The organism is Stenotrophomonas sp. YJH_SMC_14-1 (genome assembly GCF_059372275.1).
On sequence record NZ_JCAFVK010000001.1, the window covers coordinates 836,171 to 892,146 of the forward strand.

General features: G+C 65.4%; 55 protein-coding genes and 1 other RNA gene (2 of these 56 running past the window's edge). 30 read left to right on the forward strand and 26 right to left on the reverse strand.

The annotated features are described in order from the left end of the window. A protein-coding gene (locus tag AC5P9P_RS04140) for a hypothetical protein (protein WP_012479775.1) crosses the window boundary here: on the forward strand, window positions 1-286 show its 3' portion. Its footprint begins 14 nt before the window's first position; only the last 286 of its 300 coding nucleotides appear in the window; its start codon lies off the left edge, out of view; it ends in the stop codon at window positions 284-286. A 197-nt stretch (window positions 287-483) separates the two neighbouring features. Here the strand turns inward: AC5P9P_RS04140 and htpG are convergent, their stop codons facing one another. Beyond that, entirely contained in the window at window positions 484-2,376 is a 1,893-nt protein-coding gene (gene htpG / locus AC5P9P_RS04145) for a molecular chaperone HtpG (RefSeq protein WP_111188461.1), read from the reverse strand. Between the two features lie 658 nt (window positions 2,377-3,034). Here htpG and rsmD point away from each other — a divergent pair. The 6 genes from rsmD to AC5P9P_RS04175 all read left to right on the forward strand — a co-directional run bounded on the left by rsmD (window position 3,035) and on the right by AC5P9P_RS04175 (window position 7,850). Beyond that, window positions 3,035-3,613: a 16S rRNA (guanine(966)-N(2))-methyltransferase RsmD gene (gene rsmD / locus AC5P9P_RS04150; protein WP_049461091.1), complete on the forward strand. Its 579-nt coding sequence runs from the start codon at window positions 3,035-3,037 to the stop codon at window positions 3,611-3,613. A 26-nt stretch (window positions 3,614-3,639) separates the two neighbouring features. Next, a complete protein-coding gene (gene coaD / locus AC5P9P_RS04155) occupies window positions 3,640-4,149 on the forward strand; it encodes a pantetheine-phosphate adenylyltransferase (protein ID WP_005409091.1) in 510 nt (169 codons plus the stop codon). 60 nt (window positions 4,150-4,209) lie between these two features. Beyond that, entirely contained in the window at window positions 4,210-4,701 is a 492-nt protein-coding gene (locus AC5P9P_RS04160; RefSeq protein ID WP_005409092.1) for a hypothetical protein, read from the forward strand. A 132-nt stretch (window positions 4,702-4,833) separates the two neighbouring features. After that, window positions 4,834-5,115, forward strand: coding sequence for a YfhL family 4Fe-4S dicluster ferredoxin (locus AC5P9P_RS04165; RefSeq protein WP_049404607.1), 282 nt, complete (start codon window positions 4,834-4,836; stop codon window positions 5,113-5,115). Continuing rightward, window positions 5,112-6,842, forward strand: a complete 1,731-nt coding sequence (gene ggt / locus AC5P9P_RS04170; protein WP_049395944.1) for a gamma-glutamyltransferase — start codon at window positions 5,112-5,114, stop codon at window positions 6,840-6,842. Before AC5P9P_RS04165 ends, ggt begins: the two co-directional genes overlap by 4 nt. 120 nt (window positions 6,843-6,962) lie before the next feature. Beyond that, complete coding sequence (locus AC5P9P_RS04175; protein ID WP_005412984.1) at window positions 6,963-7,850, forward strand: MBL fold metallo-hydrolase; 888 nt, start codon at window positions 6,963-6,965, stop codon at window positions 7,848-7,850. A gap of 218 nt (window positions 7,851-8,068) precedes the next feature. On the opposite strand, the gene AC5P9P_RS04180 is transcribed toward AC5P9P_RS04175, so the two are convergent. Further along, on the reverse strand, window positions 8,069-8,362 hold the full coding sequence (locus AC5P9P_RS04180; protein ID WP_033833083.1) for a PsiF family protein: 294 nt from the start codon (window positions 8,360-8,362) through the stop codon (window positions 8,069-8,071). 60 nt (window positions 8,363-8,422) lie between these two features. Here AC5P9P_RS04180 and AC5P9P_RS04185 point away from each other — a divergent pair, with 60 nt between their 5' ends. Both AC5P9P_RS04185 and AC5P9P_RS04190 read left to right on the forward strand, forming a co-directional pair. After that, complete coding sequence (locus tag AC5P9P_RS04185) at window positions 8,423-8,848, forward strand: ArsR/SmtB family transcription factor (protein WP_239501138.1); 426 nt, start codon at window positions 8,423-8,425, stop codon at window positions 8,846-8,848. Continuing rightward, window positions 8,829-9,308: an SRPBCC family protein gene (locus tag AC5P9P_RS04190; protein WP_024956419.1), complete on the forward strand. Its 480-nt coding sequence runs from the start codon at window positions 8,829-8,831 to the stop codon at window positions 9,306-9,308. Before AC5P9P_RS04185 ends, AC5P9P_RS04190 begins: the two co-directional genes overlap by 20 nt. A 63-nt stretch (window positions 9,309-9,371) precedes the next feature. Here AC5P9P_RS04190 and upp read toward each other — a convergent pair whose 3' ends face one another. Beyond that, entirely contained in the window at window positions 9,372-10,004 is a 633-nt protein-coding gene (gene upp / locus AC5P9P_RS04195) for a uracil phosphoribosyltransferase (protein WP_005409099.1), read from the reverse strand. A gap of 216 nt (window positions 10,005-10,220) precedes the next feature. Between upp and AC5P9P_RS04200 the strand changes: the two genes are divergently transcribed. From AC5P9P_RS04200 to AC5P9P_RS04215, 4 genes are read left to right on the forward strand one after another with little or no spacing between them, the layout of a single operon-like run. Further along, window positions 10,221-12,755, forward strand: a complete 2,535-nt coding sequence (locus AC5P9P_RS04200) for a TonB-dependent receptor (RefSeq protein WP_221233469.1) — start codon at window positions 10,221-10,223, stop codon at window positions 12,753-12,755. Then, complete coding sequence (locus AC5P9P_RS04205) at window positions 12,752-13,858, forward strand: phytase (RefSeq protein ID WP_049432128.1); 1,107 nt, start codon at window positions 12,752-12,754, stop codon at window positions 13,856-13,858. The genes AC5P9P_RS04200 and AC5P9P_RS04205 overlap by 4 nt, the downstream gene beginning before the upstream one ends. A gap of 14 nt (window positions 13,859-13,872) precedes the next feature. Then, the gene (locus AC5P9P_RS04210; RefSeq protein ID WP_217482223.1) at window positions 13,873-15,222 is read left to right on the forward strand and encodes a purple acid phosphatase family protein; all 1,350 of its coding nucleotides are present in this window, start codon (window positions 13,873-13,875) and stop codon (window positions 15,220-15,222) included. 13 nt (window positions 15,223-15,235) lie between these two features. Further along, window positions 15,236-15,850: an inorganic diphosphatase gene (locus tag AC5P9P_RS04215; RefSeq protein ID WP_024956423.1), complete on the forward strand. Its 615-nt coding sequence runs from the start codon at window positions 15,236-15,238 to the stop codon at window positions 15,848-15,850. A 19-nt stretch (window positions 15,851-15,869) separates the two neighbouring features. On the opposite strand, the gene AC5P9P_RS04220 is transcribed toward AC5P9P_RS04215, so the two are convergent. Next, window positions 15,870-16,454, reverse strand: a complete 585-nt coding sequence (locus AC5P9P_RS04220; protein ID WP_288469478.1) for a hypothetical protein — start codon at window positions 16,452-16,454, stop codon at window positions 15,870-15,872. A 109-nt stretch (window positions 16,455-16,563) separates the two neighbouring features. Between AC5P9P_RS04220 and AC5P9P_RS04225 the strand changes: the two genes are divergently transcribed. Further along, window positions 16,564-17,979: a cryptochrome/photolyase family protein gene (locus tag AC5P9P_RS04225; protein WP_049432135.1), complete on the forward strand. Its 1,416-nt coding sequence runs from the start codon at window positions 16,564-16,566 to the stop codon at window positions 17,977-17,979. A 139-nt stretch (window positions 17,980-18,118) separates the two neighbouring features. Beyond that, window positions 18,119-18,814, forward strand: a complete 696-nt coding sequence (locus tag AC5P9P_RS04230) for a YiaD family glycine zipper/OmpA-like lipoprotein (RefSeq protein WP_005409106.1) — start codon at window positions 18,119-18,121, stop codon at window positions 18,812-18,814. Between the two features lie 179 nt (window positions 18,815-18,993). Here AC5P9P_RS04230 and AC5P9P_RS04235 read toward each other — a convergent pair whose 3' ends face one another. Beyond that, window positions 18,994-20,025, reverse strand: a complete 1,032-nt coding sequence (locus AC5P9P_RS04235) for a LysR family transcriptional regulator (RefSeq protein ID WP_005409107.1) — start codon at window positions 20,023-20,025, stop codon at window positions 18,994-18,996. A gap of 147 nt (window positions 20,026-20,172) precedes the next feature. On the opposite strand from AC5P9P_RS04235, the gene AC5P9P_RS04240 reads away from it, so the two are divergent. From AC5P9P_RS04240 to AC5P9P_RS04265, 6 genes are all read left to right on the forward strand, one after another. Further along, a complete protein-coding gene (locus AC5P9P_RS04240; protein WP_005409108.1) occupies window positions 20,173-20,400 on the forward strand; it encodes a hypothetical protein in 228 nt (75 codons plus the stop codon). Further along, on the forward strand, window positions 20,397-21,167 hold the full coding sequence (locus AC5P9P_RS04245) for an SDR family NAD(P)-dependent oxidoreductase (protein WP_005409109.1): 771 nt from the start codon (window positions 20,397-20,399) through the stop codon (window positions 21,165-21,167). Before AC5P9P_RS04240 ends, AC5P9P_RS04245 begins: the two co-directional genes overlap by 4 nt. Before the next feature lie 91 nt (window positions 21,168-21,258). Further along, entirely contained in the window at window positions 21,259-22,482 is a 1,224-nt protein-coding gene (locus AC5P9P_RS04250) for an efflux RND transporter periplasmic adaptor subunit (RefSeq protein WP_005409110.1), read from the forward strand. A 112-nt stretch (window positions 22,483-22,594) separates the two neighbouring features. Next, entirely contained in the window at window positions 22,595-25,765 is a 3,171-nt protein-coding gene (locus AC5P9P_RS04255; protein WP_005409111.1) for an efflux RND transporter permease subunit, read from the forward strand. A 64-nt stretch (window positions 25,766-25,829) separates the two neighbouring features. Next, the gene (locus tag AC5P9P_RS04260) at window positions 25,830-26,567 is read left to right on the forward strand and encodes an SDR family oxidoreductase (protein ID WP_495232606.1); all 738 of its coding nucleotides are present in this window, start codon (window positions 25,830-25,832) and stop codon (window positions 26,565-26,567) included. After that, window positions 26,561-27,982 carry an efflux transporter outer membrane subunit gene (locus tag AC5P9P_RS04265; RefSeq protein WP_043035475.1) on the forward strand — a complete coding sequence of 474 codons (1,422 nt, stop codon included), beginning with the start codon at window positions 26,561-26,563 and terminating at the stop codon, window positions 27,980-27,982. The genes AC5P9P_RS04260 and AC5P9P_RS04265 overlap by 7 nt, the downstream gene beginning before the upstream one ends. Window positions 27,983-28,023: 41 nt before the next feature. Here the strand turns inward: AC5P9P_RS04265 and AC5P9P_RS04270 are convergent, their stop codons facing one another. Next, window positions 28,024-28,401, reverse strand: coding sequence for a VOC family protein (locus tag AC5P9P_RS04270; RefSeq protein ID WP_111108835.1), 378 nt, complete (start codon window positions 28,399-28,401; stop codon window positions 28,024-28,026). Between the two features lie 139 nt (window positions 28,402-28,540). On the opposite strand from AC5P9P_RS04270, the gene AC5P9P_RS04275 reads away from it, so the two are divergent. Next, the gene (locus tag AC5P9P_RS04275; protein WP_049395953.1) at window positions 28,541-28,804 is read left to right on the forward strand and encodes a hypothetical protein; all 264 of its coding nucleotides are present in this window, start codon (window positions 28,541-28,543) and stop codon (window positions 28,802-28,804) included. A 50-nt stretch (window positions 28,805-28,854) separates the two neighbouring features. Here AC5P9P_RS04275 and AC5P9P_RS04280 read toward each other — a convergent pair whose 3' ends face one another. The 7 genes from AC5P9P_RS04280 to AC5P9P_RS04310 form a co-directional block, all read right to left on the reverse strand. Further along, entirely contained in the window at window positions 28,855-29,811 is a 957-nt protein-coding gene (locus AC5P9P_RS04280; RefSeq protein ID WP_080240872.1) for a toll/interleukin-1 receptor domain-containing protein, read from the reverse strand. Between the two features lie 35 nt (window positions 29,812-29,846). Continuing rightward, window positions 29,847-30,698, reverse strand: a complete 852-nt coding sequence (locus AC5P9P_RS04285; RefSeq protein WP_033833096.1) for an endonuclease/exonuclease/phosphatase family protein — start codon at window positions 30,696-30,698, stop codon at window positions 29,847-29,849. 138 nt (window positions 30,699-30,836) lie between these two features. Beyond that, window positions 30,837-31,064 (reverse strand): hypothetical protein, encoded by a 228-nt coding sequence (locus tag AC5P9P_RS04290; RefSeq protein ID WP_227200225.1) that lies wholly within the window; start codon window positions 31,062-31,064, stop codon window positions 30,837-30,839. Window positions 31,065-31,120: 56 nt separating this feature from the next. Further along, complete coding sequence (locus AC5P9P_RS04295; protein WP_033833098.1) at window positions 31,121-31,357, reverse strand: hypothetical protein; 237 nt, start codon at window positions 31,355-31,357, stop codon at window positions 31,121-31,123. A gap of 87 nt (window positions 31,358-31,444) precedes the next feature. Further along, window positions 31,445-32,149, reverse strand: coding sequence for a PA1136 family autoinducer-binding transcriptional regulator (locus AC5P9P_RS04300; RefSeq protein WP_033833099.1), 705 nt, complete (start codon window positions 32,147-32,149; stop codon window positions 31,445-31,447). Between the two features lie 5 nt (window positions 32,150-32,154). Beyond that, on the reverse strand, window positions 32,155-33,027 hold the full coding sequence (gene hchA / locus AC5P9P_RS04305; RefSeq protein ID WP_033833105.1) for a glyoxalase III HchA: 873 nt from the start codon (window positions 33,025-33,027) through the stop codon (window positions 32,155-32,157). An 84-nt stretch (window positions 33,028-33,111) separates the two neighbouring features. Then, window positions 33,112-35,133, reverse strand: coding sequence for an esterase/lipase family protein (locus tag AC5P9P_RS04310; protein WP_049397840.1), 2,022 nt, complete (start codon window positions 35,131-35,133; stop codon window positions 33,112-33,114). Between the two features lie 153 nt (window positions 35,134-35,286). Between AC5P9P_RS04310 and AC5P9P_RS04315 the strand changes: the two genes are divergently transcribed. Then, entirely contained in the window at window positions 35,287-35,748 is a 462-nt protein-coding gene (locus AC5P9P_RS04315) for a methyltransferase family protein (RefSeq protein ID WP_049404577.1), read from the forward strand. A gap of 13 nt (window positions 35,749-35,761) precedes the next feature. Here the strand turns inward: AC5P9P_RS04315 and AC5P9P_RS04320 are convergent, their stop codons facing one another. The 4 genes from AC5P9P_RS04320 to AC5P9P_RS04335 form a co-directional block, all read right to left on the reverse strand. Next, a complete protein-coding gene (locus AC5P9P_RS04320) occupies window positions 35,762-36,244 on the reverse strand; it encodes a hypothetical protein (protein WP_049404576.1) in 483 nt (160 codons plus the stop codon). Window positions 36,245-36,325: 81 nt separating this feature from the next. After that, window positions 36,326-37,816, reverse strand: coding sequence for a hypothetical protein (locus tag AC5P9P_RS04325; protein WP_180855062.1), 1,491 nt, complete (start codon window positions 37,814-37,816; stop codon window positions 36,326-36,328). Between the two features lie 169 nt (window positions 37,817-37,985). Continuing rightward, window positions 37,986-38,198 (reverse strand): helix-turn-helix transcriptional regulator, encoded by a 213-nt coding sequence (locus tag AC5P9P_RS04330; protein WP_111193319.1) that lies wholly within the window; start codon window positions 38,196-38,198, stop codon window positions 37,986-37,988. A 271-nt stretch (window positions 38,199-38,469) separates the two neighbouring features. Further along, on the reverse strand, window positions 38,470-41,646 hold the full coding sequence (locus AC5P9P_RS04335) for a hypothetical protein (protein WP_495232607.1): 3,177 nt from the start codon (window positions 41,644-41,646) through the stop codon (window positions 38,470-38,472). A 475-nt stretch (window positions 41,647-42,121) separates the two neighbouring features. Between AC5P9P_RS04335 and AC5P9P_RS04340 the strand changes: the two genes are divergently transcribed. After that, on the forward strand, window positions 42,122-42,775 hold the full coding sequence (locus tag AC5P9P_RS04340) for a hypothetical protein (RefSeq protein ID WP_180856014.1): 654 nt from the start codon (window positions 42,122-42,124) through the stop codon (window positions 42,773-42,775). Here the strand turns inward: AC5P9P_RS04340 and AC5P9P_RS04345 are convergent. From AC5P9P_RS04345 to ssrA, 5 genes are all read right to left on the reverse strand, one after another. Beyond that, window positions 42,747-43,214 carry a hypothetical protein gene (locus AC5P9P_RS04345; RefSeq protein ID WP_146256484.1) on the reverse strand — a complete coding sequence of 156 codons (468 nt, stop codon included), beginning with the start codon at window positions 43,212-43,214 and terminating at the stop codon, window positions 42,747-42,749. The genes AC5P9P_RS04340 and AC5P9P_RS04345 overlap by 29 nt on opposite strands. A gap of 309 nt (window positions 43,215-43,523) precedes the next feature. Then, window positions 43,524-44,306: a hypothetical protein gene (locus AC5P9P_RS04350; RefSeq protein WP_111193317.1), complete on the reverse strand. Its 783-nt coding sequence runs from the start codon at window positions 44,304-44,306 to the stop codon at window positions 43,524-43,526. Window positions 44,307-44,519: 213 nt separating this feature from the next. Next, complete coding sequence (locus AC5P9P_RS04355; RefSeq protein ID WP_146256483.1) at window positions 44,520-44,759, reverse strand: hypothetical protein; 240 nt, start codon at window positions 44,757-44,759, stop codon at window positions 44,520-44,522. 1,144 nt (window positions 44,760-45,903) lie between these two features. Beyond that, window positions 45,904-47,145 carry a tyrosine-type recombinase/integrase gene (locus AC5P9P_RS04360; RefSeq protein WP_111193315.1) on the reverse strand — a complete coding sequence of 414 codons (1,242 nt, stop codon included), beginning with the start codon at window positions 47,143-47,145 and terminating at the stop codon, window positions 45,904-45,906. 162 nt (window positions 47,146-47,307) lie between these two features. After that, window positions 47,308-47,661: a transfer-messenger RNA gene (gene ssrA, locus AC5P9P_RS04365) on the reverse strand. Between the two features lie 219 nt (window positions 47,662-47,880). Here ssrA and AC5P9P_RS04370 point away from each other — a divergent pair. Next, entirely contained in the window at window positions 47,881-48,453 is a 573-nt protein-coding gene (locus tag AC5P9P_RS04370; protein WP_005409230.1) for a hypothetical protein, read from the forward strand. Window positions 48,454-48,578: 125 nt separating this feature from the next. Here AC5P9P_RS04370 and smpB read toward each other — a convergent pair whose 3' ends face one another. Further along, window positions 48,579-49,082 (reverse strand): SsrA-binding protein SmpB, encoded by a 504-nt coding sequence (smpB, locus tag AC5P9P_RS04375; protein WP_005409231.1) that lies wholly within the window; start codon window positions 49,080-49,082, stop codon window positions 48,579-48,581. Between the two features lie 57 nt (window positions 49,083-49,139). Between smpB and AC5P9P_RS04380 the strand changes: the two genes are divergently transcribed. Together AC5P9P_RS04380 and AC5P9P_RS04385 are read left to right on the forward strand one after the other, a co-directional pair. Then, a complete protein-coding gene (locus tag AC5P9P_RS04380) occupies window positions 49,140-49,565 on the forward strand; it encodes a type II toxin-antitoxin system RatA family toxin (RefSeq protein WP_005409232.1) in 426 nt (141 codons plus the stop codon). 3 nt (window positions 49,566-49,568) lie between these two features. Continuing rightward, window positions 49,569-49,826 carry an RnfH family protein gene (locus AC5P9P_RS04385; protein ID WP_005409233.1) on the forward strand — a complete coding sequence of 86 codons (258 nt, stop codon included), beginning with the start codon at window positions 49,569-49,571 and terminating at the stop codon, window positions 49,824-49,826. Between the two features lie 34 nt (window positions 49,827-49,860). Here the strand turns inward: AC5P9P_RS04385 and AC5P9P_RS04390 are convergent, their stop codons facing one another. Beyond that, window positions 49,861-50,253: an outer membrane protein assembly factor BamE gene (locus AC5P9P_RS04390; RefSeq protein WP_005409234.1), complete on the reverse strand. Its 393-nt coding sequence runs from the start codon at window positions 50,251-50,253 to the stop codon at window positions 49,861-49,863. Window positions 50,254-50,356: 103 nt separating this feature from the next. Here AC5P9P_RS04390 and fur point away from each other — a divergent pair, with 103 nt between their 5' ends. Further along, window positions 50,357-50,764, forward strand: coding sequence for a ferric iron uptake transcriptional regulator (fur, locus tag AC5P9P_RS04395; protein WP_005409235.1), 408 nt, complete (start codon window positions 50,357-50,359; stop codon window positions 50,762-50,764). 63 nt (window positions 50,765-50,827) lie between these two features. On the opposite strand, the gene AC5P9P_RS04400 is transcribed toward fur, so the two are convergent. Then, a complete protein-coding gene (locus AC5P9P_RS04400; RefSeq protein WP_111172636.1) occupies window positions 50,828-52,144 on the reverse strand; it encodes an SGNH/GDSL hydrolase family protein in 1,317 nt (438 codons plus the stop codon). A gap of 97 nt (window positions 52,145-52,241) precedes the next feature. Here AC5P9P_RS04400 and AC5P9P_RS04405 point away from each other — a divergent pair, with 97 nt between their 5' ends. Then, window positions 52,242-53,159: a LysR family transcriptional regulator gene (locus AC5P9P_RS04405; protein ID WP_033834401.1), complete on the forward strand. Its 918-nt coding sequence runs from the start codon at window positions 52,242-52,244 to the stop codon at window positions 53,157-53,159. A gap of 110 nt (window positions 53,160-53,269) precedes the next feature. Here AC5P9P_RS04405 and recN read toward each other — a convergent pair whose 3' ends face one another. Then, the gene (gene recN, locus AC5P9P_RS04410; RefSeq protein ID WP_049404573.1) at window positions 53,270-54,931 is read right to left on the reverse strand and encodes a DNA repair protein RecN; all 1,662 of its coding nucleotides are present in this window, start codon (window positions 54,929-54,931) and stop codon (window positions 53,270-53,272) included. 116 nt (window positions 54,932-55,047) lie between these two features. Here recN and hrcA point away from each other — a divergent pair, with 116 nt between their 5' ends. Continuing rightward, window positions 55,048-55,976, forward strand: the 5' portion of a protein-coding gene (gene hrcA / locus AC5P9P_RS04415; RefSeq protein WP_005409239.1) for a heat-inducible transcriptional repressor HrcA. Its footprint extends 136 nt past the window's final position; only the first 929 of its 1,065 coding nucleotides appear in the window; the start codon lies at window positions 55,048-55,050; its stop codon lies beyond the right edge, outside the window.

Below are 55,976 nucleotides of genomic sequence, written 5' to 3' on the forward strand. Positions count from 1 at the left end.
GGGAATCGCCCTCGGCGGGATGCGTGCGGCCCAGCAGGGCGTGCAGGTGGCTGCGCACAACGTGGCCAACCTGGCGACTCCCGATGCCCAGCGCCTGCAGCTGCAGCGTAGTACGGTGGAGCAGGGTGGGGTGCAGGCTGCGGTGACCCCTACCGGCGCCGATGTCAGTGCACCACTGGGTGATCTGCTGGCAGCGAAAGCCGAGGTGGTGGCTTTCGCTTCCAACGCCGCGGTGATCCGACGCCAGGACCAGATGCTGGGCTCGCTGCTGGATCGCGAGGCCTGAGCCGCCCGGCCTTGGTGGGTGTCAACCTTGATTGACACGCTCGACCCGCCTGGTAGGTGCCAATCCTGGTTGGCACTCACCACCCGCCCCGGTAGGTGCCAACCTTGGTTGGCACGCTTTTTGGGCGCCAACCAAGGTTGGCTTCTACCAGAGCATCGCCGGGTAAGCCGGGCCATGCCCGGCGGCCACCTTGTCGATCAGGCCGACAGCTCCAGCAGCAGCTTGTTCAGGCGCGCCACATAGGCGCCCGGATCCTTCAGGCTGTCGCCGGCGGCCAATGCAGCCTGGTCGAACAGCACGCGGCCCAGATCGTCGAAACGCGCGCCATCGGCTTCAGCATCCAGCTTGGCGATCAGCGGATGGCCCGGGTTGATCTCCAGCACCGGCTTGCTGTCCGGCACCTTCTGCCCGCTGGCTTCCAGGATCTGGCGCATCTGCAGGCCCAGGTCCTGTTCGCCGATGGCCAGCACCGCCGGTGAATCGGTCAGGCGGTGCGAGACGCGCACGTCGGCCACGTCATCGCCCAGCACCGTCTTCAGTCGCTCGACCAGGCCCTGCTTGTCCTTGGCCGCTGCTTCCTGTTCCTGCTTGTCCGCTTCGGTTTCCAGCGCGCCCAGGTCGAGGTCGCCGCGGGCGATGTCGACGAAGCCCTTGCCGTCGAAATCGGTCAGGTAGCCCATCAGCCACTCGTCGATGCGGTCGGTCAGCAGCAGCACTTCCACGCCCTTCTTGCGGAACACTTCCAGGTGCGGGCTGTTGCGCACCTGGCTGTAGCTCTCGCCGGTCAGGTAGTAGATCTTGTCCTGGCCTTCGGCCATGCGGCCGAGGTAGTCAGCCAGCGACACGTTTTGCGCATCGCCGTCGCCACGGGTGGAGGCGAAGCGCAGCAGGCCGGCCACCTTCTCGCGGTTGTTGTAGTCCTCGGCCGGGCCTTCCTTCAGCACCTGGCCGAATTCCTTCCAGAACGTGGCGTACTGCTCCGGCTTGTCTGTGGCCAGCTTTTCCAGCATGTCCAGCGAGCGCTTGGTCAGCGCGGCCTTCATCGAATCGATGACCGGACCGGACTGCAGGATCTCGCGCGAGACGTTCAGCGACAGGTCGTTGGAATCGACCACGCCCTTGATGAAGCGCAGGTACAGCGGCAGGAACTGCTCGGCCTGGTCCATCACGAACACGCGCTGCACGTACAGCTTCAGGCCCTTGGGGGCATCGCGGTGATACAGGTCGAACGGCGCGCGGCCGGGCACGTACAGCAGCGAGGTGTATTCCAGCTTGCCTTCGACCTTGTTGTGGCTCCATGCCAGCGGATCGCTGTGGTCGTGTGCCACGTGCTTGTAGAACTCGGTGTACTCGGCGTCGCTGATCTCGGTGCGCGGGCGGGTCCACAGCGCGCTGGCGCGATTGACGGTTTCCCATTCGACCGCGGCGCCTCCTTCGCCACCTTCCTTCGGCATCTGGATCGGCAGGCCGATATGGTCCGAATACTTCTTGAGGATGCCGCGCAGGCGCCAGCCATCGGCGAAATCGTGCTCGCCGTCCTTCAGGTGCAGCACGATGCGGGTGCCGCGCTCGGCCTTGTCGATGGTGGCCACTTCGAAATCGCCTTCGCCGCGCGAGGTCCAGCGCACGCCTTCGCCTGCAGCCAGGCCGGCGCGGCGCGAGGTCACTTCCACTTGGTCTGCAACGATGAAGGCACTGTAGAAGCCGACGCCGAACTGGCCGATCAGCTGCGAATCCTTTTTCTGGTCGCCGGACAGCTGGCGGAGGAAATCGCCGGTGCCGGACTTGGCGATCGTGCCGAGATGGGCAATGGCTTCGGCGCGGCTCATGCCGATGCCGTTGTCTTCGATGGTGATGGTGTGGGCGGCGGGGTCGAAGCTGACGCGCACGCGCAGCTCGCTGTCACCTTCAAGCAGGGCCGGCTGGGTCAGGGCCTCGAAGCGCAGCTTGTCGGCAGCGTCAGCGGCGTTGGAGACCAGCTCGCGCAGGAAGATCTCCTTGTTGGAGTACAGCGAGTGGATCATCAGCTGCAGCAGCTGCTTGACTTCGGTCTGGAAGCCAAGGGTTTCGGTCTGGGTGGTCTCGGTCATCGATAGGGCTCCATGTGCAATGCCGCGCCAGCGCGTGCGGCCTCGCCAAGGGGTATGGCTGATTGTCCCGAAATCAAGGGGTTGGTCGGCAGGGCTTGCAGCCCTGCACCTGCAGAGGCCGATGCAACAGCAACAGCAACATCAACAGCAGCAGCGGGCTATCCGTGGGATGGCGGGGCGGTGTGGGTTGGCAGGACACGCCGTGAACCCATCCATGGGGGCTCGATGGCGCCATCCATGGCGCCAACGGTCCTGCCAACCCACACCGCCCCGCCTCTGACAGGTTCACGCGGCTGTTGGCAGGTGTCGACCTTGGTCGACACCTCTGTCAGATATCGAAATAAAACTGGGGTCAGATCCGTTTTCCGCAGGAAAACGGATCTGACCCCAAGAGACCTTCCGGCAGATCGCAGGAAACTGTCGAAGGCGGGGTGGGTCCGGTTGAGGGGGCGTGAGCCGCATGGATGCGGCGACCGAGCTTACATGGACGTACTTGCAGCGTCCCCCTCGACCGGACCCACCCCGCCAACCCACGGATATCCGGCTTTTGCCGTTGCTTCGGCCGTTGCCGTGGCTTCGACGGGTGCCGGGCAAAGCCCGGCCGAACTACAATCCCGCTCATGCTGAAATTCTCGAATGAACCCCGCCGGGGGCGCCTGTGAGCGGCCGTGGGGGCAATGACGGCCAGGTCCGCATCATCGGCGGTCGCTGGCGCAATACCCGCCTGCCGGTGCCGACCCTGCCGGGGCTGCGGCCCAGCAGTGACCGCGTGCGCGAGACCCTTTTCAACTGGTTGATGCCCAGACTGGGCGGCGCGCGGGTGCTGGACCTGTTCGCCGGCAGTGGCGCGCTGGGCCTGGAGGCGGTCTCGCGTGGTGCCGCCCACGCCACCCTGGTCGAGCGCGACGCGCAGCTGGGACGCAACCTGACCGCGGCCGTGGCCAAGCTGCAGGCCGCCGATCAGATCACCGTGGTGCAGGCCGATGCCCTGCGCTGGCTGCAGGGCGCGCCCGCGCAGCAGGCCGATCTGGTCTTCATCGACCCGCCGTTCGCCGATGGCCTGTGGCAGGACGTGCTGGCGCAGCTGCCTCGGCACCTGGCCGCCGATGCCTGGCTGTACCTGGAATCGCCGGCCGGCCACGTGCCGGTGCTGCCGCCGGACTGGCTGCTGCACCGCGAGGGCGGCACCCGCGAGGTGCGCTTTGCCCTGTACCGCCGCGCCACTGCTACACTTTGACCTCATCTGAACATCTGCATCCGCCCATGACCGTGGCCAACCGCCGCATTGCCGTCTATCCCGGCACGTTCGACCCGATCACCAACGGTCATATCGACCTGGTCAGCCGGGCCGCGCCGCTGTTTGAAAAGGTCGTGGTGGGCGTGGCGCAGAGCCCGTCCAAGGGCCCGGCGCTACCGCTGGAGCAGCGCGTGCAGCTGGCGCGTGGCGCACTGGGCCACCATGGCAACGTCGAGGTCATCGGCTTCGACACCCTGCTGGCCCATTTCGTCCGTTCGGTCCAGGGCGGGGTGCTGCTGCGTGGCCTGCGCGCGGTGTCCGATTTCGAGTACGAGTTCCAGATGGCCAGCATGAACCGTCACCTGATCCCCGAGGTCGAGACCCTGTTCCTGACCCCGGCCGAGCAGCACAGCTTCATTTCGTCCTCGCTGGTCCGCGAGATCGCGCGCCTGGGCGGCGACGTGTCCGGTTTCGTGCCGGCCGCGGTGCTCGAAGCCCTGCGCAAGGTCCGCGAAGCGAAGGCGGCACAGTCGTAAGTCCTGCTGTACCCGCACCCCATTACGCACAACACCACGCACCATTCCGGGAGGAAACCCATGAACACCACCATGCGCGCGATGCTGATCGCTTCGTTGGCCCTGGCCTTCACCGCCTGCAAGAAGGAAGAGGCCGCTCCGGTCGACGAGGCCAAGCAGGCCCTGGTCGCCCCGGCCAAGGACGACGATGCGGGCTGGAAGAAGTACCTGCAGGAAGTGGCCATCCAGAACATGGGCAACATCACCAACAGCCCGTTCCTGTACTACCTCTCCCCGGAATCGGACCCGGACTTCCAGGCCAAGTACGAGCGCCAGACCGAGAGCGCGACCCAGGCCGTGGCCCGTGGCGTGCAGCCGGGCAACATGCTGGCCTTCGGTTCGTCGGCCTCGGGCAAAATGGCTGACATGATCCAGGCCGTGTTCAAGGACGTGTCGCCGGATTCGATGAAGGGCGTGCGCGTCGTCTTCATCGGCCAGTCGGCCGACAACGCCCGCGTTCAGGCTGCGATCCAGCCGACCGGTGCCGAGTACATTTTCGTCGAAGCCAAGTAAGACCGAGCCATGGCGGCCATGCTCCGGCATGGCCCGGGCGGCGTCCTGCAAGGGCGCCGCTGATGACCTGACCGGCCCGCGCGCCCGCGCTGGCCGGTCCTTTGTCCCAAGGCGCGGGCGAGGAGTATCGCCGTGTCGCTGAAAATCAACGAGCTCTGCGTCAACTGCGACGTCTGCGAGCCGGCCTGCCCGAACCAGGCCATTGCGATGGGTGAAACCATCTACGTGATCGACCCTGCGCGCTGCACCGAATGCGTGGGTCATTTCGACGAGCCACAGTGCGTGGTCGTCTGCCCGGTCGAGTGCATCGATCCGGACCCGGAGATCGTGGAAACGGAAGACCAGCTGCTGGCCAAGCTGCGCCAGCTGCAGCACGATCACCCCGAACTCTACGCGGAGTCCCCATCCGAATGAAGACGCTGATCGTCCGCCCTCTATTGCTGCTCGGCCTGCTGCTGAGCCCGATTGCCTGGGCCGACAGCCCGGCCCGTGCCGAGCGCCCCGACGGCGCGGCCATTGCCAGCGGCCACGCGCTGGCCACCCAGGCCGGCATCGACATCCTGGCGCAGGGCGGCAACGCCTTCGACGCCGCGGTGGCGGTATCGTCCACGCTGGCGGTGGTCGAGCCGATCAGTTCCGGGCTGGGCGGCGGTGGCTTCTTCCTGCTGCACGACGCGGCCACCGGCAAGGACGTGATGCTGGACGCGCGCGAGACCGCGCCGGCCGCGGCAACGCCGCAGGCCTTCCTCGACAAGCAGGGCAACCTCGACCGTGACCGCTCGGTCAACGGTGCGTGGTCGGCCGGTATTCCGGGCCTGCCTGCGGCGCTGGTCGAGCTGTCGGCCAGGCACGGCAAGCTGCCGCTGTCTGCATCGCTGCAGCCGGCGATCCGCATCGCGCGCGAAGGCTTCCCGGTCTACGACCGCATGGCCAAGGGCTATGCCTCTCGCCGTGAGGTGATGGAGCGCTATCCCGGCACCCGTGAGGTCTACCTGCGCAACGGCAAGCCGATCACCAGCGGTGACCTGTTCAAGCAGCCGGAGCTGGCACAGACGCTGGAGCGCTTGGCCGCAGGTGGCTTCGATGGCTTCTACAAGGGCCAGACCGGAAAGCTGTTGCTGGCCGGCGTGAAGCAGGCCGGCGGCCAGTGGACCGCTGAAGAGCTGGCCGGCTATCGCGTGAAGCAGCGCGAACCGATCGTGTTCAACTACAACGGCTGGAAGATCACCACCGCTCCGCCGCCGTCGTCCGGTGGCATCGCGCTGGCCAGCATGCTGCAGATCCTGGAAGGCTGGGACATCAACAAGATGGACCCGGCGCACCGCACCCACCTGGTGGTGGAGTCGATGCGCCGTGCCTACCGCGACCGCACCTTCTTCCTCGGCGATCCGGACTTCGTGCAGATCCCGCAGAAAGTGCTGACCAGCAAGGACTACGCACAGGGCCTGCGGGCGACCATCCATCCGGAGAAGGCCACGCCCAGCGACCTGCTGTCGGGCAACCCGACGCCGCTGGAAGATGACGAGACCACGCACTTCTCGATCATCGACCGTGACGGCAACCGGGTCGGCGCGACCCAGACCGTCAACCTGCTGTACGGCTCGGGGCTGATTCCGAAGGGCACCGGCGTGCTGCTGAACAACGAGATGGACGACTTCGCGCTGAAGCCGGGCACGCCCAACGCGTTCGGCGTGATGGGCTACGAGGCCAATGCGCCGAAGGCGGGCAAGCGCATGCTCAGCTCGATGACCCCGACCTTCATGGAGAACGCCGACAAGGTGGTGGTGCTGGGCACCCCGGGTGGCAGCCGCATCATCACCATGGTGCTGCTGGGCATCCTCGGCTACGACGCCGGCCTGGACGCGCAGCAGGTTGCCGCGCTGCCGCGCTACCACCACCAGTGGTTGCCGGACCTGATCGAAGCCGAGGACGATGCATTCGACGCGGCCACGGTGAAGCAGCTGCAGGCGATGGGTCACAAGATCGACCTGCCGGGCAATGTGGCCGCCGGGGGCCGCGGGTCCAGCCACGTGTGGGGCAACCTGCAGACCGTGGAATGGGACCGGAAGGCCAACAAGCTGTTTGGCGGCAGCGACCCGCGCAACCCGGTGGGCAGCGCCCTGGTCGTGCCGGCACGCTGATCCGGTCGTGCCGGCCGCTGGCCGCCAATCTGGCTGTTTACCGAAACCCCGCCCTTGACGGCGGGGTTTTCTGTTTCCTTTCTAGCGATTATTTAACGAGCCGGCGCCGATAATCGACACATGAAACTCTGGTCTATTCGTGGAAACTCGCAGCGCCTCGACGGCGGCGCGATGTTCGGCAACGCGCCGCGCGCGTTGTGGGAAAAATGGGCGGCACCGGACGAGCTCAATCGCATCGAGCTGGCCTGCCGTGCGCTGCTTGCCAGCCCGCTGGAAGGCAAGACCGTGCTGTTTGAAACCGGTATCGGGGCGTTCTTCGATCCGCGCATGCGTGAGCGCTATGGCGTGCAGGAAAGCCAGCACGTACTGATCGATTCGTTGCGCGAAGCAGGTTTCGAGCACGAGGACATTGATGTCGTCGTGCTCAGCCACCTGCATTTCGATCATGCCGGTGGCCTGCTGGCGGCATGGAGCGAAGGGCGTGAGCCGGAACTGCTGTTCCCCAATGCGACCTATGTGGTCGGTGCGCAGCATTGGCAGCGCGCCATGCAGCCGCATCCGCGCGACCGTGCCAGCTTCATTCCGGAGCTGCCTGGCCTGCTGCAGGCCAGCGGTCGCCTGGAAGTGGTGGACGGCGAGTATTCGAAGGTTCTGGGTCGCAGCGTTCGCTTCAGCTACAGCGATGGCCACACGCCGGGGTTGATGCTGGCCGAGATCGTCGGCCACGCGCACGCCGGCGAAGATGCGCACGGCGGGGTGGTGTTCTGTGCCGACCTGATCCCGGGGCGCTCATGGGTACACGTGCCGATCACCATGGGCTACGACCGCAATGCCGAGCTCCTGATCGACGAGAAGCGGCAGTTCCTTGAGGACAAGCTGGCGCGCAACGTGCATCTGTTTTTCACCCACGACCCGCAGGTGGCGCTGGCGCAGCTGGGTCGCGATGACAAGGGGCGTTTCGTGACCCTGCACGAGCAGGGTGAACTGAAGGCGCGCGCGCTGGGGTGAGGGGTGTTGTCGGCAGGGCTTGCAGCCCTGCACCTGCACGACGGCAACGTCAACGTCAAAAGCGGGCTATCCGTGGGGTGGCGGGGCGGTGTCGGATTGCGGACACACCGCAATCCGACACCGCCCCGCCTCTGACAGATGGCTGCGATTTGTCGGGGTCGGATCCCGTTGCTGCGCAACGGGCTCTGCCCCCATTCGATTGAACTGGACGAGCGATGCTACGACGCCTTCAGGCAGCTGCTCATGAAGGTCTTGCGCGCGTCACCGGCCAGCTTCCTGGCACCCGCGTCAGCGTTGCACTTGCGCATGCGTTCCTGTTGCGCGTTGGCCGGCTTGGCTTCGGCAGCGTGGCCACTGAGGCAGGAACTCTGCGCGGTCTTGTAGGCGTCACCCTTCAAGCCCTTGTTCTTGGCCGAGCAGTCGGCCATGCGCTGCTGCTGCGGCGTGGTGGCATTGGCAGCCAGGGGCAGGCCGACCAGCAGGACAGCGGCCAGCAGGAAAGAAGCTTTCATCGAGAGCACTCCAAGCGGTGGCGGGTGCGCGGAGCATTGGCCTGCAGGCAGCAAGGCCACGTGAAGAATCGTGCCTCGGCAGCGACCGCTTGCAGGGGCATTCAGGTCGGCGTATTACTTAGCCATATGGGTAAGTATGATCCCGCCATTCAAGACGTGTTCCAGGCACTGGCCGACCCCACCCGATGCGCGATCGTGGCGGCGCTGGGGCAGGGGCCGCGCACGGTGTCGACCTTGGCCGAGCCTTTTGAGATGGCCTTGCCCTCGCTGATGAAGCATCTGGCCGTGCTGGAGCGCAGTGGCGTGGTGCGCAGTCGCAAGCAGGGGCGTGTACGCACCTGCGAACTGGTGCCGGAACGGTTGGGCCAGGCCGAGCAATGGCTGGCCGCGCAGCGCGTCGTGTGGGCAGCGCGCGCCGACCGCATGGTCGAGTTTGTCGAAACCCTTCACCGACAGGAGCAGGCCCATGGCCGTAGACGCAGGTAACAACCCCGAGACCGATCTGGTCATCAGTCGCGTACTGAACGCACCGCGCGCCGCCCTGTGGCGGGCGTGGACCGACCCGGAGCTGCTGCGCCAGTGGTGGTGCCCGAAGCCGTGGTCCACCGAAGTGCGTGCCTTCGACCTGCGCCCGGGCGGCGCCTTCCACACCTTCATGCAGGGCCCCGACGGCGGCAGCAGTGACAACCCGGGCAGCTTTCTGGAGATCGTGCCGCAGCAGCGTCTGGTGTTCACCTCGATGCTGGGCCCGGGCTGGCGGCCGCAGTCACCGTGGCTGGGCTTCACCGCCATCATCTCGATGGAGGATGAGGGCCAGGGCTGTCGTTACACCGCGCAGGTGATGCACCCGGACAAGGCCCTGCGCGACCAGCATGAGCAGATGGGCTTCTTCGACGGCTGGAACACCGTCATCGGCCAGCTGGAAGCGTTCGCGGCCGGCCTGTAGGCCGGCATCCGGGGTGGGGTCAGAGCCCTTTCTGCGAAAGGGATCTGACCCCGGTTCACCGGATCAACCGACGCGGGTACCGAAGATGCGGTCACCGGCATCGCCCAGGCCGGGCAGGATGTAGCCCTTGTCGTTGAGCTGGGCATCGATGGCCGCGGTGTAGATTTCCACGTCCGGATGCACGGCCTTGACTGCTTCGATGCCTTCCGGCGCGGCCACCAGGAAGATGCCCTTGATGCGGCGGGCGCCGGCACGCTTGAGCATGTCGATGGTGGCGATCAGGGTGCCGCCGGTGGCCAGCATCGGGTCCAGGATCAGCGCGTCGCGCTCTTCCAGGCGGCCGGTCAGGCGCTCGAAGTAGGGCACCGGCTGCAGGGTTTCCTCATCGCGCTGCAGGCCGACCACGCTGACGCGTGCCGCCGGGATCAGCGACAGCACGCCGCTGAGCATGCCCAGGCCGGCGCGCAGGATCGGCACCACGGTGATCTTGGCACCGGCGATGCGCTGCACGGTGACCGGGCCGGCCCAGCCGGGCAGGGTGTGCGGCTCGGTGTCCAGGTCGGCGGTGGCCTCGTAGGCCAGCAGCGTGCCGAGCTCGTTGGCCAGTTCGCGGAAATCCTTGGTGCTGAGCGCAGCGTTGCGCATCAGGCCGATCTTGTGCTGCACCAGCGGGTGGCGCACTTCGACGATCTTCATGGTCGGGAAGGGGGATAAGGAGAGAGGACGCCATTTTGCCGGATTGGGCGCCCAACCCCAAACCGGGGCCGGAGACGGCCTGCATGAAATGTGCAGATGCATGTCATTGCCATGCAACCTTGCGGACATACCGTGCAGACCCATTCTTAACAGGAATGGGGATTCCCAGTGCATATCAAGACTCCGTTGGCCGTTGCCATCACCCTGACCCTGGCGATGGGGGCTGCTGCACCACTGCAGGCCGCCGGGCAGCAGGCGGTCGCCGCCACCGGTGCAGTGGCCGCCGATGCGGTCGACCTGGACCGCATTGAAGTGCGCGCCCAGCTTGAATCGCAGATCCGCGCGGTGGACCTCAAGCGCAGCAGCAACGCCATCGAGGATGCGGTGTCGTCCGACGCGCTGGGCCAGTACCCGGACAAGAACGTGGCCGAGTCGCTGCAACGCCTGCCGGGCATCAGCGTGACGCGCGACCAGGGCGAGGGCCGCTACGTGGTCGTGCGCGGACTGGATGCCAACCTCAACAGCGTCAGCGTCGACGGCATCGCCATCGGCACACCGGACAACTCCAGCCGCGCCGCACCGATGGACGTGATCCCGTCCGATTCGACCGAGCGCCTACGCGTGGTCAAATCGCCGACCCCGGACATGCCGGGCGACGCCATTGGCGGCGCGATCCTGGTCGAGACCGCCTCGGCGTTCGACCGCGAGGGCCGCAGCCTGCGTGGCAAGATCGAAGGCAGCCACCAGCAGCTTTCGGGCGAGACCAGCCCGAAGGCCGCCTTCAACTACAGTGAAGTGTTCAACGACACCTTCGGCATCGCCGCCGGCGTGAACTACCAGAAGCGGACGTTCGAATCGGACAACAGCGAAGTGGAGTACGGTGATGTCAGCGGGAACAAGGATCCGACCACCACCCGCCCGGGCGAAATCACCGCGCTGAACCTGCAGAACCGCAAGTACGAGATCGAGCGCAAGCGCATCGGCGCCAACCTCAATTTCGACTGGCGCCCGAACGAGGACAGCCGTTACTACCTGCGCACGCTGTACAGCCAGTTCGACGATGCCGAAACCCGCCAGCGCGTGATCTTCAACTTCAACAGCGCCGACATGATCGCCACCGGCACCGACCAGTATCGACTTGCCGGCATGCCGAAGGATTCGATCGACAAGCGCATGCGCTACCGGACCAAGGAAGAGAACACCTTCGCCGCCAGCCTGGGTGGCGAGAACAAGCTGACCGACGCGCTACTGGACTACAAGATCGGCTATACCCGTACCGAAGAACGCGTGGACGACGAGATCGAGTCGCGCTTCAAGCTCAACGGCAAGGCCTTCAATGGCACGTTGGACCAGCGCAGCCGCCTGCCCACCTACACCTTCGACAACGACCAGTGGCTGGACAACGCCAACTACAAGTTCGACCGTGTGGTGGCCAAGCCGAAGAAGGTGGACGACGAGGAGCGCAGCGCGCAGGTCAATATCCGCTTCGACGGCGACAACAGCAGCTACAAGTTCGGCCTGCTCGGGCGCTGGCGCGACCGTGACGTGAATGTCGATGAGGCGTCGCTGCGCGTGGGTCCGGCGATCAAGCTCAGTGACTGGACGACCGGCTCGCCGGAACATCGCCACGGCCCGATGGGGCAGGGCATGGACTCGTCGGCGATGCGCAGCTACTGGTCGCAGCGCGGTGGCGAATACAGCGCGCGTCCGCAGGATGTCGGTGGCAACGCCGCGACGTCTCTGGAAGGCGACTACACCGCGCGCGAAGACGTGTTCGCCAGCTATGCGATGGGCACCTGGGACATCGGTGCGCTGCGCGTGATCGGCGGCGTGCGTGTGGAGAACACCCGCTTCAGCGCCACCGGCAATCGCGTGGACGTGGCCAAGGACGGGCGCTCCTACACCGCGACCCGTGTTACCGCCAGCAAGAGCTACAACAACGTACTGCCGGGCCTGCACCTGCGTTACGACGCCAGCGACGACTGGGTGTTCCGCTTCGCTGCCAACAAGACGGTGGCGCGCCCGGGCTTCGGCGATGCCTCGCCGCGCATCGGCCTGGCTCGCAACGACAATGAAGTGCGCCTGGGCAACCCGGAGCTGGATCCGTACGAGTCGACCAACATCGACCTGTCGGTGGAGAAGTACATCGGCGACAGCGGCATCCTCTCGCTGGGCGTGTTCCACAAGTCGATCGACGGCTACATCGTGCAGGTCCGCCAGGCCGGCGCCGACGGCATCTACGACGGCCTGCCGGTGGTGACCTCGGTCAATGGCGACAAGGCCAAGGTGCGTGGCGCCGAGTTCAACTGGCAGCAGCAGCTGTCGTTCCTCCCGGCTGGCTGGGATGGCCTGCTGGTGGGTGCCAGCGGCACCTGGCTGGACACTGATTTCGACCCGGGCCTGGCCAAGCGCGCCGGTGAGGACTTCACCCTGCCGCGCGCCTCGAAGAACGTGTACAGCGCGCACATCGGTTACGAGAAGTACGGCCTGAGCACCCGCGTGGCAGCCGTACACCGCAGCGAGTACCTGGATACCCTTGGTGCCGGCCGTGCCTTCGACATCTACGTAGCGCCGAACACCCAGCTCGACTTCTCGCTTGACTACAGGTTCACTCCGCGCGTGAGCATGTATTTCGAAGCACAGAACCTGCTGGACAAGCCGCTGGAACTGTACCAGGGCACGCGCTCGCGCACCCTGCAGATGGAAGAATATGGCCGCACCTACGCCCTCGGCCTGAAGGTGGCACTGTGAGCGGGCCTCGCATCACCCTGCTGGCCGTGACGCTGGTGGCCGGCTGCACGCCGGCCAACGGCAATGATCCGGCCGTGGCCAAGCCCGGAGCGAAGGCCACGAACGAGCGTGCGGTGACCACCATCGCCGAGGCATTCCTATCACCGATGACGCCGGCTGACAACATCGATTCGCCTGCCGCCTGGCGTGCACCTGACGGAAAGCTGTGGCTGATCGCCACTGCCAAGGCCACCGACAAGCTGGTGGTCTACGACGGCAGCAGCGGCCAGCACCTGCGCGACGTAGGCAGCAGCGGCACCGCGCCAGGGCAGTTCGATCGCCCAAACGGCATCGCGGTGACCGACGATCTGCTGTGGATCGTGGAGCGCGACAATCACCGCGTGCAGGTACTGAGCCTGCCGGACTTCACTCCACTGGCGACCTTCGCTGCGGACGACCTGCGCAAGCCGTACGGGCTGTGGGTCGACCGCCGTGCCGATGGCTACAGCGTCTACGTGACCGACTCCTGGGACAACGGCGAGGATGCACAGGGCCGTGACATCCTGCCGCCGCTGACCGAGCTGGACAAGCGCGTGCGCCAGTACCAGGTGACCCGCGATGGCGCGAAGGTCGAAGCGAAGCTTGTGGCCAGCATCGGTGATACCACTGAGGCGGGTGCCCTGCGCGTGGTCGAGTCGATCTGGGGCGACCCCGAGAACGATCGCCTGCTGATCGCCGAAGAGGACGAGGGCTACGCCAGCGAGTTCAAGGTCTACACGCTGGCCGGACGCTTCACCGGCACCACCTTCGGCCGCGATGTGTTCAAGGCGCAGGCCGAAGGCGTAACCCTGCGCACCTGCGGCAAGGATGGTTGGTGGATCACCACCGAACAGGGCAAGCAGCGCAGCGTGTTCCACCTGTTCGACCGCCACACCCTGAAGCCGGTCGGCGCGTTCCAGGGCAATACCGTGGCCAACACCGATGGCATCTGGATGATGCAGCAGCCCAGCGCGCGCTTCCCGCACGGCGCGTTGTATGCGGTGCATGACGACCAGGGCGTGGTGGCGTTCGACTGGGAGAGCATCGCCAAGCAGTTGGCATTGCCGCTGGAGTGTGGTTCGTGAGCGGTCGTTGCCTGATGCGTACGTTGGCGCTGGGCCTGCTGCTGGCGGTGCCGTCGTTGTGCTTCGCGGCGGCCGAAGCGAACACCCAGGTGCCGGCGGGCAGCCGCCACTACGCAGCGACGACGGTCCCGGACCGCATTGTCGCTTCGCCGGCAGTCGATCCCGGCCATGGGTTCGCCGTGGCCTGGCGCACCGACGGCAGCGTGCAGGCGCCGCTGCTGGAGATTGCCCTTGCCGGTGATTCACCGGCCATCGAGGGCATCCGCCAGGTGCGTGCCACGACCCGCGCGCTGCAGACCGAGAACGGGCTGTCGCACCACCACCGCGCTGATGTCAGCGGCCTGCGGCCCGATACCCTGTACGTCTACCGCGTGCAGGGCAACGGCAGCTGGAGCGCCTGGAACCAGCTGCGCACGCTGGCTGCGCCCGACCAGCCGCTGACCCTGCTGTACTTTGGAGATACCCAGAACAAGAACGTGAGCCATGTCAGCCGCGTGGTGCGCGCCGCGCAGAAGGCCGCACCCGAGGCGCGCCTGAGCCTGTTCGCTGGCGATCTGGTCAGTGGGGGCGATGGTGCCGATGACAGCGAGTGGGGCGAATGGTTTGCCGCCACCGGTTGGCTGGCGCAGGAAACCCTGGTCGCGCCGGCGATCGGCAACCACGAGTATGTCGAAGAGTTCGAGGACACTCCGCAGGAACGCCGCGTGCTGGGCAGGCACTGGCCGGTGACGTTCGCGCTGCCGGGCAATGGGGCATCCGCCGCACAGCAGACCAGCTACTGGTTCGATGCGCAGGGCGTGCGCGTCGCCGTGGTCGATGGCACGTCTGCACTCGACCTTGGCACGGCCAAGGCACAGGCGCAGTGGCTGGACAAGGTACTGACCGGCAATCCGCAGCCGTGGACGCTCGTGCTGCTGCACCAGCCGTTCTATTCGCCGCGCGAAGGGCGCGAGAACGCCGCATTGCGTGACGTGCTGCTGCCGGTGGTACGTCGCCACAACGTCGATCTGGTGCTGCAGGGCCACGATCACACCTATGGCCGCCGTGGTGAAGGACAGGCCGCGACGCCGCAGTATGTGGTGACCGTGGCGGGGCCGAAGCAGTACCGTCTCTCCGACGAGGCACGTAGGACGATGGATCCGGTGGCCGAGGACACCCAGCTGTTCCAGGTGTTGCACATCGATCCGCAGCACCTGCGCTATGAAGCCCGCACGGTGACCGGGCGACTCTACGATGCCTTCGAGCTGCGTCGCGACGCCAAGGGCGGCAAGCAGCGCACGGAGCTGACCGAAGGCCGCATCACGCCGCGTGACTGCCCGCGCGCGCAGACTGCCAAGGGTCGCGCCGATCGCTGCTGGGAATGAGGAGGAGATCCAGATGAAAACCGTGCACCGTCTTGTCCCCATGGCTGCCATCGGCGGGGCCCTGCTCCTGCTCGCGACCGCGGTGGCCGCCGCCGACGGCGTGCTGCACCCGTTCCTGGTGGCGCAGCCGAAGCAGGCGCCGCAGGAAGTGAACCTGGCGGTGGAGATTCCGGCCGGCAGCGTCACCAAGTACGAGATCAAGGAGGACGGCCTGGTGCATGTGGATCGCTTCCAGTCGATGCCGGTCGCCTATCCGGCCAACTACGGTTCGATGCCGCGCACGTTGGCTGGCGACAACGATCCGCTGGACGCGCTGGTGCTGACCCGTGAACCCCTGCATCCGGGCGTGATCGTGCGCTTCCGGCCGATCGGCTACCTGAAGATGGTCGACGGCGGCGAGCACGACGAGAAGATCATCGGCGTGCCGACCGACAAGGTTGACCCGACCTACGCCAACATCCGCGACCTGGCCGATCTGCCGGAGATCGAACGACAGCGCATCGAAGCGTTCTTCCGGGTCTACAAGGACCTGCCGGCCGGGCGCAACCCGGTGCAGCTCAACGGTTGGGGCAACGCTGCCGAGGCGCGGACGCTGATCAGCGAAGCGATGAAGCGCTTCGAAAAATAGATCCACGCCATGGCTGGATTCAGTCCAGCAACGTCCCGATGAACGACTCGGCCTGCAGGCGGTCGCCCAGTACCCGGGCCACCGCCTGTACGGCTGCGTCCTGGTGTTCAGGACGGATGCCGCCATCGTCATCGTCGTTGTAGAGGTCATCGCCGGCATCGAGGTACACCGTGCCTGCAGCAGCCAGAGCCGCCATCAAGGTCGGCACATCGGCAGTGATCTCGCCGGCATCCAGCAGGCCGGCACCGTGGTGGCTGAACAGCACACGGCCGTCGTCCAGGTCGAGGATGAACGGATCAGCGCCGCGATCGGCAATCACCAGCCAGTTCGATGGCCAGTCGTTGATCCGTTCGCCGCTGACGCCATGCCATCGATAGCCGGCCTGCTGGCTCCACAGGCGCTGCAGTGGCGGTATCCAGACATCAAGGCCGGGAACGGTGATGCCGGCGCGGCCAACCCTGGCATTGATCTCTTCGCCCAGCGGCCCGACCTGCGCGTAGAACGACGCCAGTGCCGTGGGCAGCGGGAACGGGCCCTGCCAGTCACGCTCGTGCTGCGCATGCAGCAGCCCGAAGCGGGCGAATGAGGCGTGCAGATCATCCATGTCAGAGTCCAACGGGTAGCGGCCGTGCAGCCTAGCAGACGGCGTCTGCGCGCATCCCCTTCACCGCCGCTGGCTATCATGTGCGCCTTCCACAACGAAGGCAGTACCTGTGTCGGTAGCGTTGGTATGGTTCCGCCGTGATCTGCGGCTGCAGGATAATCCGGCCCTGCAGGCCGCGCTGGATGCCGGTCACGACGTGGTGCCGGTCTACATCCATGCGCCGCACGAAGAAGGTGAGTGGGCGCCGGGTGCCGCCTCCGATGCGTGGCGCCACCGTTCACTGGCCGCGCTGGATGCGGACCTGCGCACGCGCGGTTCCTCGCTGGTGCTGCGCAGTGGTGACAGCCTGCCGGCCCTGCAGTTGCTGATCGCGCAGACTGGCGCCGAGGCGGTGTACTGGAACCGCAAGTACGAACCGGCCACCCAGCCACGCGACGCCACCATCAAGCGCATGCTGCGCGAGCAGGGCATCGACGCGCAGAGCTGCAATGGCAGCCTGTTGTTCGAGCCTTGGGACATCGCCACCCAGCAGGGCCAGCCGTACAAGGTATTTACGCCGTACTGGCGCAATGTACTCAGTCATTGGCGCCTGCCGGCACTGCAGGCCGCACCGGAAGCACTGGCGCCGCACGCGGCCGACAGCCTGGCATTGGATGATCTCCAGCTGGCGCCGACGCTGGACTGGGATACCGGCTTCTGGGAGCACTGGCAGCCGGGTGAAGCCGGTGCGCTGGAAGCTCTGTCCGTCTTTGAAGACGGTGCCCTGCGCGGGTATCGCGAGCAGCGTGACCTGCCGGACCGTGTCGGGACCTCGCGGCTGTCGCCGCACCTGCATTTCGGCGAAATCGCACCCTGGCGGATTGCCCATGCGCTGGAAGGGCTGCGTAGCGCCGGCACCGACGCCGACATCGACGGCTACCTGCGCCAGCTGGGCTGGCGTGACTTCGCCTGCCACCTGCTGCATCACTTCCCGAAGACGCCCACCGACAACCTCAACCCGCGTTTCGATCGCTTCCCATGGGCAACGCCCAGTGACGCGCAACTGCACGACTGGCAACGCGGCAACACCGGCGTGCCGATCGTCGATGCCGGCCTTCGCGAGCTGTGGCACACAGGCTACATGCACAACCGGGTGCGGATGATCGTGGCCAGTTACCTGTGCAAGCACCTGCGCGCGCACTGGCTGCATGGCGCACGCTGGTTCTGGGACACCCTGGTTGATGCCGACCTGGCCAACAACACCATGGGCTGGCAGTGGGTGGCCGGGACCGGTGCCGATGCGGCACCGTACTTCCGTGTGTTCAACCCCGTGACCCAGGCCGAGAAGTTCGATCCGCAGGCACGGTACATCAGCCGCTGGGTGCCCGAACTGGCCGCGATGCCGGTGAAGGCCCGGTTTGCGCCCTGGCAGCATCCGCTGCTGCTGGCGGCACATGCCCCGGGCTATCCGCGTACGCCGCTGGTGGACCTGGCCGCGGGCCGCGACGCCGCGCTGGCGGCTTACCGCCAGTCGGGGGCGGGGTAAAGGGCGACCTGAGCGATCTGGTCAGTTAGCTGAACGCGGCCCTGTCGGTGTGCCCGATCATCATTCCGGCATCGCATCGGGCTGTTTATTCTCTTTGCGCCCGCAGGCCGCCGGCCGACCGGAAACCAAGGAGAACCTCATGATCCGCAACACCACCCGCAACGTCGCACTGGCCCTGATGAGTGCGGCCGTCCTGTCGGCCTGCGCCACCGGCGGCTCCTACGTACAGAGTGACCAGTACGGCAACCCCACCGAGCAGCAGAACCGCACCGGGCGCAACGCCCTGATCGGTACCGCCATCGGCGTGGCAGCCGGCCTGCTGACCGGCGACAGCGCCACCGAGCGCCGCCAGCATGCCCTGATCGGCGCCGGTATCGGTGCGCTCAGCGGCGCCGCCGTCGGCCAGTACCAGGATCGCCAGGAACGCGCACTGCGCGAGCGCACTGCCAACACCGGCATCGATGTGCAGCGCCAGGGCGACAACATCATGCTGAACCTGCCGGACGGCATCACTTTCGACTTCGGCAAGTCGACCCTGAAGCCGCAGTTCTACGGCGCGCTCAATGGCGTGGCAGGCACCCTGCGTGACTACAACCAGACCATGATCGAAGTGGTCGGCCACACCGACAGCATCGGCAGCGATGCGGTCAACAACCGCCTGTCGAAGGAACGTGCCGACTCGGTCGCGCAGTACCTGATCGGCCAGGGCGTGCAGAGCGTGCGCATCGAAACGCTGGGCGCCGGCAAGTCGTACCCGATTGCCGACAACAGCACCGACGCCGGCCGCGCCAAGAACCGCCGTGTCGAGATCCGGGTGATTCCGCTCAAGCAATAACGCGTAGCGTTACTGCTTGAGCCGGTTCGGCCATCGGCCGGAACGAAAATGCCGCCCTTGCAGGCGGCATTTTTGTGGGTGTCGAGCGTTGCTCGGCACGCCGATAGCGCATCCCTCTGTAAGCCATGCCGGCCAAGGTCGGCATCTACCAGGAGATGGGTAGGCGCTCTTGTTGCAGGCTACGCCGCCGAAGCGGCCACCTTCTCCAGGATCCGCTTGCCGCTGCTTTCCAGAGCGGCGTCTTCCTTTTCCTTCTGCTGCTGCGCCAGCTTCGCACCCGGGCACTGCGCCAGCATGTAATTGGCGTCGAAGTTGAGCTTTTCGACCAGGAAGTCGACGAACGCACGCACCTTTGGCGAGACCAGGCGGCCGCCGGCGAACACGGCGTTGAAGTCCACTTCCGGGCCGGTCCAGCCGGCCAGCACGCGGCGCACCATGCCCGATTCAACGAACGGCTTGGCCATCACGTCGCCGGTCAGCAGCAGGCCTTCGCCACAGACCAATGCACCATTCAACGCAGACATGTCGTTGGCGGTCATCAGCGGGGTGACCGGGAAGTCACGCAGCTCGCCGCCGTTCTCGCCCAGCTGCCAGGTGAAGCGCGGCGAATTGCCGGTGTGGTACGGCTTGCGCATCGCCAGGATGCGATGGAACTGCAGCTCCTCCGGATGCAGCGGCTCGCCATAGCGCTCGATGTAGGCCGGGCTGGCGAACACCTGCGTGCGCAGGCTGCCGAGCTTGCGTGCGACCAGGTTGGAATCGGGCAGGGCTCCCACGCGCAGCGCAAGGTCCGCTTCACCTGCAATCAGGTCCAGCTTCTCGTTGCCCATGTGCATGTCCAGGCGGATTTCCGGGTACTGCGCATGGAACTGGCCCAGCAGCGGGGCGATCCAGGTGATGCCGATCGAATAGGGCACGGTGAAGCGCAGCCAGCCGCGCGGGCCGGACTGCAGCTGGCTCACCGCGCTCTCGGCCTCTTCCAGTTCGCGCGCGATGCGCTGGCAATGTTCGTGGTAGATCGAACCGGCTTCGGTCAGGCCGAGGCGGCGCGTGGTCCGGTGCAGCAGGCGCGCGCCCAGGCGCGTTTCCAGCTCCTGCACTTTGCGGCTGACCGTGGTCTTGGGCAGGCCGAGCGATTTGGCAGCGGCAATGAAGCTGCCTTGCTCGACCACTTTGACGAAGATCAGCGTCTCGTTGAGATCGTGGGACATGGTCGGGGATCCTGGACGTCGGGGATGGGACAATCGTGACAGAACGATTGGACCGGGAGCGGGATGATTATTCCCCTTAATCAGGACTAATCAAGTAAAGGTTTGAGGTCTATCGTGGCGCCATTCGTTAATTGGAGCCCGTCCGCCATGAGCCTGCGCAACATTCTTGCCCGACTCCGGAACGCCGGCCAGAACACCCTGGACCTGGCGATGACCGTCGAAGCCCGTCCGAGTTCCTTGGTACACAAGGACTTTCGTGAGTTTACCGCGCCCATGCGTCAGCAGCGTGGCGGTGCCATCCGCCTGGCCCCTCACAAGGGTGACCGCCTGCGCCGAATCGGGACTATCCCGGATTTGGGAGGAAATGTCCCGTGAATGGGATGCTGACGCCTGAAGTCCTGGTCCTGGGCGGCACCGGTGCCGTCGGCCAGGGTGTGGTTGGCGCGCTGCTGGAGGCCGGCAGCCCGGTACTGGTTGTCGGCCGCGATCCGGGCCGGCTGGCGGCGCTGCACGAGCAGTTCGCTGACGAGCCGGGCCTGGAGACGCTGCTGGGGTCGCTCAGCGACGACGGATCGGCGCGCGCGCTGGCCGAACGCATCGCGCAGCGCCCGCGCCCGTTGGCGGCGGTGATCGCCGCAATGGGTGGACCGTACCGCCGCGGTCGCGTGGTCGACCGCAACGGTGACGAACTGATGGGCGCGATGCAGGCCGATCTGATGCCGCACGTGCACGCGGTGCGTCACCTGCTGCCGCTGCTGCAGGACAACGTGCATGCGCGCCGCTACGTGATGATCGGCAGCCCGGCCAACGCCAAGCCATGGGCGGGCTACGGCGAGACCTCGATCACCACCGCCGCGCTGCGCATGTACGCGCAGGTCGTGCACCAGGAAGCGCAGGCGCTGGGCGTGCGCGCGCAGATGCTGGAAGTCTGCAGCCCGGTGTGCACCCCGGCCAATGCGGCCAATGCCTGCATCGAGTGGCCCAGCTCGCTGCTGGTGGGTCGCCGCGTTGTGTCGCTGCTGGATGGTTGCCGCGACAACCGTGCCATCGTCCGCTGTGACAGCAGCGATGCCGAACTGCCGCGCGGCCTGCTGCACCTGGAAGTTCCCCCTTTGTGGCGCGATACCGCAGGCGTCGCTTGACCTCGACCATGGTTGAGGTCGCAGGATACGCCGCCGATTTTTGCAACACGTTCTCATATAGCTGTACCACCCCTCCGTACGGATGCATGCCATGACTTCCCCCAATACCACCCCACATCGTTTCGGCCATCGCATTGCGATGGTCGGCGTGTCGATCCTCGCCGCAGCCGTGCTTGCGGCCTGCAGCGGCGGCCACGCCGAAGAAGCCGGTGCACCGCCGCCGCCGCAGGTCAGCGCCGCGCCGGTACTGGTCAAGCAGGTCAGCCAGTGGGACGAGTTCAGCGGCCGCGTCGAAGCGGTGCAGAGCGTTGAACTGCGCCCGCGCGTGTCCGGCTACATCGACAAGGTCAACTACGTCGAAGGCCAGGAAGTGAAGAAGGGCGAAGTGCTCTTCACCATCGACGCGCGCAGCTACCAGGCCGAGTACGATCGAGCGGCTGCCGAGCTGGCCCGCGCCCGCACCCAGGCCACGCTGGCCCGCAGCGAGTCCGAGCGCGCCAAGCGACTGTCCGAGCAGCAGGCGATCTCCACCGAGACCGCCGAACAGCGTCGCGCGGCCGCCGACCAGTCCGGTGCCGCCGTGCAGGCCGCGCAGGCTGCGCTGGACGCGGCCCGGCTCAACCTGGAGTTCACCAAGGTGCGTGCACCGATCGACGGCCGTGCCGGCCGCGCGATGGTCACCGCCGGCAACCTGGTCACCGCCGGCGACAGTGCCAGCGTGCTGACCACGCTGGTCTCGCTGGATACCGTCTTTGTCTACTTCGATGCCGACGAAAGCACCTTCCTGCGCTACGCCCAGATGGCACGCAAGGGCGAGCGCCCGAGCGAGCGTGACAGCGAACTGCCGGTGAAGGTTGGCCTGTCCGGCGAAGAGGGCTACCCGCACTCGGGCAAGGTCGACTTCCTCGACAACCAGGTCGCCCGCAGCACCGGCACCATCCGCGTCCGCGCACTGCTGGACAACGCCGACCGCCAGTTCACGCCGGGCCTGTTCGCCCGCGTGCAGCTGCTCGGCAGCGGCCAGTTCCAGGCGCTGCTGATCGATGACAAGGCCGTGCTGACCGACCAGGACCGCAAGTATGTCTACGTGGTCGACAAGGATGGCAAGGCCCAGCGCCGCGACATCCAGCTCGGTCGCACCGCTGATGGCCTGCGCATTGTCGAACACGGCCTGGCCGCGGGCGACAAGGTGATCATCGACGGCGTGCAGAAGGTCTTCATGCCGGGCATGCCGGTGCAGGCCAAGGCGGTGGCGATGCAGCCACAGCCGGCGCCGGCACCGGGCCGCGATGCCACCGCCGCCCTGAAGCACTGATCCGCGTCCCCGCTTAGCTGCCGGCGCCAGCGGCAGCCTTCCCTGCCTTCGTCATTTCGGCGAGGGGCAGGGCGGCTGTTGCCCGCCGAATGCCTTTCCCAGGAATTCCTCCATGGACTTTTCCCGTTTCTTCATCGACAGGCCGATCTTCGCGGCGGTGCTGTCGATCGTGATCTTCGCCGCAGGCCTGATCACGATTCCAATCCTGCCGATCAGCGAGTACCCGGAAGTGGTGCCGCCGTCGGTGGTCGTGCGCACGGTCTATCCGGGCGCCAACCCCAAGGTCATCGCCGAGACCGTCGCCACGCCGCTTGAAGAAGCCATCAACGGCGTCGAAGGCATGATGTACCTGAAGTCGGTCGCCGGTTCCGACGGCGTGCTGCAGATGACTGTCACCTTCCGCCCGGGCACCGACCCGGACGCAGCGGCGGTGAAGGTGCAGAACCGCGTGGCGCAGGCGCAGGCGCGCCTGCCCGAGGACGTGCGCCGGCAGGGCGTGACCACCCAGAAGCAGTCGCCGACCTTCCTGATGGTGGTGCACCTGACCTCCCCGCAAGGCAAGTACGACACCCTGTACCTGCGCAACTACGCCCGCCTGCACGTCAAGGATGCACTGGCGCGCATTCCGGGCGTCGGTGATGCGCAGATCTTCGGTGGTGGCGACTACGCCATGCGCGCCTGGCTGGATCCGGACAAGGTGGCTTCGCGCGGCCTGACCGCCAGCGACGTGGTGCGCGCCATGCGCGAGCAGAACGTGCAGGTGTCAGCCGGCCAGCTCGGCGCCGAACCGCTGCCGGACAGCAAGTTCCTGACCCTGATCAATGCCCAGGGCCGACTGAAGACCGAAAAGGAATTTGGCGACATCGTGCTCAAGAGCGGCACCGATGGCGAGATCGTGCGCCTGTCCGACGTGGCCCGCCTGGAGCTGGGTGCGGGCGACTACACCCTGCGCTCGCAGCTGGACGGCAAGAACGCGGTCGGTATCGGCATCTTCCAGTCGCCAGGTGCGAACGCGCTGGAAATCCGTGACCAGGTCATCTCGACGATGGACGAGATGCAGAAGACCATGCCGGCCGACGTGAAGTACGAAGCCGTGTATGACACCACCATCTTCGTGCGTGACTCGATCAAGGCCGTGGTCTCCACGCTGCTGGAAGCGATCGCGCTGGTGGTGCTGGTGGTGATCCTGTTCCTGCAGACCTGGCGTGCCTCGATCATCCCGTTGATCGCGGTGCCGGTGTCGGTGGTGGGTACCTTCGCCGCGCTGTACCTGCTGGGCTTCTCGATCAATACGCTGAGCCTGTTCGGCCTGGTGCTGGCGATCGGCATCGTGGTCGACGACGCGATCGTGGTGGTGGAGAACGTCGAGCGCAACATCGAGGAAGGCCTGTCGCCCACCGCCGCGGCCCACCAGGCCATGCGCGAAGTGTCCGGCCCGATCGTGGCGATCGCGTTGGTGCTGTGTGCCGTGTTCGTGCCGATGGCGTTCCTGTCCGGTGTCACCGGCCAGTTCTACAAGCAGTTCGCGGTCACCATCGCCATCTCCACGGTGATCTCGGCGATCAACTCACTGACCCTGTCGCCGGCCCTGGCCGCGCGCCTGCTGAAGGCCCACGGCGCACCGAAGGATGGCCCGAGCCGCCTGATCGACCGCCTGTTCGGGTGGGTATTCCGCCCGTTCAACCGCTTCTTCAAGTCCAGCTCGGAGAAGTACGAGCGTGGCGTGGCCCGCATCCTCGGCCGACGTGGCGCGGTGTTCGTGGTCTACGCGATCCTGCTGGTCGGTACCGGCGTGATCTTCAAGCTGGTGCCGCCGGGCTTCATCCCGACCCAGGACAAGCTGTACCTGATCGCCGGCGTGAAGCTGCCGGAAGGTTCGTCGATCGCGCGTACCGATGAAATGCTGCGCAAGGTGGCCAAGATCGCCCAGGAAACCGATGGCGTGGCCCACACCATCTCGTTCCCGGGCCTGAACGCGCTGCAGTTCACCAATACGCCCAATACCGGTGTGGCGTTCATTCCGCTCAAGCCCTTCGCCGAGCGTCATGGCCGTACCGCTGCGCAGATCAATGCCGAGATCAACCAGAAGATCGCCGGCCTGCAGGAAGGCTTCGCCTTCGCGATGATGCCGCCGCCGATCCTCGGCCTGGGCAACGGCAACGGCTACCAGATGTTCATCGAGGACCGCGGCAACCTGGGCTACGGCGCGCTGCAGAATGCGGTGCAGGCGATGCAGGGCACCGTGGCGCAGACGCCGGGCATGGCCTTCCCGATTTCCAGCTACCAGGCCAACGTGCCGCAGCTGGATGCCGAGGTCGACCGCGTCAAGGCCAAGGCACAGGGCGTGCAGCTCACCGAACTGTTCGACACCCTGCAGACCTACCTGGGTTCGGCCTACGTCAACGACTTCAACCAGTTCGGTCGTACCTGGCAGGTGATCGCCCAGGCAGACGGTCCGTTCCGCGAGACGGTCGAGGACATCGGCAAGCTGCGTACCCGCAACGACCGCGGCGAGATGGTGCCGATCGGTTCGATGGTCACCATCAAGCAGACCTTCGGCCCGGACCCGGTGCTGCGCTTCAATGGCTACCCGGCAGCGGACCTGGCCGGTGAAGCCGACCCGCGCCTGCTGTCCTCGGCCGAGGCGATGACCAAGCTGACCGAGATCGCCGGCAAGGTGCTGCCGGTGGGCATGACCACCGAATGGACCGACCTGAGCTACCAGCAGGCGACCCAGGGCAAAGCCGCCTTCATCGTGTTCCCGGTGGCGATCATGCTGGCCTTCCTGGTGCTGGCCGCGCTGTACGAGAGCTGGTCGCTGCCGCTGGCGGTGATCCTGATCGTGCCGATGACCCTACTGTCCGCGCTGTTCGGCGTCTGGCTGACCGGCGGTGACAACAACGTGTTCGTGCAGGTCGGCCTGGTGGTGCTGATGGGCCTGGCGTGCAAGAACGCGATCCTGATCGTCGAGTTCGCCAGAGAACTGGAGATGGGCGGCAAGGGAATCGTTGAAGCTGCGCTGGAAGCCTGCCGCCTGCGCCTGCGCCCGATCGTGATGACCTCCATCGCGTTCATCGCCGGCACCGTGCCGCTTGTGCTGTCGCACGGTGCAGGTGCCGAGGTGCGCTCGGTGACCGGTATCACCGTGTTCGCCGGCATGCTGGGCGTGACCCTGTTCGGCCTGTTCCTCACCCCGGTGTTCTACGTGGCCCTGCGCAAGTTCGTCACCCGCAACGGTGGTGGCCAGCTGGTGCAGCACGGCGAGCCGACCATCCACCACTGACATGGAACCCCGTCGCCGCCGGTCAATGGCCGGCGGCGGCTTTCCCCTCACAAGGCATGCATCCATGAATACCCATCAGAACAAGATCGCGCTGGTCACCGGCGCCACCCGTGGCATCGGCCTGGAAACCGTGCGCCAGCTGGCCCAGGCGGGCGTGCACACGCTGCTGGCCGGTCGCAAGCGTGAGACCGCCGTTGAGCTGGCGCTGAAGCTGCAGGCTGAAGGCCTGCCGGTCGAAGCCCTGCAACTGGACGTGACCGACGCGGCCAGCATTGCCGAAGCGGTCGAGCAGATACGCCAGCGCCATGGCCGCCTCGACATCCTGGTCAACAACGCCGGCATCATGATCGAGAACCCGGCGCAGGCGCCGTCGGAACAGTCACTCGATACCTGGAAGCGCACTTTCGACACCAACGTCTATGCGCTGGTGGCGGTAACCCAGGCCTTCCTGCCGCTGGTCAAGCAGGCCAAGTCTGGCCGCATCGTCAATGTGTCCAGCATGCTCGGCTCGCAGACCCTGCACGCGGATCCCTCCTCGGGCATCTACGACTTCAAGATTCCGGCCTACAACGCCTCCAAGGCGGCGGTGAACAGCTGGACCCTGAGCCTGGCCTACGAACTGCGCAACACGCCGATCAAGGTCAATACCGTGCATCCGGGCTACGTCAAGACCGACATGAACGGCGGCAACGGCGAGATCGAAATCAGCGAAGGTGCACGCTCCAGCGTGGAAATGGCACTCATCGGTGAATCCGGTGCCAGCGGCAGCTTCACCTACCTGGGCGAGGTGCTGCCATGGTGATCCGCACGTTGGCGATGGCCGTCTCCAGCCTGGTGCTGGCGGGCTGTGTCAGCGTCGGCCCGAACTACAAGGCGCCGGTGCAGGAACCGGTGGTGCTGCAGGGGGCGCAGCAGCCTGTGTTCAGCACTACCTCGCCGGTGGCCAGCTGGTGGGCGCAGTTCGATGATCCGGTGCTGGAAGAACTGGTGCACGGTGCACTGTCGGATAACCTGGACCTGCGCGTGGCCGTGGCCCGCGTCAGCCAGGCCCGTGCGGTGTTCGTCGAAAGCCGCTTCGACCAGGCCCCGCACATCACCGCGGGCGGCAGCTACGACCGCCGCAAGCAACCCGATCCGCAGCTGGGTGGGCAGCGGGTGTTCAGTGAAAGCTACCAGCTCGGCTTCGATGCCGGCTGGGAGCTGGATCTGTTCGGCCGCAAGCGCCGTGCAGCAGAAGCCGCGCGCGCCGACCTGGACGCCGAGCAGGCCAACCTGGCCGATGCGCAGGTACTGGTCGCCGCCGAAGTGGCACGCAACTACTTCGAGCTGCGCGGTACGCAGAAGCGCATCGCGGTGGCCCAGCACACCCTGGTCAACCTGCGCGATACGCAGAAGCTGACCGAGGCGCGCTGGGAGCTGGGCGCCGGCAGCGAGCTGGACGTGCAGAGCAGTCGCGCCCGGCTGAAGGCGATCGAGGCCGATATCCCGCTGCTGGAAGTGGCCGAAACGCAGTCGCGCAATCGCCTGGCGGTTCTGCTGGGCCAGCGTCCGGAAACGCTGACTGCCATGCTTGCGCCGCACGACGTGCCGGCATTTGCCAAGGCGCTGCCGCTGGGCGATACCCGCGAGCTGCTGCGCCAACGCGCCGACGTACGCGTGGCCGAGCGTCGCCTGGCCGCTGCCACCGCGCGGGTGGGCGTGGCCACTGCGGACCTGTTCCCGCGGCTGTCACTGTCCGGTTTCGTCGGCTTCCTTGGCGGCGACGCCAGTGGCCTGGTCAATGGCAACAACAAGGCCTGGTCGCTGACGCCGTCGCTGAGCTGGGCCGCGTTCGACTTCGGCACCGTGCGTGCACGCCTGCGTGCCAGCAAGGCTGAAGCCGAGGGTGTGGCTGCGCAGTATGAGCAGGCCGTGCTGCTGGCGCTGGAAGACACCGAGAACGCGCTGACCCGCTATTCCAAGCAGCAGGCGCGGCTGGCGATCGTGGTCGAGCAGGCGCAGGCGGCACGCCGGGCTGAGTCGCTGGCGCAGATCCGCTACCGCGAGGGCTCGGAAGACTTCCTGACCCTGCTGGATGCGCAGCGCACGCAGCTGGCGGCCGACGATGCGTTGGCGGCGGCTGAGTCCGAGGTCAATGTCAGCGTGGTGGGCGTGTACAAGGCGCTGGGTGGCTGGGGGCAATCGCCGCAGCAACCCAGCGTGGCGCAGGTGCAGTAACCGCAAGGGACGGAAGCAGTGGCTTCCGTCCCTTTCTTCTGTCAGGGCCAATGATTGGCCGGTGTGTCGCGCTCGCGCATGGGCACGATGCAGAAGCGATGGCCGGTGGGTGCTTCCATCATCCACCAGCGTTTGACGAAGCCGATCCGGCGCGCGCCGAGTTTTTCCAGTCGATCTGCCTCGGCATCGATGTCGTCGCTCTCGATGTCCAGGTGCACCCGTGAGGGGTGAGCGACACGTTGCACTTCCACGTTCAGACCCGCGGGTGCGCCCTGCAGGTCGGCGTACTCGGCGCCATCTTCGCCATACGATGGCTGCGCCTGCAGGCCGAGGGCGGTCGCCCAGAAGCGTGCGCCTTCGTCAGCGGGCGTGTCTTCGCAGTCGATGATGAATCCGGCCAGACGGCTCTGGTGCGCCATGACGTCCTCCGCAGATCGGGAATGGAGGGAGGGTAGCGCGTCGCTTGCTGTGGACGTTGTCACAGTCATGACGTTTCTGACTCTGCCAGAACCGGGGCCTGCGGTGTAACTAGTGGGGCAGATTCCAGGAGGGAAGGCGATGAGCGACGACAAACGTGATACCCAGCGCATGCTGTTTGGTGATCCGGGACCGCCTGGCGCAGGGCTGTCGGTAGCGGTCGTAGTGCTGATGGTGTTGGCTACCATGGCGGCTGCGATCGGCTTCATGCGCCTGCCGGACCAGATGCTGGGGCTGGGCCTGATCGGCATCTCCGTGTTTCTGGCGGTCGGTGCCCGCATCTGCCAGGCACGCAACCAGCATCAGGCGCTGTACCGGCTGATGTCGCGACAGCCGCGGCATTGAGATTGCACCGCATTGAGATCCTGAACGAAGCAATGGCCACACTTCCAGAATTACACTTGGCCTGCAGGTGGGAATAGACGCGACATCACGCGGTAGCCATCGGAACTATTCAGTAACGTTCTAATGATCTCTTCTCCATCAACATGAAATGATTCATGGGACTTGATGTAGCAGAAAAATTTTTCAGCAAGAACGGAGCCGGCTGAATTGAATGCTCCATGCAGCTCCGGCCTTGAACGGTCAAGGAACAGCACCGAAGCAACAGCAGTTCCCAGGGCCCGCATCGCGAGAGAAGGACCGCTATGGTCCCAGAGCCAGCGACCCTTTGCCGGACAGAAGTCCTCGTTGTCATCGTGAATCATGTAGTTCCAGTCGGGGCTCTCGTACATCCAGTCTGGTGGCGTAAGGAGCCTGCCGTTGTAGAGAACTTCATGGGTTCTCGCTGAGCCGGTAAATCTCACTCCGTGGTGCTGAAGCCAGCAAAGTGCACGTTTGCTCAGTGCGTGATACTCGAGACGCTGCTGTACCCCCTGTGTAATCTGGGCTTGCGTGGATCCATCGGTTGCCGCGAGCAGAAATTCACCCAATGGAATGCTTTCCGAATGCAGTTCGGTGAGATCCAGGTATGCTCGTCCTTGAAGAACAGGAGGGAGTGCTGTGCGGGCTTCAGCATCGAGGATGACTGGGACGATTCGCACGTCGGACTGATCCACGTGCTTCTCCAGCATAGCCAGTTCGCGATTCAATCCTGAGCCGGGTCTCGACATGGCCGAGAGAAAGTCGCTGTCACAAAGGCAGAAAACGATCAGTGGGCGTTCCGCAAACGCGCGTTCAATCAGCTTGTCGATGTTTTGACCAAAACCGACGCTGTCCCTGTCCCAAAAGACTCGATACTTCCAATCCAAGTTGCGGACAATGTCGCTACGGATCCATTCCTTTGCATGAAATTGCCCGCCCCAAGCGTAAGAAATGAAGACAGATGCATCTTCGCGCCAAGGTGTGTCCATTCAGTCAGTATGATTGTTTTGGATTCGACCGGATTCTACTCAGGCCAGTCCAGCTCGACCACCAGCGGGAAATGATCCGACGGCAGCACGCCGTCGATGCGACGGTCATCGGTCAGGAAGCTGCGTGCATGGAAGCCACGCACCAGCACCCAGTCCAGCTGCACGGTGGCCTTGCCGGTGAAATCGTGGAAGGTCAGGCGTGGCCCCTGCGGAACCTTCACCTGGTTACGGGTGTCCTGCAGCAGGCGGGTGAATGCCTTGTAGGTGTCACCACCGGGCTCGCTGTTGAAGTCACCCGTCAGGACCACCGGCAGATCGGCCGGCAGGGCTTCCACGCGCTTGCCGATCAGCTCGGCACCCTTCACCCGGCGCGGTTCATCCTCGTCGCGGTAGGGCAGGTGGGTATTCATGAAATAGAAACGACGGCCATCGTCCAGGCGGCGGAACAGGGCCCAGGTGACCATGCGCGGGTACAGGTTGCCCCAGGTGATGCTGCCGGGTACGTCGGGCGTATCGGACAACCAGAAGTTGCCGGACTCCTCGATGGCCAGCACCTTGCTGTCGTAGAACACGCCCATGTGTTCGTCACCGCTGCCACCGCGGCGGCCTTCGCCGAACCAGTGGTAGCCGGGCAGGTGTTCGGACAGGTAGTCGGCCTGCTCCTTCACCAGTTCCTGGGTGCCGATCACAGCCGGGCGCGCATCGAGGATGACCTTGACCATGGCATCGCGGCGGTCGGGCCAGCGCTTGCCCGGTTCGGTATCGGCCGGGGTGCGGACATTGAACGACATCACTTTGAGTGGCGCCGGTGCAGCAGCCCAGGCGACGGCAGGCAGCGCAAGCGCCAACAGCGCACACAGCGCGGGGCGACGGAAACGCGACAACATCGTGGAATCCCTCCATTCCATGAAAACGGTTTCATGAAGCATGCCATGGAAGGCGAGGGCAGCGGTATGCCGGGATGGGCGACTGGGAGATGCCGGACGGGCGCTGGACGCTCCGCCCGGCAGATGCCCCTTGCCCGATCAGGGGTCGTAGATCATCCCGTTCTCGTCGCGGTTGTAGTGGTCGCTGGCCACGCGGGTGCCGTCGTCATGGACCACGTACAGCGTGCAACGCTGGTGGAACACGTTGCCGCTGATGCGGAAGGGCACGCACTCCTCCTGCAGGCCGACCTCTTCGGCTGCATTCGCTGGCGGCGAGGGCACCAGGGCAGCAAGTGCGACTACTGCAGCGAAAGAAAAAGCGGTCATTCGATTGTGCAGCGTCATTGATCACACTCCTTGTCGTAGTTGGTGTCCGATGCAGATCAGTCTGCCGGGAGGTACCACTGACCGTTCTCGTCTATCCAGTACACCGACGTGAAAACGGTGCCGTCTGCCAGAGTGCGGGTGACGGTGCAGCGCTGATGCACGAGGTTGGGCCCCAGTCTTACGGGCACGCAATCGGTCGTCGATCCGGGGGACCCGGCCGCGTGGCCGGTTGCCGGTACCACACTACCCAATGCCAACATCAATGCGGCCATCGCGGCCAGTTGCAGTTTCATAAGCATCATCCTTGCTTTCTGCAATCGCGCACATGCGCATGGCGTGTGTAACACGCAAACCAGGCCGCCGGAAGTGTCTCGCCGTGATCAGTCTTCGATCTCGCCGCGACGGCTGGCAGCACGCACTGCCTGCGCGGTGGTCGCCACACCCAGCCGTTGCCGCGCGTGGCGCAGGTGGTTCTCCACGGTGCGCGTGGAAAGCCCAAGCGTGGCCGCGATCTCAGCTTGGCGACGGCCAGCGGCGACCCAGCGCAGCACTTCGCGCTCGCGGTTGCTCAGTGCGCTTCCTGAAAGCTCGGCAGGCGATTCGGCCAGATGGCGCGCGGCCCGGAATGCTGCAGCTGCAGCAGCTTCCAGCTGCAGGCGCGCGCTGGCCGATGCATCGATCGCTGTCCCGGCAAAACTGATCGCGCCTTCCAGACCGGTGGTGCCGAACACCGGCACCTGCAGACCGTGCAGGCCTTCACCACGTGGCTGCTTCACCACCTGATAGCGTTCGCCGCGAACACCCTGGCGCTTGCTCCAGAAGAACGGCGCATCGCTGTCCAGCACGTGGCGATTGACTGGGCAGGTGTGGAGGTAGCGCGCAAGGTCGGTATCGCTGCCATCGCCGAACCAGTCGCCCTCGATCCAGTACACACGCTGTGTACCGCGCTCCAACCCCGTGCCGGTGGCGAACACCAGCACGCGGTCGTAGCCGAGTGGTGCAGAAATGCTGCGTAGTACGGCGCCCACCGCACTCAGTGAGCGGGCGCGTTCCAGTTCCAGCAACGCCTGCACCAGTTCGCTCATCCGGGTCAGCGCCCGGCCAGGGCGTCGAGCAGCGTGCGCGCGGCCAGCTTGCCCAGCGCATTACCGGCCAGCGGGCTGTCGCCGGTCAGCAGCAGGCGATCCTGCAGCACGCTGCCGTCGATGCCATCGTTGACGATCTGCACGCCCTGCTGCGCCAGGCGCTCACCGAAGAACCACGGCAGCTGCCCGGGCATGTAGCCGATCTCTGGCGTCTGCCGGTCCATCGCATCGGGGAAGGCGCAGATGCGGTAGCCGCGGAACAGCGAACCACCATCGGCCTCGTCCACGCCTGCAGCGAGCAGTGCGGCCGGACCGTGGCACAGGGTGATGATGTAGCGTTTCTGGGCCATCGCCCAGTGCAGGACGGCCTTCACCGCGCGGCTCTGCGGCAGTCCGATCAGGGCGCCATGGCCGCCGGGGATGAACACCGCAGCATAGTCCGAATCCGCATCAAGGCCGGCGACCACCTCGTCCAGCGGCAGCGGCTGGCGGAAGCGCGACTCGTAACGTTCGTACAGTCCGCCGATCTCCGTGTCCTCGCGCGGGAACGCCCACCACTCGAATTTGGCGGCGTTGCCGGACAGCGTGGCCACATCGATGTCGAAGCCGGCCTTGTCCAGGTGGTACATCGGCAGCAGGGTTTCCACCGGATGGTTGCCGGTGGAGAACAGGTGGCCGTTGGCAGTGGGTAGATAGCGTTCGTCCGCAGCGATCATCAGCACCTTCCAGCGGCCATCGCGGCGTGCGTCGGGATAGTCGGCACCGGACAGGTTGCTCTTGGGCGATGTGAACTGCGACAGCGAGTAGGGCGACGGAAAGAAGGCATCGCGCTCGGCCGGGTCGGGGCTGGGCTGGCGGCTGGGCTCTTGCGTGTTCATGCGGACCTCCAGTGGGGTGGTGGGATCCAGCATAGAAGGGCTGATGCGTACGTGCGATGAGGGTTTTCCCTCAGCCGCGCGCAGCTACTTCACCGTGGCCGAATGCTGCTGCATGTCTTCATGCAGGATCCGCCGCAGTTCGACGATGGCCGGCGTGGCTTCCTGCACGCTGTGCCCGGATACGATCACCTTCTCCGAATCCGCGTGCGGCAGGTGCGAGCTCCAGTAGGGCACCAGCCCGTCGTCGGTCTTTTCCAGCGGCCCATCGGCCTTGGCGCGCGCGATGATCGAGTGGTAGTGCACCTTCGGCGACATCGGCAGGTCGGCCACCGCGCGGACGAAGGGATCATCCTTGTCCAGGTTCTGGATGCTGTTCATCTGGTAGCCGTGCTTGCCGTCATTGCGGTCGATCTGACCATCGTTGGCAATGGTGGCCACGTCTTCCAGCACGGTCAGCGGCAATCGCACCAGGCGACCGATCCAGCGGCCCAGGCGGGTGCCCGCCACGTCGGTGCCGCGGTGTGGCGTGGCGATGAATACCACGCGCGACACTTCCGGTTCCGGCAGGAAAGTCAGCACCGGTGCGCCCTTGGTACGCAGCAGTTCACGCTGTGCCGGCGTCATCTGCGCAGTCTCCAGCAGGGTGTCGACCAGATGATCGCCGGAAGAAGAGATCATCAGCCGCGCGATCACGCCACCCATGCTGTGCCCGACCAGCACCATGTCATGCGAAGCCTGCGCCTTGCCGCTGGGGTCGAAATGCTTGAGCACTTCGGACAGTGTATGACGCATCGCATCGTGGCTCATCGCGATGGGCATGTTGGTCGGGTAGTAGAACTGCCAGACCTGGAAGTCCTGGCGGATCTCGTCGTCGCGCATCAGTTCGTTGGCGACGTTCACCCAGGCTTCCGGGCTGCTGGCCAGGCCATGGATCATCAGCAGCACGCGACGGTTCGGATCGTAGGGCTGCATCATGTACAGGTGCGGCGTGTCGATGCCGCCCTTGCCACCGAACAGCGAGCGCAGCGACTGGTGGCTGAAGTTGGAACGAGCCAGCCACAACGCATAGCCGGCGGTGAAGTTCGCGGCCAGCGGAACCTGTTGGCCATGCAGGGTGACTTCCGTGACCTGGTAGGGATCGTGGATCTCCAGCTCCGGCTCGTCGTCGTGCAGCACTTCCCACAGGTTCTTTCCCGAGAAGCGCAGCAGCACCGTCATTGAAGGGGAGGGCATCTCGCTCCAGCTCTGCGCGGCCGAGGTGCTTGCCTGCGCGGCGGGCGTCGCTGCCGAAGGCGGGGTGGCCGTGCTGCCAGCCGGATCGTTCATTACCGCCACCAGCTCGGCACCGAAGCCATCGCGGCGATGCACGCTGCGCAGCGTGCCAGTGAACGACAGCGAGGCCGCCGGTACCAGTTCGGTAGGGGTACGCGTATCCAGCGGTGATGCTTCGCCTGAAGGGGCCAGCACGAAGGTCCAGCGGCCCAGCTGGAAGTGGCTGGCCTGGCCGTGCACGCGGCCCGTGGCATAGGCGTCGTACAGCTGTACCGAGGCTTCCTGCACGGCCAGGTTGTAGTAGTCGCGCACCTGGGTCTGGCGATCTTCGAAGCCGCGCTGGTTGGCGGTGCGCTCAGTGAAGAAAAGATAGGCATAGGCCTGGCGCGCGACCTGCATCCACGCATCCAGGCGCGGTTGGAAATCGGCATCCAGCTCGGTGATCGCGCTCTTGGCGCGGCCGGATGCCGAGTACTCACGCTTCGGCGCCGGCAGGGTCATCGCATACTGCAGCCACAACTCGGCCAGGCTGGAGCGTTTGTCCTCCTCGCGCACCACGATGCTGCTTTCCATCGCCTCGATGCAGGGCAGGCCCGGTTTGGCGCATACGCCTTCATCGAGGCCGGCCACCCGCAAGGTCTCCGTGGTCGCCGCGCTGAGCTTGCCGGAAGTGAGGATGTCACCGCGCTTGAGCGCGATGTACTGGCCGGGCGTGACCGAGGCCACCTGCACCGACGGCCCGAACTGGCGCAACGTGGCGCAGCCGCCCAGGGTGAGCAGCACAGTGATGATGAGGGTCGTGCGGCCGATGAAGCCCAAGCCCGTGGTTGCCATACGATCCTCCTGCGCGGTGGCGCCACTCTAGCGGTCGGCATGTCAAAGCGGAAGATACCGGGCGGTCGGTTTGCGGGGCTCAGGCGCTGCCATCCAAGCGATTCAGCCGGTTCCGTGTGACACTGGGGTGAATGCAGCGATGCAGGGACTGCGATGAGGTGGCTTGAGACCCGGATCCCGCCGCCGCTGGTGATGCTGCTGTGCGCGGGGATCGGCTGGCTTGGGAGCCGACTGTGGCCGGAGGCGGTGTTGCCACTGCCGATGCGGGCGCTGATGTCAGGCGGGGTGATGGGGATCGGTGTGGCGCTGAACCTGCTGCCGAAGCTTGCGTTCCAGCGGGCGCGCACCATGGTCAATCCGCTGCGCCCTTCGGCATCAAGCGCGCTGGTCACGCGCGGCATGTACCGTTACACGCGCAATCCGATGTATCTGGGCCAGGCAACGATCCTCACTGGCGCAATGTGGTACCTGCAGAACACGATCGCGTTGCTGGCTGTGCCGTTGTTCGTGCTCTACATCACCTGGTTGCAGATCATGCCGGAAGAGCGGGCGTTGCTGGCCCGCTTCCCCGACGTGTATCCGATGTTCCGCCAACGTGTGCGGCGTTGGCTGTAGCGGGCATCACCCGTTATCGAGAGATCTGGCACTTGACGGCAGCGGAATAGCCTTCGTAGTCGTCGCCTGCGATCACGTGCAGGGTGTGGCGCTTGTCGATGGCCTTCACGTATGAAGGCTCTTCCGTGTTGGCGTGCTCGTTGACCGTGGTTACTGACCATGCCTTGGCCAGACGCTTGGAATCAACGCCGTTCAAGTAGACGAAGAGGCTCTTCTCGCCCTCGGCCACGTTCACATCGGCACTGGTGACGGTACCGCCGAACAGGGCGACCGGCTTGTCCTCCGGCTCGAAGGTGCCACCCGGTTTCCTGGCCAGGCCAGCGGCCTGCAGTGCATCGATGGCGTCGGCTTCGCTGAAGTCCGAGCCGGCCTTGCAGGCCAGCAGGACTTCCAGCGTGGCGGTGCCTGGGGGCGCGATGGCCGGTGCCGCGGCGTGCGTGGCTGGGGTTGCGGCGAGTGTGACGAGGAACAGGGTGAGAGCGACGGGAGCTTTCATGGCAGATCCTTTAATGTGTCGCGGGATAGCCGGTGGCGGGGCGAACAGATCCCGGCCACCGGCCACATTCGGCGTGATGGGTCAGTCGAACCAGACCAGCGGCATGTCGGCATTGAGCGACATGTGGCGGAAATCTCCTAGCACCTGGGCCACGGCCTGCACGGTGTGGCAGCCCGTTCCCAGCGCGGACGATCCCGCGCTCAGGTAGCTGGCGGAGATGGTACGGGTGCTGACCGAGTCCGGTCTGGAGCCCAACTGCTGGGTGCCGAGGCTGCCCACCTGCTGGCCATCGATCTTCAGGAACAGGAACACGCTTCCGCCACCGTCGTTCGGGTCACCCTGCACGCGGGACTTTGTCGAGAAAAGCACCACGCCGTTGTGCCCCTGCGGAATGCAGACCTGGCCCTCGCCAATGACCACCTGCGAGCCCGCTGACGGACAGCCCGGCGCGAAGCCATTGGTCCCGACGCAGACGTAGGCGAAGCGGCGGTAGGGGCCTGCGGCGGCGTAGTTGAATCCAGGATTCAACCCCTTTCCGACCACGCCAAAGCCGTTGGACAGCGTCACCAGTCGGGAGTTGGCGCCGAACTTGTACTTTACGTTGTTGGTGTTGGCGTCCTGCGGCTGGTAGTACGGCGATTCGGACGCGACGAAGCTGACAGTGCTGTAAGCCGGCGGATTGACGAACAGGCCTTGCGAATAGAAGGGAGCCTGCGTTTCTGCGCCACTGAAGATGTCATTGATCGACCAGGTCATCGATTCGATGCCGGGCTCCTGCTCGTTCAGGAAAATTCCCATCATGCCATCGCCGTAGTTGCCCCATGCGAACGCGCGGCCGGAAGCCATGGCCACGATGGGGCCACCGGGATTGCCGGCCTGGGCAGTCATCAGCAGCTTGCGGTCCTTGGCCTGCAACGCCATTCCTTCAGGGCTGCCGACGGTATTGAAGTCCAGCTGCGCGGTGTCACTCGGAAGGCTGCTGTTGGTTACCGAGCCTGCAGATGTGATGAGCACGGAAAGGTTGCTGGCGGAGCCGAAATTGACGGCCGAACCGATGGCCTGTCCGGCCAGGCTGACCGTATGGTGTCCGGCGGGCAGGTACTTGGCACCGATGACATTGAAGGAGTGCTGTTGGGCCGATGTCGACTGCCGCCAGTCGATGTAGCTGTCGTTGGAGACCACCTCACCGTTGATGGTGATGTAGGCGTTGGCGGCAGAGCGGCCGCCAGGGAAGTACCTTCCATCCGACTGCACGTATACCCATCCAGGGGCGTTCAGATCGATGGTGCTCGAAAGCAGGGTTGCCGTGCCGGGTTGTACGCGCTGGTCAGCGGCCAGCTGCAGATAGCGGGAGCCTGGCGTGGCAGCGGAAGCCTGCCCCAGTGCCAACGCCACGGCCAAGCCCACAAACAGTGTGATGCGCTTCATCTGATGTCCTTTCAGGTTTCGGGTCACGTCGTGTGACGCAGGGACTCTACTGGATCCGGATCTCAGCTTCTGTGACTGGCTCCCGATGCGGGTGGCATCGGGGAATGTCGGGACAGCAGAGGAAGCGCCATCCTCGGAAAACAAAAAAGCCGGAACTCCATTGACGGGAGATCCGGCTTCTTGCGGCCTCGACAGGCCATACAGATGGTGGGGTGTGCTCTACAGAAAATGGAGCGCAAGTGGCTGATTTGCGTAGAACTTTGAAGGGCAGGATTCCGTTGTTACCGCCAAAGTTACCGCCAACGAATGCCGACTAGGCTCGCCTGGCGATGACCTCGGCCACCCATCGGTCAACCTCGGTGGACACCCAGCGGGTTGTCCGCTCCGACAGCTTGACCGGCTTTGGGAACGTGCCTGCGCGGGTACGTTCCCATACGGTGCTCTCGCCTAGTCCGACGATCTGGCAGACCTCGGCAATGGGCAAGAAGCGAACGGGAGTGGCAGCGTTGGTGTTTTGGTCGTGCATGGCTTCTCCAAACGACAAAGCCCGCGCAGCGGGGCGACCGCTGGCGGGCTGTGGTGGTGGTTGATGGTGGAGGTGGCGCGCGCTTCTCCCGCGCCTTGGCGGTACGGAGGGGCAGGCTTGCAAGCACCGTGGGGTGGGGTGGCTGCTGGCCTCAGCGTGCCGCTAATAGGCGGAGGGGCCGCCGGGGGGGGATAGCGAGGTTCCGAGTAGTTAGATACCGTCTCGAAAATTTGCGGCAAACGTTTCGACTCGACCCACGGGCGGTCTAGCCCTACGGACCGCTCTCGTCTGCATCGGTCCCGTCCGGTCGGTCCGGTAGCTCCCGGAGTGCCGCATCGGCAATGTTGCGTACACCGGTCATGTTGTTGAACCACCAGATTCGCCAGAGGTCCCGCGCCTGCCGTTCGGTGACGTGTTGGTCAGGGTCGAGGAGTGCCCCAGCGATCCGACCGCTCCCGTAGACCTTGTTCAGGAGGTCGATGGACGGGATGCCCATGACGCCGTTCTCTAGGCCGGTCGAGCGGTTACCGCTGAACACGGGGGCGTTGCCCAGCGTGTCGGCCCATACCATATCCGTCACGGCCGGTACGATGTTCGACCAACTGGATTGCGCAACGGCGTTCCGGGCAAAGTTCTCAGGGGTGAGCTGCTTCTTCCTCTGCTCCTCGTTGCCGATGGTGTTGATGTACGTCCGCGCTGCCCATCCCATGCCAGCAGCGGCGGCGGACAGGGTGACCATCGCGTAGGTGCGCCAGTCGTCGTAGTGGTGGACCGAGTTCAGGAAGTGGCGGGTGTAGCTGTTGACCATGAAGCTGCGGAACTGCGTGACGATGCGGCCGGTGGTGGAGTGCATCAGCTCGATGCTGTCCGAGGCGTCACCTTCGAGAACCTGGTGTCGCGTCACGCGGAACAGGAATGCCGCCATGCGCTCGCGCGTCTGGAACGGCAGCTTGTCCGGGTCGATCTGCTCGATCTGCCGCTTGCCTTTGAGGTAGCCGAACACGTCGGCCTGGGCCTTCTCGTCGAGGCCCCAGGTGCGCAGGCGGGCCACTTCGGCGTCCGACAGCTTCTTGGCGTTCGCCATGTCCAGCAGCCGCAGCAGCGTGGCGCGACCGGCAATGCGTTGGAGCATCGTGTTGATCGGGGCCATGCCGGATGCGACCGAGGTGACGTGCGTCGCCATGTTCATCGCGTTGTCGATCTTCTCGCCGTGCTTGACGTTGAACGTCTGCGGCACGAGCGCGTCCTCGTCCAGGCGCAGGAACGGCGGGTTGCGCAGCCAGTCGGTGCCGGGTGCGAACAGTCGCTCCATCACGCGCGCCTCCTGCGAGGACAGCTTGCCGTCAGCACCGCGCTTTAGGAAGGACTTCACGGCAAACCCAGACCGGACAAAGTTGCGGACGCCGCCATGAGCTACAGCCGGGCCTAGCTCTGCAAAGAGCGAGAATCCCACCTGGTTCATTACGCGGGCGAAGTTGTAGTTGCGCAGGAACCTGGCATATCTAGCTCCACTGCTGGCAGGGTCAAGCTCCGTGCTGCGGCCGAAGGTGGACTTGATGCCGATGTCGATGATTCGCTCGATGCCCTTCACGTCGTCCCCGGACTTGCGGGCATCCACGGTGAGCTTCGACACGAAGCGGTCCAGCTGTGCGCGGTTCTTGATGCCAGCCTTCGACGACAGCGCCGACCAGCCAGTGATCTCACGCATGTAGCGGGTCATCACCGAGTCCACGTCGTTGTCGAACAGGTCCGCCATCGAGACCTGCACGTCCTCGCCAGCCTCGTTGCGGATGGTGGTGGAGTAGGTCTCGTCGAGGTCGATGCGCTTCTTGGCGCGGTCGAGCTTGCCCGACTCGTAGGTCTTGCGCTCCAGCTTGGACAGCAGCTCTTGCGACCGCACGGGCGAGACGCCCGCCTCGGTCAGCATGTTGCCGATCTCCTCGACCGAATCGCTGTCCAGCGGGCGGACCAGCAGGTCCATGCCGTCGCCCTCGAAGTTCGCTTGGGCGCGCTTGAGATAGGAGCGTGCAACCGCACCGAGCAGCTCGTCGTCGATCTCGCCACCTTGGTCGGCAGCGGCGTCCCAGGCACGTCGCATGGCAGGCTTGATGAGCTGCTCGATCACGTCGTCCTGGTGAAGCTGCATTTCGCCGAACAGGCGCTTGAAGCCCTTGCCGCTCCAATAGCGCGGTAGGTAGTTGCCGTTCTGCGCCAGCTCCGCAAAGCCTTCAAGACCACTCTCCTTCGCCAGTCGCAGCGCGTCTTGCATAGCCTTGGCAACGGCCGCTGCGGCGGTCCTCGCTTCATAAGACACGTCCGGCGCGCCGCGCACGGCACGGCCGACCTCCTCGTTGAACTTGGCGCGCTCGGAGAAGTTCCACCAATGCGTGCCCGTCCGTTGCTTGTAGGCGCCCCACGCGGCGTTCACTCCGCTCCGCCATTCCGTCTCCATGACGGCCAGGTGGCGCTTGGCGAACTCGCTGGTGGACTCCGGGACCGCGACGGAGCGATCGGTGTACCCGACACCATCGCGGAACAGCAGACGGCCCGCCTCGCGCACCAGCGGCGACTTGGCGCTACCCATGCGGGCGGCAAGGTCGCGGCGGATGGCGGCGAAGTGGGGCGTGATGTGCGCGTTGACCAGCGCCTTGTCGGTGAACTCCTGCTCGAATGCGCTCTCGTTTCGCAGCGGGAGGACGCCGGGCGTGGGGTCGTTGGCGACGGTGCCAGCCACGCGGGCGGCGGACAGCGAGTCGTCACCAGCCAGCCGCTTCACCACGTCAGGGTTTACCTCGCCGTCGTAGAACGCGCCTCGACGAGCGCCCAGGGCACCAGCGAAGGCGAAGGACAGCGCGGCGCTCTGCACGCCATCCGCGAGCGTCTGCTCGGGGTCGTAGGTGGAGGTTGCGGCCGACATCAGCGCGGAGGTGCCCGCAGCCTGTAGACCGGAGCGCACCGCGTTGGCGAGGCGTCCGGCCTTGGCTGCGTACCCCAGGCCGCCCGTGGCGAGATCGAGGCCGGTTGCCACCGGGTCGGTGAAGCCGAGGGCGATCTGTCCGCCCAGGCCGAACTGCGCCAGGTCGTCGTCCGCCATCTGATTCATAAAGGCCACGGATTCCAGATAGGAGAGGTGCTCGTCGGACGTGGCCCGGCCCAACAGCTCCCACTGCTCCGGGCGCAGGCCCATCGACTCCCAGCGCTTGCGCGCGTCTGCGGGAATGCGATAGCCCTGCTGCGGCTCGTAGCCCAGCTCGGTGATGAAGCGGTCGATGAAGCCGATGCCGCCCTTTGCCTGGGCAGCGCCCCATCCGTCCCACACGGTCGTCTGATCCTTCCGGCGCTGCGCGGCCTCTCGCTGCTCCTTGCGCTCGCGCACGGCTTGCACGATGGGCTGCTGGGTTGCGGGCCTGACGGTGTTCTCGTCGGCACCTGGGAGGTTCTCAAACAAGTTCAGCTCCTTCAAAAAAGATTCGAGCACGGCAAAGCCGCCGAGACCTGCCGGTCGCGGCGCATTGACGTAAAGGGGTTGAGAGGGGCGACTATCGCTGCTCGACGTGTGGCAGCAGCGACAGGGTCGTGAGGGACACGCTCAGAGAGACGGCACGCAACTGCGGGCGTGCATGGGTGTAGGCCGTAGAAGCCGCATGGAGCGCGCTAGTTGCGCCAGAAGCCTCGTACAAGGGGGTGTCCGGTACAACCCTAGCGGCGGGGATGCGGTCGGGCTTCCATCGCGTTCTGGCGGCTTTTGGATTCACCGCCGCAGTGGCACCAAAGGAGGACAGACGAACACCCCAGGAGTGCATAGGAGGACTGCAGTTCTACTTGGTGGTGAATACCAATGAATAGAACTCTACAGTCCCACTACAGTAATACTTAGGTCTTAACTATGATACCACGCGTGTCAAGAGACTAAGGGACGGTCCATGCTGGTCGAAATCCTCCAGGTCATCCAGCTACTTACTGCGGCTGCAACCTTCCTGCTACTGCTCTACGGGATTGACTCCTGGCGTCGGGAACATCTTGGTCGTCGGCGGATGGATATGGCCGAGGAAGCGCTCGCGCTGTTCTACGAGGCAAAAGACCACATTGAAAGCATCCGATTTTCCGGCAGCCTTGGGTATGAGTACGAAGGAGTGACCCAAGCGGAGGGCGAGAGCGACGACAGTTTCGCCGCGAGAAAGCAGGCGTCCATTGTCTACACACGCTATGAGAGTCGAAAGGAGACCTTCGTAAAGCTGTACGCGATGCGCTACAGGTTTATGGCGGCGTTCGGCCCGGAGAGCGGCAAGCCCTTTGATGAGATGTCCCGCATCTCCAACGAGATCAAGTCCGCCGCTTGGTCCTTAGCTCGTATGTGGTCGCAAAAGACCTTCGTCAACGAGCAGGCGTACAGGCAGCACGAGGCCATTCTGCTACGTCACGAAGCGGTCTTTTGGGATAGTCAAGACGAGGACGACCCGATCAATCCGCAGGTGAAACAGGTCATCGCTGACATCGAGGGCATCTGTCGGCCTATCATTGAGTCGCAAAGCACGCTCTACGGCTTGCTTAACTGGCGCGCGTTCGGGCGCAAATAGGGTCGCCATCAAGATTGAGAGATGGCGGCCTTGCTTGGGAGCGCTCGGTATCCTGTCGGGCATTGGCGAGGTGCAGTGCTAATGCCTCAGCAGCAGTGCGTTTATCCGCCCATGGTGCGACCAGTTGGAGATTCTCCGGCAGCAGGTTGAGGGAATTGCCATCCACATAGCACACGCGGTAGCCGCTCGGTCGGCCCAGCAGAAGGCGTGCCAGCGGGGTGTGTGAACCGCTCCCGGGGATGGTCGCTACGACGTAGCGGTGTCCCTGGCCGTCGCTGCTCATGTAGACGCTTCCGGTAAGGCCGTAGCGGCGCTTGGCGTTGTCCCATACGACCGCCTCGGTGACTGTTGGAGTGTCGCTGCCGTGGACCTGCAACTGGACCAGGTGGCGGCCGTCATGATCCGTGAAGTAGTACGGGGGTGGTGTCTGCTTCTTCATAGTCTGCTTCTTCTGTCCCTGACGAAAGCGCACGGCAAAGCCGCCGAGGCCCGAAGGCCCAGCACTCGCAGGGTCAATTGGTGGTGGTGAGGAGGTCGGAGAGGGCGGGGCTGAGCGTATTGTGGGGATCAGCGTCGCTCGCCGTTCTCCCGATGATGACTACTAAATCCAGGGCCGCCTATGGAGGGCTGGGGCGGACCGTTGCGGTCCGTACCCCGATGATGACCATTAAACCCGTGACTCAGTCACGTACTGCGCCGTACAGGGCAACCACCTAAGGGGGAATGCCACAGCCGGAGGCGATGCGAGTTAGCGGCGTGGCATTGGGTAGTGGATCAGCTTCACCTTAGCGACCGGTGGCGTTGTGTATTTCACCGAAGCACCGTCCCCGGTATAGCTCACTCGGGCTCCTATGACCTTAAATCGGCCGGACGGCCATTCCGTGAGGAGACTACCGGTCAATCCAGAATCCAGCCGCGTCTCCGAGCTGTCGGTGTCAATGAGGCGATACTCGTAAAATGACTCGCCGAAGCTGTAGGCGGGTAGCCGGGCCGAAGCACTCACAGCCTTCTGAAAGTTGGGGCACGAAGTGTCTGCCTTTGGGGACACTGTGCGCGACAGGCATGAGAGAAAATGGGTCAACGCCTTGTCCGTCTCGACAATCATGTGTATCGCAATCCAAGCCAGGCTGGGCAAGGAATAGACCGGCTGGACGGCATGCACAACGGGATGTGGACCTATTGCTCCATCTTCGGTAATCCCCTCCAGAAAGAAACCATGAAGTGAGATTGGGTGGTAGGGAAATGAGATTTCGGCAGTGTAGAGACGAGCGCGCGCGTGCTCGTGCTTGGCCTTGTTCGCCATGAGGTTTAGCAAGTTGGCTGACCCCTTAATCGTGCTCCGGAAAAACTTGGCCCGCTCATCCCGCGCAGCCTCTTCCTTGGTAGCAAAGTAGTTGCTGACGATTGTCTTTAGGTCGTCGTCATATTCCGCAGCTGCGTAGGTCAATGCTTCCAATGCGTCTGAGGTGGCAGCCCAGGTATCGTTGCCAGAGCCAGGCTTAGAGAGCCCCTCGTAGTCAAGCCTTAGCATTGCTTCAACCATTGTGGCGTAGCGACTGATGCGCTCACAGAGGCGTGAAGTCGCATGATTGTAGAGACCGCGCGGGTGTCGCCCACCCCGGCTAGCGTGATGGCTAAGGGAGTCCGCGGTCGCGTCGATAGCCGCGCCGGAACTCAGCGCGCAAAGAGCGGTCGGTGAGAGACTAATGCGCAAGAGAGTGCTCGCTGTTCGATTTGCATATATTCAAGCAGATGAAGGGCTGCTGGTGCGGTTCCCCTTCTCATTTGCGGGGCGCAGGACGGTCTTGCAGTGCGTGTACCTACGGAGCGGAGGGCCGTTGTGCAGGTCCGTGGACGAGGAAGTCGCGCCAGAGGTCGAGATACCGTTGTGGTAGAAGGCCACCGAGTTGTCCCGCAGGCCGACCACGAGGATCGTGTACTTGCCTTCGGTCAGCTCGTCGAATCCCTCAGACAGCTCGCGCAAGGCTCGCTGGATGTGGGAAGTTGTGCCCGCGCCGAACAACACCAAGTCGCGGCCCGTCTCAGGCTACCGCACCCCGTCCGACGAAAACCGTCGGGGGGGTGTGGGGAGGGTTGCCCTGCGTTGTTTGCCCAGAGTGGCTACCGATCCTCTCGGCTAAGACGCTAGTCGCGCCCGTCGGGCGCTTCCCGGCTGCCGCCTTGCTTCCTGCCTGCGTTGATAAAAAACGCCGCCAGTGCCCCTAGGCCCCATAGGGCCGACAGCGGCAGCGCCCAACTATGCCCGCGACCGTATGCCCACAGCCCGAGAAGCGGGTTGATGGGGGTCACTCCTGCCACGAGAAAGGCAACTAGTAGATTTGCCCTCATGGCTCATGCCGCCAGCAGATTCGCCGTAGGGTACCAACCATGCGCGCAGTGGCGGTTTCCATGTGTCTCCTTACAGGCCGGACTTGGTGACCATAGCCGTCGCCCACACCAGCGCAAAGGCCACCGCGATGGGATACCAGCGGGTGCGCACCATCAGTTGCTCGTGGAAGTGAAGGATTCGACGAAAAGGCTTCGGGGGCGGCATGGGTATCCCTGGCTGCTTCACTCGTTGGCAATTCGTCCCGCTTACGCAGTTGATCCCGCAAGTGGGATTAAGTTCTTTCGTGTCAGTAAGTTAAGTCTAGCGGAGGGGGTTGCTACAAGCCATCCCTGTGGTGCCATCCTCCCATCGGGGGCCAGCGAAAAAGACAGATAGAGCCGCCCGTAGACATAAACGTTAGGAGCCGACATCGTGGATATTCTGTATAGCGTGGACTTTCGCCTTCCTTTTACTCCTTGGACTTTGGCGCTCCTCCCGCCTGGGCCGGGGGAGGGTGGCTTCTGGATAGCCAGGCGGTCCGACCGCTGCACAGTCGTCGGCCTTGGTCGTGTACTGCTCTACATCGAACGTCGCGGCAGGACGCCGCTTCTGCGCTACTGCGGGTAGTGGTTCACCGGGGCCGGACAGCTCGGGGTTCGCCACTGGCTGCCTGGGCTGTCGGTTCTGCTACAGCTTCGCGCGTTGGCGGTCCGCCGCGACTGCCGACGCCGTCCGCCAACCGGCTTGGCCGGCCATTGGTGCGGATAGGTCACGCAGCGCGGCCCTCGGGATAGGGCTTCTAAGCGGCCTTCGGCTTGAACGGGACGACTACATTTCCCGTGTCAGCGCGCAGGGCGTCCAGATAGTCCGCCCACGCCTGCATCATCTTTCGGCGCTCGGGAAGGTGGCTTGTCCGATTGTAGGCGCGCCCATTCGGATCGCGGATGGCGTGGGCCAGCTGATGCTCGATCAAGTCCGGCCGCCACCCCAGCACTTCGTCCAACAGCGTGCGCGCAGTGGCACGGAAGCCGTGGGCCGTCATGGTTTCCTTGTCGAAACCCATGCGGCGCAGCGCGGCGGTGAGCGCGTTATCGCTCAACGGTCGCTTGGGCGAACGGCCACCGGGGAACACGTATTGGCGATGGCCCGTCAGCGGTTGCAGGTCGCGAAGGATCGCTACAGCCTGCGAGGACAGCGGAACGAGGTGCGGCTCGCGCATCTTCATCTTGTGCGCGGGGATGTTCCACTCGCCTGCATCCAAGTCGATCTCCGACCACTCGGCATGGCGTAGTTCGCCTGGACGGACGAAAACCAGCGGCGCTAGTCGAAGGGCGGCACGGGTGCTCGCATCGCCAGCATAGGCGTCGATGGCCCGTAGCAGTCCGCCGAGTTCGCGTGGATTAGTGATGGCGGCATGGTGCCGTTCCATAGGAGGTGCCAGGGCACCCCTCAGGTCGGCCACCGGATTCCGGTCGGCCCGTCCCGTGGCGACCGCGTACCGCATGACCTGGCCGCAGTTTTGCATGATCCGGTGAGCTGACTCGATGGCTCCGCGTTCTTCAATGCGGCGGGCTACGCGCAGAAAATCGGGGGCCGCCAATTCCGCAACCGGACGCCCGCCAATCCACGGGAATACGTCGTTGTCCATCCAGGCGACGACCTTGCAGCGGTAGGATTCCACCCATTTCTGCTTGCCCAACCATTCGCGGGTCACCACCTCGAAGCTGTTGGCGGCCTTTTCCACTCCGGCGACCTTGGCGGCCTTCCGGTGTTCGCCTGGGTCGATGCCTGATGCCAGGAGCCGACGAGCCTCAGCTTGGCGGCCGCGTGCGTCGGCCAAGGAGACTTCGGGGTAGGTGCCCAAGCTGAGCGTGTTGCGCTTCCCGGTCACGGGTCGGCGGTAGTCCCACCGCCACCAACGCGAACCATCCGGGTTGAGCTGTACGTACAAGCCGCCGCCGTCCCGGAGCTTGGTCGGCTTGGGGCCGGGCTTGGCCTTGCGGATGGCGGTATCGGTGAGAGGGGCGACGGTACGCGGCATGGCGGTAACTGATTTGGCGGTAGGCGTGTTACCGCCATTCTTACCGCCACCGGCAGCCGCATTTCAAGGGACCAACCTGGACCGCACGGGACACAAAAAAGGCCGGGAGCCTTGTGTTGCAAGGGATTCCCGGCCTTTCATGGTCCTTCTCGGACCTTCATATGGTGGAGGTGGGCGGAATTGAACCGCCGTCCGAAGGCACTCCATCCCCAGCACTACATGCTTAGCTCACCGTTGGATCTCGTCCCCGAACAGCACGGCGTGCAAAGCGCATCCGGGAACCAGCCTGTTGTGTTCTAGTGCCGGACTGACAGGCAGCCACCCAGCGCGATTCCATGATAGTGACTCTACACCGCGAGCATGGACACAAGCGGTTTCGAGGCTTAGGCCTTAAGCGGCCAGAGCGTAGTTGTCGTCGTTGGCAACTAGAGTTTTGCAGCTGGATTTACGAGGAAAGCTACCCCCTCGGCATGCGCCAGGCGACTTCACAACCCCCGTCGAAACCAATGCACCCCCGGTTTCTACAGTGCTGCAAGGTACAGGGCCGATCCCGCGTTGCCACGGTCAGGGCCTGCCCAACGGTTGCAATGCTACGGCAAAACAGCTGAACAGTCACCTTTGCAATCCACAACACGTTGTAGAGCCACCGTCATAGCGGATTGGTAACGTCATTGGCACGAATTTGCGACACACTGGCGACGACCATCCGAGCCAGGACAGACACGGAGACTGTGGGTGACCGATGCAAGCCAACAACGCAGCCTGCGACAGCTGATCGGGCCGGTCGGTGCCGACTATCAGCGGCGCGCGTTGCCGCCCGGCTGGGTCTGGGCCGTGCTGGCGGTGCTGCTGGCGGCCACCTGGGTGACGGAGTTGCCGGCCACGGCCGCGGCGGCACTGGTCGCCAGCGCGGTGGTGGTGCACTGGTCGCAGCGCGGTCGCATCCATTGGCTCGGCTGGCGCCTACCGGGCCTGGCCGTACTGGCGGCCCTGCTGTGGGGGCCGGAAGTGCTGTCGCAGTGGTTCGAGCACGGGCTGGCCGTGGTCCTGATGTCGCTGGCCAGTCTCAGTATTGGCGTGCACGTGTGGCAGTCGCGGCAGTTGGCGCGCCAGCTGCAGGGCGCCGCCGATGCGCTGGATGATGCCCAGTTGCTGTCGTTGCTGCCCGATGATGCCGCGCAGCTGGCCCAGCAGTGGCGGGAAGGCGATGACCGCTACGCGCCGGAACTGGCGGTGGTGATGCACCTGGCGGTGATGCACGCGGCGCTGGCGCCGCGCATGCGCGGGCAGGGCATGCTGGCGGGGTGACCCGCCTTTTGTAGCGTCGAGCCATGCTCGACTGCTTTTCTTACCGAAGCCGAGCATGGCTCGGCTCTACAGAAGACCAAGACAGCCGAGCATGGCTCGGCTTTACAGGGTGATGCGCAGCGGCGTTACGCGTCGCGGTTGCCGCGACGCATCACGCGCTGCTTCTCGATCGCCCAGTCGCGGTCCTTGGCGGCATCGCGCTTGTCGTGGGTCTGCTTGCCCTTGGCCAGCGCGACTTCGAGCTTGATCTTGTTCTTGCTCCAGTACATCGCGGTGGGCACGATGGTGTAGCCATCGCGCTCGACCTTGCCGACCAGCTTGTCGATCTCGCTCCGGTGCAGCAGCAGCTTGCGCTCGCGCCGGTCGTTGGCCACCACGTGGGTGGAGGCCTGGATCAACGGGGTGATCTGGGCGCCGATCAGGAAGATCTCGCCGTGCTTCACGTAGGCGTAGGCATCGATGATGTTGCCGCGGCCAGCGCGGATCGACTTCACCTCCCAGCCCTGCAGTGCCAGGCCGGCCTCGAAGCGTTCTTCGATGTGGTACTCGTGGCGGGCACGCTTGTTCAACGCGATGGTCTTGTTGGCCGTCGCGCTCTTTGCTTTATCCTTGCCGCTGTTCTTGCTCATTTCCGTATTGTCTCCGATTCGGGCCCGCCCGGTCGATTGCCGAAACGTCCTGTATTCATGCCTACTATCCGCCGCAGCGCCCTGGTCGAACATTCGTCCGCGCGCATGTTCGACCTGGTCAACGATGTCCAGGCCTATCCGCGCCGCTTCCGCTGGTGCTCGGCTGCCCAGATCCTGGAGCAGGGCGAGGACCGGCTGGTGGCGCGCCTGGACCTGGGCCTGGGTTCGTTCAGCACCTGGTTCCAGACCGAAAACACCCTGCAGCGCCCGCACAGCATCGACATGCAGCTGCGCGATGGCCCGTTCAAGCAGTTGCACGGCCGCTGGGAATTCCATGCGCTGGCCGAGGACGCCTGCAAGGTCACCCTGACCCTGGAATTCGAGCCCAGCTCGCGCCTGCTGGGGCCGGCCCTGGCGATCGGCTTCCAGGGTCTGGCCGATCGGATGGTCAATGATTTCGTCCGCGTCGCCGACGAGGCCTGAGCGATGATCGAGGTCGAGGTGGTGCTGGCCTGGCCGCAGCAGGTGCTGTCGCGCCGGCTGCAGCTGGACGAGGGCGCGACCGTGGCCGATGCCATTGCCGCCGCCGCGCTGGAAGGCAGTGACCGATGCCCGGCCGTGGCCGTGCATGGCGTACTGGCGCGCCCGCAGCAGGTGTTGCTGGAGGGTGACCGCATTGAGCTGCTACGCCCGTTGCTGGCCGACCCCAAGGACAACCGCCGGCGACGCGCGCTCGGCGGTTGATGCCCGCAACCCGTCCGTGGGGACGGGCAGGGCCTCAGCGGCCCTTCTTCTTCTTGTCCTTCGGCAGGTTGCGGCCGAATTGGCGCACGGTCTGCTGGGCCAGGGCCTTGTCGTTGCCCGGGAAGTAATCGCCTTCCCAACGGGTCACGGTGTCATTCTCGAAGAACACCACGAAGTTCTTCACTTCAGTACGTCCCAGGCGGTTCACCCGCTGGCTGGAGGTGTAGTCCCAGCGCTGGGCGTGGAACGGATCGGGAATGGACGGGGTGCCCAGCAGCGCGGTGACCTGCTGCTTGCTCTGCCCGACCTGCAGCTTGGCCACGGCATCTTCCCGGATCAGGTTGCCCTGATAGATGGGTTGCTTGTAGATGATGCCGCACCCGGTGGTGGACAGGGCGACGGCGGCGACCAACAGGAGATTGCGCATCGGGACTGGCGGTTGGGGAAATCAAACCGATGATACACTCCCGGCGTGCCACCGCGACCCAATCCGAGGCAGCTGGCGCTAAATCGCCAATGAACGGAGACCTATGGAAACCCACGACCTGCGTAAAGTCGGCCTGAAGGTGACCCATCCGCGGATGCGGATCCTGGCGCTGCTCGAGCAGCGCAATGCCCAGCACCACATGACCGCCGAAGACATCTACCGCCAGCTGCTGGAGCATGGCGACGAGATCGGCCTGGCGACGGTGTACAGGGTGCTGACCCAGTTCGAGGCCGCCGGCCTCGTGCTCAAGCACAATTTCGAGGGCGGCCAGGCGGTCTACGAGCTTGACCGTGGCGGCCACCACGACCACATGGTCGACGTGGACAGCGGCAAGATCATCGAGTTCGAGAGCCATGAGATCGAGGAGCTGCAGCGCAAGATCGCAGCCGACCACGGCTACGAACTGGAAGAGCACTCGCTGGTGCTGTACGTGCGCAAGAAGCGCAAGTAAGCCGATCCGGCCAGCCAGATGCGACGAAACCCCGGGCCTGCCCGGGGTTTTTCGTTGCTGGGGTCAGGGCCTGTTCCCTTCAGGAAAGGGCTCTGAGCCCGGGCGCCCCGCGGAGTCGGATCCCTTTGCACGAGCAAAGGGCTCTGACCCCTTGCGACCCAGCAGGATCTTCAGATCCACCGCCTCGGCCATCGCCCGGTTCCCCGCATCACCCGGATGCAGGTGGTCGCCGGAGTCGTAGGCAGCGGCCATCCGTGATGGATCGGCCGGATCGCGCAGGGCCGCGTCCAGGTCGATCACCGCGTCGAACGGCCCGTCGGTGCGCAGCCAGGCATTGAGCTGGCGGCGCAGGGCGTCCTTGTCCGGGTGGTAGTAGTCGTCCAGCGGCGTGCCGGGCAGGGCGCCGGCGAACGGCATCAGGGTGGCGCCGAGGATGCGTAGACCCCGCCGATGGGCCTGTTCGGCCAGGGCGCGGTAGCCTGCCTGCAGCTCGGCAAGCGTGGGCCGCGCCTGCTTGCGGGCGAAGGCGGTGCCGGGCCAGCTGATGTCGTTGATGCCGATCAGCACGATCACGCTGGACACGCCAGGCTGATCCAGTGCATCGCGTTGGAAGCGGGCGAGCGCGGATTCCCCCATGCCGTCGCGCAAGAGGCGGCCACCGGAGATGCCGGCATTGACCACGGCGATGCCCCGCGGTGCCAAACGCGCGGCCAGATGGTCGGTCCAGCGCTGGTCCTGGTCGAGGCTGGCGGTGGCGCCGTCGGTGATCGAATCGCCGATCACCACCACGCTGCGTGCGCTGGTCGGCGCCTCGACCTCGATGCCGGCCAGGAACAGGCGGGCCGTGGTGCTGCTGGCCCCGCTCAGTGCCTGGGCCTGGCTCTGGTCGCCAGGCGCAATCCAACTGGTCTGCCTGCCCTCCCAATGGAACGTCTGTACCGGCATCGGCCCCGGCACGAAGACGCTGACCTGCAGCGCCTGCCGGTCAGCCGTGGCCAGTGGCAGCGGATCGCTCAGCCGTTCCTGCCCGGGGCCGATCAGTACCCCGGGCTGGCCTTCGAAACTGAGCGGCTGCGGGGTGTCCCCCGCCCGGGCGGCCACGCTCGCCGCCCCGATCCGCAGTGGTTGAGTGCCGTAGGCATTGCTCAGCCGCACTCGCAGCCGGGGCCCGCCCAGGCTGATACGTGCCGTCTGGCGGAAGGTCTGGTCCTGCAGAGCGGCTGGGACCAGGGTCGGAAACAGGAATTCCGCGCCCCAGACCGGTTGCGGGCTGGCCTGCCAGCTGGCGACCCAGTGTGGCGCAGGGGCGTCGCTGGCGGCGCTGGCGGCACTGGACAGGCCGATCAATGCGGTTGTGACGAACTGGCTGAAACGATTCATCGGGCAATCCCGGGTGGAGGGAAGGCCATGGTGATTCCGTGCTCATCTGTGAACTAGACTGCGCATGGACAATCATCTATGAACTGGATTCATTGCCATGGCGCGCTCCGACATCAACCGATCCGGCGAACTGGAAGTGTTCGTGCGGGTGATCGAGACCGGGGGCTTTTCCGCAGCCGCCCGAACGTTGGAGATGACCCCGTCGGCGGTCAGCAAGCTGGTGGCGAGGCTGGAACAACGGCTGGGGACGCGCCTGCTGCAGCGTTCCACCCGCCAGCTGCAGCTGACTCCCGAGGGCTGCGCGTTCTACGAGCGCGGCCTGCGCGTGCTGGCCGACCTGGACGAGGCCGAGCGCTGCGCCAGTGCTCACGCCGAGCCGCGTGGACGCCTGCGGGTCAATTCCAACGTGCCGTTCGGCCAGCATTTCCTGTTGCCGTTGCTGCCGGCGTTCCTGCAGCGCAATCCGCAGGTAGGCGTGGACCTGACCCTCAACGACGAGGTGATCGACCTGCTGGAGCAGCGCACCGACGTGGCGGTGCGGGCCGGTCCGCTGAAGAGCTCGAGCCTGGTGGCGCGGCGGCTGGGCGCGACGCGGATGATGATCGTGGCTGCGCCCGCCTACGCGCAGCGGCATGGACTGCCGCGCAACGCCGAGGAGATGCAGTCGCACAACCGGCTGGATATCGGCCATGCGCGCGCGATGCAAGGCTGGCCGTTGCTGCAGGACGGGCGCGAACGCATGCTGCTGCCCAGTGGCAACGCGCGCGCCAGCAACGGCGATGCGCTGCGCCAGCTGGTGCTGGGTGGGTTGGGCATGGCGCGGCTGGCAGCATTCCAGGTGCAGCAGGATATTGCCGCCGGGCGCCTGCTGCCGGTGCTGGAAGAGGCCAACCCCGGTGACCTGGAAGAGGTGCACGCGGTGTTCCTGGGGCAGGGCGGCTACCTGCCGCTGCGGGTGCGCGCGTTTCTTGATTTCCTGGTGGAGAACGTCGACCTGACGCAGCCACGGGGGTAGTGCCGGCCGCTGGCCGGCAACCTCACGATCTTCGCCCACCCGTGTTGGGTTGCTGGCCAGCGGCCGGCACTACCGCGCGGAAGCCGGGCCTATGCCCGGCTCGGGCGGCGTTACACCTGCAGCAGCTTGCGCGCGGCGGCGCGCGCTTCCTTGCTCACTTCCACGCCGCCGAGCATGCGCGCCAGCTCTTCCTCGCGCGCCTTGCTGTCCAGCTTTTCCACGGCGCTCTGGGTCATGCCTTCCACCGGGGCCTTGCTGACCCGGTAATGGGCATGGCCCTTGGAGGCAACCTGCGGCAGGTGGGTCACGCACAGCACCTGGCGCTTCTCGCCGAGCGCGCGCAGCTTCTGGCCGACGATGTCGGCTACCGCGCCGCCGATGCCGGAGTCGACTTCGTCGAACACCATGGTCGGTACGGCATCCAGGTCCAGCGCGGCCACTTCGATGGCCAGCGAGATGCGTGACAGTTCGCCGCCGGAGGCCACCTTGCGCAGGGCGCGCGGCGGCTGGCCGGCATTGGCTGCGACCAGGAATTCCACGCGCTCGGCACCCTGCGGGTCGGGCTTGCCGGCGTCCTGCGGTTCCAGCTCGATCAGGAACTGGCCGCCGCCCATGCCCAGCTCGGCGATGATGCCAGTGGTGGTGGCCGACAGCTCGGCAGCAGCGCTGCGACGGCTGGCGGTCAGCACTTCGGCCTGTGCGCGCCAGGCGGCGGCGGCCTTGTCGATCTCGCCGGCCAGGCGCTGCAGGCGTTCGTCGGCGCCGCGCAGCTGTTCCACTTCGGCGTGCATGCGCTCGCGCTGCGCACCCAGCTCGTCCATCGGCACGCGGTGCTTGCGGGCCAGGTCGTGCAGACGGCCGAGGCGGCGCTCGTTCTCCTCGAACTGTTCGGGGTCGGCGTCGAGGTCGTCATGCACCCGATCCAGCAGCGACAGGGCTTCGTGCAGCTGGATCGAAGCGTTCTCGATCAGGCCATCCACCTCGCCCAGGCGCGGGTCGTGCTCGATCAGGCGCGACAGCTCGTGGCGCACCTGCTGCAGCAGGTCCAGCGCGGAGCTGCCGTCGTCGCCGTTGAGCTGGTTGCTGGCGGCCTGGCAGGCGCTCAGCAGGGCGCTGGCATGGGCCTGGCGGCGGTGGCTGGCGCCGAGTGCGGCAATCGACTCCGGCTCCAGGTCTTCACGGTCCAGCTCGCGCAGCTGGTGCTCCAGGAAGCCGATCCGGTCACTGACGTCGCCCTGTTGCGACAGCGCCAGCGATTCATCGACCAATGCCTGCCAGGCCGCGGCGGCGCGTCGCACCTGGCGGCGTTCGTTCTCGTTGCGCGCATAGGCGTCGAGCAGGGCCAGCTGCGACGGGCGCGTCAGCAGGGCCTGCTGTTCGTGCTGTCCGTGGATCTCCACCAGCAGCGAGGCCAGGTCGCCCAGCTGCGCCAGGGTCACCGGGCGGCCGTTGATCCAGGCCCGCGAACCGCCATCGGCGCGGATGACCCGGCGCAGCTGGCACTGCTCCTCGTCGTCCAGCTCGTTGTCGGCCAGCCACTGGCGTGCAGCCTGCAGCTGCTCCAGCGCAAACTCGGCCGAAAGCTCGGCGCGCGCGGCGCCGTGGCGGACCACGCCGCTGTCGGCGCGCAGGCCGGACAGGAAGCCCAGCGCGTCGACCATCAGTGACTTGCCGGCGCCGGTCTCGCCTGAAACCACGGTCATGCCTGGCCCGAACTCCAGTTCGGTGGCGCGGACGACGGCGAAATCCTTGATCGAAAGATGTCTGAGCATGGGTAAGGGGGGTATCAGCAGCCGCGCAACGCTAGCACGCGGGCGAGGGAGGTCCAATGACTTGCCAAGGTGATGCGCCGCCATTATCTAGTGTCCGTGTCTCACAGGTTGATTCCATGCACGGTTCTCCCGACCAGCTTGCCCCGCGTGCGCGCCATCTGCTGCGCACGCTGATCGCGCGTTACATCCAGGACGGCGAGCCGGTCGGCTCGCAGACGCTGGCGCGCGTGGCCGGGCTGGAGGTCAGTCCGGCCACCATCCGCAACATCCTGGGTGACCTGGAAGACCTGGGGCTGCTGGCCTCGCCGCACACCTCCGCCGGGCGCGTCCCGACCGCACATGGCTACCGGGTCTTCGTCGACAGCCTGCTGCAGATGCAGCCGCCGGGCGAGGGCGAACTGGCCCGGCTGCGCCAGGAACTGGCTGGCGGCGGCAGCACCCAGGCCCTGCTCGGCAGTGCCTCGGAGCTGTTGTCGGCGATGAGCCACTTCGTCGGCGTGGTCAGCGCGCCGCGACGCGAGCAGTTCGCCTTCCGCCAGATCGACTTCGTGGCGCTGGACGGGCGCCGGGTGCTGGCGATCCTGGTGTTTGCCGACAACGAGGTGCAGAACCGCGTCATCGAGACCCGCCAGGAGTTCGCACCGGGCCAGCTGGAGCAGGTCGCGAACTACCTCAATGCCCATTTCGCCGGCCTGCCGATGGCCGAGATCCGCACCCGCCTGCTGCTGGAACTGCGCGATGCCCGTTCCGAGCTGGAACAGCTGCTGGCGCACAGCATCGAGCTGGCCGAGCAGGCCCTGCAGCCGGCGGCCGACGACATGCTGGTGGCCGGCCAGACCCGCTTGATGGGGGTGCAGGACCTGTCCGACCTGGAGCGCCTGCGCGAGCTGTTCGAGCTGTTCTCCAGCAAGCGCGAGATCCTGCAGCTGCTGGAGCGGACCATCCAGGCGCCCGGCGTGCGCATCTTCATCGGCGAGGAGACCGGGATGATGCCGCTGCAGGGCGTCTCGCTGGTCACCGCCCCTTACACGGCCAATGGCCAGGT

Coding starts and splice junctions, on each gene's coding strand:
- htpG (WP_111188461.1), bottom strand. CDS start 2,376: ATGACCGAGACCACCCAGACCGAAACCCTTGGCTTCCAGACCGAAGTC.
- AC5P9P_RS04300 (WP_033833099.1), bottom strand. CDS start 32,149: ATGAGCGAACTGGTGCAGGCGTTGCTGGAACTGGAACGCGCCCGCTCA.
- AC5P9P_RS04345 (WP_146256484.1), bottom strand. CDS start 43,214: ATGAAGAAGCAGACACCACCCCCGTACTACTTCACGGATCATGACGGC.
- AC5P9P_RS04280 (WP_080240872.1), bottom strand. CDS start 29,811: ATGGACACACCTTGGCGCGAAGATGCATCTGTCTTCATTTCTTACGCT.
- AC5P9P_RS04330 (WP_111193319.1), bottom strand. CDS start 38,198: ATGCACGACCAAAACACCAACGCTGCCACTCCCGTTCGCTTCTTGCCC.
- AC5P9P_RS04235 (WP_005409107.1), bottom strand. CDS start 20,025: ATGTCCCACGATCTCAACGAGACGCTGATCTTCGTCAAAGTGGTCGAG.
- hchA (WP_033833105.1), bottom strand. CDS start 33,027: ATGAACACGCAAGAGCCCAGCCGCCAGCCCAGCCCCGACCCGGCCGAG.
- AC5P9P_RS04310 (WP_049397840.1), bottom strand. CDS start 35,133: ATGGCAACCACGGGCTTGGGCTTCATCGGCCGCACGACCCTCATCATC.
- ggt (WP_049395944.1), top strand. CDS start 5,112: ATGAAGACGCTGATCGTCCGCCCTCTATTGCTGCTCGGCCTGCTGCTG.
- AC5P9P_RS04265 (WP_043035475.1), top strand. CDS start 26,561: ATGGTGATCCGCACGTTGGCGATGGCCGTCTCCAGCCTGGTGCTGGCG.
- smpB (WP_005409231.1), bottom strand. CDS start 49,082: ATGAGCAAGAACAGCGGCAAGGATAAAGCAAAGAGCGCGACGGCCAAC.
- AC5P9P_RS04315 (WP_049404577.1), top strand. CDS start 35,287: ATGAGGTGGCTTGAGACCCGGATCCCGCCGCCGCTGGTGATGCTGCTG.
- AC5P9P_RS04270 (WP_111108835.1), bottom strand. CDS start 28,401: ATGGCGCACCAGAGCCGTCTGGCCGGATTCATCATCGACTGCGAAGAC.
- AC5P9P_RS04190 (WP_024956419.1), top strand. CDS start 8,829: ATGGCCGTAGACGCAGGTAACAACCCCGAGACCGATCTGGTCATCAGT.
- upp (WP_005409099.1), bottom strand. CDS start 10,004: ATGAAGATCGTCGAAGTGCGCCACCCGCTGGTGCAGCACAAGATCGGC.
- AC5P9P_RS04175 (WP_005412984.1), top strand. CDS start 6,963: ATGAAACTCTGGTCTATTCGTGGAAACTCGCAGCGCCTCGACGGCGGC.
- AC5P9P_RS04210 (WP_217482223.1), top strand. CDS start 13,873: ATGCGTACGTTGGCGCTGGGCCTGCTGCTGGCGGTGCCGTCGTTGTGC.
- AC5P9P_RS04215 (WP_024956423.1), top strand. CDS start 15,236: ATGAAAACCGTGCACCGTCTTGTCCCCATGGCTGCCATCGGCGGGGCC.
- AC5P9P_RS04180 (WP_033833083.1), bottom strand. CDS start 8,362: ATGAAAGCTTCTTTCCTGCTGGCCGCTGTCCTGCTGGTCGGCCTGCCC.
- AC5P9P_RS04350 (WP_111193317.1), bottom strand. CDS start 44,306: ATGCTAAGGCTTGACTACGAGGGGCTCTCTAAGCCTGGCTCTGGCAAC.
- AC5P9P_RS04390 (WP_005409234.1), bottom strand. CDS start 50,253: ATGCGCAATCTCCTGTTGGTCGCCGCCGTCGCCCTGTCCACCACCGGG.
- AC5P9P_RS04340 (WP_180856014.1), top strand. CDS start 42,122: ATGCTGGTCGAAATCCTCCAGGTCATCCAGCTACTTACTGCGGCTGCA.
- AC5P9P_RS04200 (WP_221233469.1), top strand. CDS start 10,221: ATGGGGGCTGCTGCACCACTGCAGGCCGCCGGGCAGCAGGCGGTCGCC.
- coaD (WP_005409091.1), top strand. CDS start 3,640: ATGACCGTGGCCAACCGCCGCATTGCCGTCTATCCCGGCACGTTCGAC.
- recN (WP_049404573.1), bottom strand. CDS start 54,931: ATGCTCAGACATCTTTCGATCAAGGATTTCGCCGTCGTCCGCGCCACC.
- AC5P9P_RS04250 (WP_005409110.1), top strand. CDS start 21,259: ATGACTTCCCCCAATACCACCCCACATCGTTTCGGCCATCGCATTGCG.
- AC5P9P_RS04260 (WP_495232606.1), top strand. CDS start 25,830: ATGAATACCCATCAGAACAAGATCGCGCTGGTCACCGGCGCCACCCGT.
- AC5P9P_RS04295 (WP_033833098.1), bottom strand. CDS start 31,357: ATGAAACTGCAACTGGCCGCGATGGCCGCATTGATGTTGGCATTGGGT.
- AC5P9P_RS04230 (WP_005409106.1), top strand. CDS start 18,119: ATGATCCGCAACACCACCCGCAACGTCGCACTGGCCCTGATGAGTGCG.
- AC5P9P_RS04360 (WP_111193315.1), bottom strand. CDS start 47,145: ATGCCGCGTACCGTCGCCCCTCTCACCGATACCGCCATCCGCAAGGCC.
- AC5P9P_RS04320 (WP_049404576.1), bottom strand. CDS start 36,244: ATGAAAGCTCCCGTCGCTCTCACCCTGTTCCTCGTCACACTCGCCGCA.
- AC5P9P_RS04385 (WP_005409233.1), top strand. CDS start 49,569: ATGATCGAGGTCGAGGTGGTGCTGGCCTGGCCGCAGCAGGTGCTGTCG.
- AC5P9P_RS04405 (WP_033834401.1), top strand. CDS start 52,242: ATGGCGCGCTCCGACATCAACCGATCCGGCGAACTGGAAGTGTTCGTG.
- AC5P9P_RS04285 (WP_033833096.1), bottom strand. CDS start 30,698: ATGTTGTCGCGTTTCCGTCGCCCCGCGCTGTGTGCGCTGTTGGCGCTT.
- AC5P9P_RS04380 (WP_005409232.1), top strand. CDS start 49,140: ATGCCTACTATCCGCCGCAGCGCCCTGGTCGAACATTCGTCCGCGCGC.
- AC5P9P_RS04290 (WP_227200225.1), bottom strand. CDS start 31,064: ATGACCGCTTTTTCTTTCGCTGCAGTAGTCGCACTTGCTGCCCTGGTG.
- AC5P9P_RS04220 (WP_288469478.1), bottom strand. CDS start 16,454: ATGGATGATCTGCACGCCTCATTCGCCCGCTTCGGGCTGCTGCATGCG.
- AC5P9P_RS04275 (WP_049395953.1), top strand. CDS start 28,541: ATGAGCGACGACAAACGTGATACCCAGCGCATGCTGTTTGGTGATCCG.
- AC5P9P_RS04160 (WP_005409092.1), top strand. CDS start 4,210: ATGAACACCACCATGCGCGCGATGCTGATCGCTTCGTTGGCCCTGGCC.
- AC5P9P_RS04400 (WP_111172636.1), bottom strand. CDS start 52,144: ATGAATCGTTTCAGCCAGTTCGTCACAACCGCATTGATCGGCCTGTCC.
- AC5P9P_RS04240 (WP_005409108.1), top strand. CDS start 20,173: ATGAGCCTGCGCAACATTCTTGCCCGACTCCGGAACGCCGGCCAGAAC.
- fur (WP_005409235.1), top strand. CDS start 50,357: ATGGAAACCCACGACCTGCGTAAAGTCGGCCTGAAGGTGACCCATCCG.
- AC5P9P_RS04255 (WP_005409111.1), top strand. CDS start 22,595: ATGGACTTTTCCCGTTTCTTCATCGACAGGCCGATCTTCGCGGCGGTG.